Consider the following 57,671-nt stretch of genomic DNA (forward strand, 5'->3'; position numbering starts at 1 on the left):
CACACGCTGTTCTCGCTGGCCAGGATGTGGCGGGCGATGGGTGCGGGGAGGGGTCCGTAGCCGGAGAGTTCGCACCCGGTGTCGCTGATGCCCAGCGCGGTGTTGATGGGCATGTGCAGGAACACGGTCGCCGCCGCCTCCGGCACACTCACCCCGGGATCCTGCCCGAGGAGGAGGTTGGCGTGGATGTCGGCGCGCAGCTGGTCCAGGGTGCGCGCATCGCCCCGGTGACGTTGCTTGCGGGCCATCGCGTCGATCCGGGCGTAGGCGGAGGCGGCGACTTCGGCGGGTAGGTCGGCGGTCAGGGTGGATAACCCGTCTTCGCCGGGCAGCAGCTCCACCTTCCGTCCCGCCCGCGCCTGACGGGCGCGGGCGGCCTGTCCGTCGGGGTCGGCGTGTTCGACGAGCCTGCGGGCGGCGCGGGCCAGGTTGGCCGGGCTGGTGGGGCTGATGCGGCCGGATTCGAGCTTGCTGGCGAGCTGCTCGTCCACCTGGCGGGCCTGCTGATCGTCCACCGTGTCGGTCGCCTCGACCACCCGCCCCGCGGCAGCCGCCTCGATCTGCCCGGCTTCCATCGCCGCCAACACCCGCGGCATGCGCCGGGTGAGCTGGCGGGACCGGTGCAGCCGCAGCGCCGCCGTGTGCCGCGAGACCCGCAACTCCAGCGCGGCCTCGTCGGCCACATACCGGTCACCACCGCGCAACTCGTCGAGGCGGGCCAGGGCGTGGGCCTCGATCGCATCGGTGTGCGCCCGGATGCGGCGGGCCGCGGCCAGCGTCTCGATCACCTGCTCGGCACTCAACTCGCCGACCTGCTGCCCGGTGAACGTGCGGCACCGGATCTCGGCCTGCTCGGCGGGCGTGAACGCGACCGCAGGCGCCTGCCCGGCCGGGACGAACATCACCCCAGCCGGACCAACAACCTGCACGAACTCCGACACACCACCATGATATCGCACACACGTTCGACCACCCCGCAGCGACACGCCGACCACACACAGGCACCCGACCCCTCCACAACCCGAGTCGCGGCGGCGGCACCATCGTGCTGGCCATCCGAACCGAGGCCGGGCCCGGTCCGGGTGCCGCACCGCGTGTGTGATGATCTGGGTTCGTGCCAAGCGAAGCCGAACAGTGGTGGGAGCGAGTCTTCGGTACCGCCCCGGAGCCGCACATCGTCGTGCCACTGGTCACCGTCACCGTCGCGCTCATCCTGGTGCTCTCCGGAGGGCTGTGGCGGTTGTTCCGCCGGGTCGTCACGATGGTGCACGAGGCAGGGCACGCGCTGGTCGCGGTGCTGGCCGGGCGCCGCCTGCAAGGAATCCGCCTGCACTCGGACACCTCCGGGGTGACGGTCTCGCGTGGCAGGGCGACCGGTACCGGCATGGTGCTCACGACGCTCGCCGGTTACCCGGCCCCGGCACTTCTCGGGTTGCTCTTCGGTGCCCTGGTGATCACTGATCTCGTTGTGGTGGTGCTCGGCCTGTCGGCGCTGCTCACGCTCGGGGTGCTTGTGATGGTGCGCAACCTCTACGGGGTGTTCACCGTGCTTGCGGTCGCGGCCGTCCTCGGCGGTGTCGCGTTCTACGCGGGACCGGAGATCCAGGCGTCCTTCGTATACCTGATCACGTGGTTCCTGCTCCTCGGGTCGGTGCGTCCGATCCTGGAGATGCAAGCCAAGCGGCGCAGGGGAGCGGCGCGGGACTCCGACGCCGACCAGCTGGCGCGGTTGACCGGAGTGCCAGCGGCACTGTGGGTGGTCGTCCTGCTGGCTTTCGCGGCGGTGTGCGTGGCGATGGGTGGCTACCTGATGCTGGAGCCTGCCGTCAGCGCGATCGATGCCGGATCCTGACACCGCCCGCCTGAGACCGGGGCCGGAGGCGGGATACGGCACACTGGCATATGGGGGCGCACGAGAGAACGACTATCGGAGGACGGATCACGTGGTCGACGAAGTAGCCAAGGCCGTCGAGGAGTGCGGTGCGGCCGCCAAGCGAGCGGCCCCGTCGCTGGCTGCCGCGAGTGAGGAAGCGATCGATACGGCGCTGACGGTCATGGCCGACCGGCTGGGCACCGAGCGCGATACCGTGCTGGCAGCCAACGCCGACGACGTCGCCAAGGCGCGTGAGGACGGTATGAGCGCCGGGCTGCTCGACAGGCTCACGATCACCGAGGAGCGGCTGTCCGGGATGGCCGAGCAGCTGCGGCTGCTCGCGGGAACAGCTCACCCGCAGCGCACGGTCCCGATCTCCAGCCTGGACGGCGGGCTGCGGCTGGTCGAGCGGCGCAGGCCGGTCGGGGTGATCGGGGCGAACTACGAGGCACGGCCGAACGTCACCGTGGATATCGCCTCCCAGCTGATCAAGTCACGTAACGCGGGCGTGCTGCGCACCGGATCGGCCGCGCTCGGTTCGGCGCAGCGCCTGCTGGAGCGGGTGATCGCTCCGGCGCTCGCCGAGGTCGGCATCGACAGGGACGTGATTCAGCTGGTACCCCGCGCCGAGCGGGAGGCCGCAGGAGCGCTGGTCAGCCTGCCGAACCTGGTGCCGCTGGTGATCCTGCGGGGCAGCGGGGAGACGACCCGGTCGCTCGCACGGACAGCGGCAGCCAACGACGTGCGGACGCTGGCCCATGCGGACGGGGGCGGTGTGCTGTACGTGCACGCCGAGGCCGACCTGGAGAAGGTGCGGTCGTTGATGTTCACGAGCCTGGACCGGCTCGGCGTGTGCAACCGGCTGAACCTCCTGCTGATCGACACGGCTGTGTACGAGGAGGTGTGGCCGGTGGTCTCGGGCGCGCTCGACGAGATCGGCGTGCGCCCGTCGCTGCCACCGCACGAGCACCCCCTCGGGTACGAGTGGGCCCTGGACGACGAGCGGGAGGCGACGGTGACCGTGGCCGAGGTCTCCGGGGTGGCCGAGGCGGCGTCGGTCGCCAACGAGGAGACCTCGGGGCTGGCCGCGGGCATCGCCACCGAGGACGAGGCCGCTGCCGAGGCGTTCTTCGACGCCTACACGGGCACGGGCGTGTTCTGGAACGCACCCACCAGGCTGCTGGACGGCTTCAAGCTGCTCGGCGTGCCAGAGACCGGCATCAACCTGGACAGGGTTCCCGGACCCCGGGGGCCGGTCACCTACACCGACCTGTGCGTCCGCCAGTACGCGGTGCTGCCCGACGAGTCGTGAGCCGGCCGCGTTACGGCCCCGTGCCGGAGGCCCGTTCGAGCGTGATCAGTTTGAGCCTGCTGTACCCGCGCACCGAGATGGTGCGCCGGGTGCGCAGCTCGTAGGTGGTCTCCCCGGACAGCGCCTCGGCCAGCGTGCTGTCGACGAGTACGCTGCCGGGGCGCGCCACCGAGGTCAGCCGGGCTGCCAGGTTCACGACAGAGCCGTAGACGTCGCCGAACCGGTCCAGCACCCGACCGTAGGCGAGGCCGGTGCGCAGCTCGGGCAGCGCGGAGTCGTGCTCGCCGTACTCGTTGAGCCGGAGCGCGATCTCCGCGCCGTCGGTCGGCTCGTCGACCACGAACAGCACCTCGTCGCCGATCATCTTCACGATGCGGCCCTGCCGTTCCGCGATCACATCGCTCGCGAGTCCCTCGAACCGGTCCAGTACCTCGCTGAGCTCGCTGTCGTCGACACGCCTGGACAGCCGCGTGTAGCCGACCATGTCGACGAACCCCACCACCTCGCTGCCCGCCCACCGGCCCTCGTCGGGCGCCGCGAGGGCGCGACCCGCGTAGGCAGCCAGGTGACGCCGCCACACGTGGGTCTGCAACGTCTCCAGCACCGGCACGATCGCCTCGATGGTCTCGGCGATGGCGTTCTCGTCGGAGAACAGCTCGGGGCGCTCGTTGAACCAGCTCCAGAACAGCGACACCTGCCACTCGGCGAGCCGCGACAGGTGGTGGCCGAGGGCCCGGGCGACGGAGGACTGCGCCTCCCGGTTGATCACACCCAGCTCGGTGAGCCCTTCGCCGAGCCGGAGTGCCTCGACATCGCCGTCGGTGAACACGACGTCGTCGTCCGCTGTGGTGGCGAACCCCAGCGCGTTCCACAGCGTGCGGGACTGCTCCTGCGGCACGTCGGCGGCGGCTGCCACCTCGTGCCGGGTGTACCTGCGCTCCCCGCCGAGCAGCACACGTTCGACCCGGCGCCGCATTGCCGCCTGTTCGGAATCGGAATCCGGGTCGTCAGGCACGTCGGGTGGCACCTCGCGCACGCGGCCGTCCGCGCCGGTCAGGTGGTGTGCACGATGAGCACATCGACGCTCGACTTGCGCGCCACCTCGGCGGGCACCGACCCGAGAATGCGACCGGCGAGGGTGTTCAACCCCCGGTTCCCGACCACGAGCAGGTCGGCTGAATGCTGCTTGACAACGTCCAGCAGGGACTTGATCGGCTCACCACGGACCGGAACCATCTCGATATCGCCGGCCCCCTGCTGCACGGCGCGGTCACGAGCGGACTGGAGGGTGTCGTCCGCGGGCGCCGAGCCAACGACCTGGTAGGCCTCGTCTCCCAGCACGTCCTGCGCGCGCTCGACGTCTTCCTGGCTGGTGGGGTAGTACGCGCAGGCGATGACGAGCTTGGCGTCGGCTTCCTTGGCGACGGCTGCGGCACGATCAACGGCTCCGAAGGAGGTCTTCGAACCGTCGGTTCCGACCACGATGGTCTGGTAGGCGCCCATTGGCAACTCCTGCTAGATCGGTGTTCGTGTCCTCGAGTTGGCTTGACCGCGTACACGACACTAGCGGTCGGAACCCGGCTGTGCAGAGCAACGAGCGAACGCCGCGCCGGTTTCGTGTCCGTCGTTACGAAGAATCGCTTCCCTGGCCGTCAACGTTGTGCGCGTGTGTAGTAGACGACGCGTCGTCCGAGGCAGGTTCGTCCCCGTCCGGCGCGGGCTCGTCCCGGGGCCACAGCTCCTCGTGGTCGTGCCCCTCCGGCTCCGCGGACGCCTCGTGCCGGCCGTTCTGGTTGCCGATCAGGCCGGGCGCCTCGCCGAGCAGGGTGTCGGCCTCACTGATCGCCGAGCGGGCGGAACGTATCTGCTCGGCCAGGCGGGAGCGTAGCTCGCGCAGTGCCTCGACCCGTTCGGCCGCCCGGTTGATGCGCTGGTTGGCGAGGTCGGTGGCCTCCTGCAACCGCCGGTCCGCCTCGGCCGTCGCCTCGTTGAGTATCGCCTCGGCCTCGGTCTTGGCCTCCTGCTTGCGCCGGTTGGCCTCCTCGACCGACTGCTGGTGGCGACGCTGCGCCTCGGCCTTGCTTTCCTCCTGCTCGCGGGCGATCTGCTCGCGGGTCGCCTCGGCCTCGGCCTTGGCCTCGCGGATCCTGCGGTCGGCCTCCTCCTTGCTGGCCGCCTCCTGCTCGGCCAGCTCGTGCATCGCCTCGGCACGGCGGGTGGCCATCGCCACCTCGAAGTCCTCCTCGACCTTCGTCCGGCGTTCCTCCGCCTCGAGGTCGAGCTGGAGCCGCTCCTCCTTGGCCTGGTTGATGATGGAGTCGGCCTCCTCCCTTGCCCGTTCCATCACCTCCCTGTGCTCGGTCTCCAGTTCCTGCCTGCGCGCATCGAGCTCGGCGAGCAGCTCGTCGTACCGCGTGCGCATGGCACTCGCGTCCGCCTCGGCCTTGGCACGGATATGCCCGGCCTCGGCCTCGGCACGCGCCTTGGTCTCGGAGGCCTCGTCCTGGGCGAGCCGCAGCATCCGTTGCAGCCGCTCGGAGAGCCCCTCCATGGTCGTCGGCGGCACGGACAGCCGCTCCACCTGGCCGCGCAGGTCCTCGATCTCGTTGCGGCTGTCCTCGAGCTGCTGCGCGAGATCGCTCGCCTGCGCGATCGCGGCGTCCCGATCGGAGGTCAGCATCTTCAGGTCGGCGTCGAGGCGCTCGAGGTGTTCGTCCACCTGTCCGCGGTCGTAGCCGCGCTTCGCGACGTCGAAGCCGGCTCCCAGCGGGACTAGCTCCCGTTCCTCGCCAAGACTCATGGGGACACGTTACCTCGCCGTCCCCGATCGTGGTGCGTTCGGTGTGCGATCCGTGGCAGCCCGTAGGTGCTCGCTCCGGCGGCTACTGACCGCGGAACCGGTTGATCCCCTCGGCGTACCTGTCACGCTTGTCGGTATCGCGAACCCCGAGGCCTTCGTCCTCGGCGAGGCACAGCACGCCGACCTTGCCCTGGTGGGCGTTGCGGTGCACATCCAGGGCGGCCTGCCCGGTCTCGTCCAGCGGGTAGGTCTTGGACAGCGTGGGGTGGATGAGTCCTTTGTCGATCAGCCGGTTGGCCTCCCAGGACTCGCGGTAGTTCGCGAAGTGCGACCCGATGATGCGCTTGAGGTTCATCCAGAGGTAGCGGTTGTCGTACTGGTGGGTGTAGCCCGAGGTCGAGGCGCAGGTGACGATGGTGCCGCCCTTGCGCGCCGCGTAGACGCTGGCGCCGAACGTCTCCCTCCCGGGATGCTCGAACACGATGTCGGGGTCCTCCCCGCCGGTCAGCTCCCGGATCTTCGCGCCGAACCGCTGCCACTCCTTCGGGTCCTGGTTGTGCTCGTCGGACCAGAACCGGTAGCCCTCCGCGTTGCGGTCGATGATCAGCTCGGCGCCCATGGAGCGGCAGATGCCGGCCTTGGCCTCGTTGGAGACGACACACACCGGGATGGCGCCACCGTTGATGGCGTACTGGGTGGCATAGGAGCCCAGCCCGCCGGAGGCGCCCCAGATCAGCACCACGTCGCCCTGCTTCATGTCGGCGCCGTTGCGGGAGACCAGCTGCCGGTAGGCCGTGGAGTTGACCAGCCCGGGCGAGGCCGCTTCCTCCCAGGTCAGATGCGCCGGCTTGGGCATCAGCTGGTTCGACTTGACCAGCGAGACCTCGGCGAGCCCGCCGAAGTTCGTCTCGAAGCCCCAGATGCGCTGCTCGGAGTCCAGCATCGTGTCGTTGTGCCCCTCGGGGCCTTCGAGCTCCACGTTCAAGCAGTGCGCGACGACCTCGTCACCGGGTTTCCAGTTGTGCACCCCGGGCCCGGTCCGCAGCACGACACCGGACAGATCGGAGCCGACAACGTGATACGGCAGGTCGTGCCGCGCGGCCAGCGGGGAGAGCTTGCCGTACTTGCGCAGGAACTTGAAGGTGGGGATCGGCTCGAAGATCGAGGTCCACACGGTGTTGTAGTTGATGGCACTGGCCATCACGGCGATCAGCGCCTCACCGGGACCGAGCTCCGGGGTGGGCACCTCGTCGACGTGCAGCGACTTGCGGGGGTCCTTCTCCTGGCTCGGTATGCCGTCGAACAGGTCCACGTCGTCGGCATGCACCGTGACACCACGAAAGGTCTGTGGCACGGGGAGCGAGGCGATCGCGTCCAGGTTGTCCGTGCTGATGGCCTGCGTGATCTCGTTCAGCGCGTGCTCTGCCATGGTGCCTCCGTGCTCGTGCCGTGTCGGGCTGGTCCGGCGATTCAACCACAGCGCGGGGAGCGTAAGCTACTGGTGAGTAGTTTCGATCGAGTGGCGTGTGGCGGCGAATCGACGCGCGTGATCGCCGGGAAAGCAGTGTGTCCGATTCGTGATCCTCGCATTGTTCCGCCGGTGAGAGAATTATCCAAGACACTGCCATCCTGGTGGGTCCCTCGGAGGTGAGTGACATGGCTGGGAACTCGGTGAGGGCATGGACGCGCCCCCACGATTGGGCCGAGGTCGTACTCGGTGCGGCCATGATGCTTTCGCCGCTGGTATTCGAGACGAGTACCGCAGCATTGTGGACGACGATTGTGCTGGGCGCGCTCATAGCCGTTGACGGGCTCGTGTCGCTGTCCAGGCCCGGCCTGGTGTACGGCGAGTGGGTCCAAATAGGCTTCGGGGTGCTTCTGTTCATCTCGCCGTGGGTGATGGGCTATACCGAGATGACGGCAGCGGCGTGGATGTCGTGGCTGGTCGGCGTGCTCACGGTGATCGTCGGGATGGTGGCATTGCCGGTCGCGATTGCGGCGCACAACCGTACGGCCGGTCAACACTAGACCCGTCGGGGGTTCACGGGCCGACTGGTCACGCCGGCCCGTGTCCTCGAACGGGCTCGCTTACTGTGCGGGCTCGACCAGCTCGACGAGCACGCCGCCCGCGTCCTTGGGGTGTACGAAGTTGACCCGGCTTCCGGCCGTGCCCCGCTTCGCCTCTGGGTAGAGCAGGCGCAGGCCGTTGGCGCGGAGCGCGGCCGAGGTCTCCTCGACGTCGGTGACCCGGTAGGCGAGCTGTTGCAGGCCCGGCCCCTTGGTGTCGAGGAACTTGCCGATGGTCGAGTCCGGTGTCAGGGGAGCCAGCAGCTGCACGGCCGTACCGGTCTCGTCGCCACGAGGGTGCAGCATGGCCTCACGGACCCCCTGCTCCTCGTTGACCTCGATATGCGTTGCCTCGAGGCCGAAGTTGTCCCGGTAGGAAGCGATGGCGGCGTCGAGGTCGGCGACGGCGACGCCGACATGGTCGATCGCCGTGACGTAGGGCTGGAGCGCATCGTTCATGCGCGTCAGGGTACGGGCGCGCGGGTGCCGTGGCGCGTACGAGGTCGGCTTCGTCACACCTGTGAATCCCGGGCACACGCTATGGGCCGTCCCCCGTACCCGCTGTATGGTCGGTGAGAGGCCAGACATTGCTTGTGATTTGGAGGCGCACTGTGTCCCGTTCCGTCATCGTCGCCGGTGCCCGCACACCGATCGGCCGGTTGTTGGGTTCGTTGAAGGACTTCTCCGGGGCACAGCTCGGAGGTGTCGCCATCAAGGCGGCGCTGGAACGCGCGGGTGTCGCTCCCGAATCGGTGCAGTACACGATTATGGGGCAGGTCCTCACCGCAGGGGCGGGCCAGATACCCGCGCGCCAGGCGGCCGTCGATGCGGGTATCCCGATGGACGTACCGGCGCTGACGGTGAACAAGGTCTGCCTGTCGGGGCTGGACTCCATCGCGCTGGCCGACCAGCTCATCCGGGCGGGCGAGTTCGAGGTGATCGTCGCGGGCGGTCAGGAGTCGATGACGCAGGCACCGCACCTGCTACCGAAGTCACGCTCCGGGTTCAAGTACGGCGACACGGCACTCGTGGACCACATGGCCCACGACGGCCTGCACTGCGCTTTCGACCAGGTCGCTATGGGTGCCTCCACCGAGAAGTACAACGGCCGGTACGGGCTCGGCAGGCAGGAGCAGGACGAGTTCGCGGCCGCATCGCACCAGAAGGCCGCCAAGGCCGCTGCGGACGGCACGTTCGCAGCGGAGATGGCTCCGGTGACGATCCCGCAGCGTAAGGGCGAGCCCACCGTCTTCGACACCGACGAGGGGGTCCGGGCCGACACCACCGCGGAGGGACTCGGCTCGCTGCGGCCCGCATTCGCCAGCGACGGCACGATCACCGCGGGCACCGCCTCCCAGATCTCCGACGGGGCTGCGGCGGTCGTGGTGATGAGCAAGGACAAGGCCACCGAGCTCGGGCTGCCGTGGCTCGCCGAGATCGGCGCGCACGGCGTCGTCGCCGGTCCCGACGCGAGCCTGCACGAGCAGCCGTCTAACGCCGTCAAGGCCGCACTGGCGAAGGAGGACGCCGCGACCTCCCAGCTGGACCTCGTCGAGATCAACGAGGCGTTCGCCGCCGTCGGCCTGGTCTCCACCCGGCAGCTGGGCATCAGCCCGGACATCGTCAACGTCAACGGTGGCGCGATCGCGCTGGGACACCCGATCGGCGCCTCGGGTGCGCGGCTGGTGGTGCACCTCGCCCACGAGCTGAACCGGCGTGGCGGCGGTCTCGGCGCCGCGGCGCTGTGCGGCGGCGGCGGGCAGGGCGACGCGCTCGTGCTCAGGGTCGACCGGAGCTGATCCCGCGCCGTGCCGATGCCGGTTGATGTCGACGATCTGATCGGTCGCGCGCGGGAGGGGCAACCACGTGCTGTGGCCCGGCTGCTGTCGCTCGTCGAGGACGCCAGCCCGCACCTGCGCGAGATCGCGCGCGCGTTGACTCCCTACACCGGAGGTGCCCGGATCATCGGGTTGACCGGCCCACCGGGGGCGGGCAAGTCGACGTCCACGGCGATGCTGCTGTCCGCGCTGCGCGCGCAGGGCAAGCGCGTCGCCGTACTGGCGATCGACCCGTCCTCGCCGTTCTCCGGGGGTGCGCTGCTCGGTGACCGGATCCGGATGGGCGAGCACGCGACCGACCCCGGCGTGTTCATCCGCTCGATGGCCACGCGCGGCCACCTCGGCGGGCTCGCCTGGGCCACCCCGCAGTCCGCCCGCGTGCTGGACGCGGTCGGCTTCGATGTGGTGCTGATCGAGACCGTCGGCGTCGGCCAGTCCGAGGTCGATGTGGTGCAGTTGGCGGACAGCACGGTCGTGCTGCTGGCCCCCGGTATGGGCGATGGTGTGCAGGCGGCCAAGGCCGGGGTGCTCGAGATCGCGGACATCTTCGTCGTCAACAAGGCCGACAGGGACGGTGCGGACGCCACGGTTCGCGAGCTCACGGACATGCTCTCGGCGAGCAGGCGCGAGATCACGGGACCGTCGTGGCGGCAACCGGTCGTACGCACCGTCGCCTCCCGGGGTGAGGGTGGCGACGACGTTCTCGACGCGCTCGCGCGGCACCACAGCTGGCTGCTCGACACCGGCGAGCTGGCAGGACGCAGGAACGAGCGTGCCCGCGCGGAGGTGGAGGCGATCGCGCTACGCCAGGTGCAGGCCGAGTTCGCGGGCCTGCACGGCGGCGAGGCCGTGCGGCTGCTCGGCAAGCGGGTGGCCGACGGTGAGCTCGACCCGTACGCGGCTGCCGATGAGCTCGTCGCAGGCCTGCGACACTGAACAGTGCGCCGCGGAACGATGGTGAGCGGCCCATCGCGCGCACGGGCGGCCGCCACCGGTTCCGTACAGCTGACCTTCGTGCCCCTCGAACTGCGGCCGGACCGGGTCAGCGCTCGCCGGTCGGGGTGAGCTCGGCCATCTCGGACCAGCCGTTGCCGGAGGTCTCCACGTTGATGATCTCCGGCGTCTTCGCGATGACGTCGGGCATCCACGTCATGGCCGCCGCGAAGTGTGCCGAGTTGACGTGCTCCTCGCCGGCCTGTGCGGACTCGAAGCCCTCGAGCAGGACGAACTGGTTGGGGTCGTCCACGCTGCGGGACCACTCGAAGAACAGGTTGCCGGGCTCGGCGCGGGTGGCCCGGGTGAAGTCGTCGACGAGCGTGAGCCATTCCTCGGCACGCTCGGCGCGGACGGTGAACTTGACGGCGATGAAGATCACGAGTCGCCTCCCTGTATACGAGTCCTGTAACGCCGACGCACACTACCGTCCCGAGTGTGGTGGTGTCCGGAGCGACCGCTCGGTGACGCCGGCGCCGACGTGTGGGGGATCACCGGGGTACGGCAGGAGCCGCACGAGGGCCCGCGGACGTCCGGCTGAGTGCGTGTGCGCGGTGGATCGCCTCGTCCAGCAGCCCGATCGTGCCGGTGTGCCGGTCGACGAGCCCGACCTGTTCGGCCTCGTCCGCCCCGAAGGACTGGCCGGTCCGCAGGATGGTCTCTGCCATCCCGCCACCGATGCGCCCCACGAGACGCAGGACATCGTCATGAGTTGCCGTGTTGGTGGCGGTACCGCGCAGACGCCCGACGGTTCCGCTGCTCATCAGTCGGGCGTCAGCCACGGCCGCCAGCGCGAACCCGGTACCTGTCGCGTCACCGTTGATGGCCGCGACCACCGGTCGCGGGTGCTGGGCAACCGTGAGCATCGTCTCGAGCAGCGCAGCACGCAGAGCTCGAAGGGACCCGGGCTCGGTCTGTTCCGGCGCGTCCACGGCGAACGTCGCGCGGTAGCCGGTGAGCACGACGGGATGCGCCCGGTCGAGGAACCCGAACGCGGCGCACAGCCGCCGCAACATCGGCTCGTCGAGCGTGTTGTCACCGGGACGTCGCATATGGACTATCGCGAGCCCTTCTCGTTGTTCGAGGTCGAGCATGACGTCTCATACCTCCTTCCGTTGTCGCTGGTTGCCTTGCACGCCGGACAGCGCGGCGAGACCCCTGTACGTCAGCACGGCCGCATGTCCCCCGCCCGCGAAGGTCGTGGATGCGCGGCGCACGAGCCCGGTACGGACGAGGTCGTGTGCAAGGGACTGGTCACAACAGGCGAGGCCGTCGACGAACATGTCGGGCTCGCTGTTGCCGGAGAGCTCGACGCGCCCGGCCACGACAGCCTCGAGTATCGCCCGCGCGCGTGCGGACAGTGTGCTGGTCGATGCCGCGTTGGTCATGTCGGACACCTCGTCGAAGGAAGGCCGCTACGCCGGTGTGTGGCTGGGAAGTCGATGCGGCACATGCCAGCAAACCGTCCGGGTGGCAGCGCGTGGGTCGCAGATTGAGACAGCGCGGTGATGCTAGGAACGAGCCTCGATACCGTAGTCGCGGATCTTGCGGTAGATCGTCGCCCGGGACACGCCGAGATCGTGCGCGGCGCGCGTCTTGTTGCCGTCCGCCTCGTGCAGGCAGCGGACGATCGCGTCGCGCTCCATCGACTCCAGCGGGCTCAGGACACGGCGCGTGACCGAGTGGCACTCCGGCGGCAGATCGTCCGGTTCGACCGTTCCGGAGCGCCTGTTGGTCACCACCTTGCACAACACCCGCCGCAGTTGCGCGACATTGCCGGGCCACTTACTACGCAGCAGCAGGCGCATGGCCCCGGACGAGCAGGTCAGGGAAGCACCGTGACTCAGCTGGGACAGCAGCAGCGGTACCAGCTCGCGGACGTCGTCGATATGGTGACGAAGTGGGGGTACGTCCACAGAGCAGGGGAAGTAGCGCAGGATGTCCTCGGTGAGCTCGTCACCGTCCCGTTCGTTCAGTGTCGCGGCGACCCATGGTCCACCCGAGCCCTCCGTGCCGGCGGTGGCAGTCGACAGCGCGCTCGCCAACCTCGGTATCTGGTCGGACGGCCACCGGTCGAGATGGCGTACGACGACGGTTCCCGACGGCCGTGCCAAGCCTTCCTGCAGCCGTGACATCCAGCTGTCCGGGCCGTCGGATTCGGCCGCGTCGACGACCGTCAGCGGATCTGCCGGAGCGTCGCGTGCGTGGGCGCCCTTGATGATCGCCAACTTACCGGTACCGGGCTCGCCCTCCACCGTGATCCATTCCCGGTGTTGCCGGTGCTGGACGGCCTGCTGGCAGGCGCGTGTCCACAGCGCGCTGGACCCGACGATCCCGGGCAGGCTCGGTTCCGGATGGGGATGGGCGACCGCGGATACCTCCGGTTCCCGGAGGACATGTGCGCGTACGATACCGCCTGCGGGTCCCGCGTCGCTTGTCACCGGCGAGCAGGACATCCGTGCCTGTGCCCCGCTCGGCAGATCCACTGTGAGGGTGATGTTCCTGCGGTAGGTCAGCACCTCGGCGGCCTGCGTGAGCATGGCCGCCTGGTCCTGTGGTTCGAGAGACTGGCGCGCGTACTCGTTGGTCATCACGAGGTCGTTGTTGACCGCGAACACGATCCCGCTGCCACGCCGGCACGCGCGCAGGTACTCGGTGAACAGGCTGAGCTCCCGCAGGCCGACCCTGGTGCTCAGCTCGGCCTGGATGTCCTGCGCCGTGGTCTTGGCCAGGGTCATCAGCAGCGGGGAGGCATCCTTGCGCCAGCAGGTGAGGTCGAAGAGCCCGAGGAGCTGACCGGACACGGGGTGCCTGATCGGGACACCCGCGCAGGCGAGGGTGTCGAGGTCCTCGGCGTAATGCTCGTGGCCGAAGACCGACGTGGGTTGCAGGCCTTCCAGGGACGTGCCGATCCCGTTGGTCCCGACGTACTGCTCGGCGTAGGTGAAGCCAGGGGCCAGGTGCACGCGGTCCAGGTACCGTTCCAGCCCGGTGCTCTCCGTGCGGCGATCGAGTACGACTCCTTGGTCATCGGTCAGGATGGCGCTGATATTCGAATCGCCCAGCTGGTCCTGTAATCGCTGCAGGATCGGCGCGGCGCACTGGCTGAGCGGCGTGTCGAGGTTCGGATCCTTGACGTAGGGCAGTTCGATGTGGTCGGCGGCGACGTTCCAGGTCCGCGATCGCCACCACGAAGCGAGGATCGTGTCCCGCACCGCGTCTTCCTCGAAGCTCTCCGCGCGCAGGAACTGCTCGCGTGCCTGCGCGAGCGTGGTCGATTCGCTGCTGTGGCGTTCGACTTCGACCAACCTTGCACCTCCGGGCTCACTACACCAGCGAGTCCGTCGCGGATCTCGGCTACGGAAGACACGGTAGTGGCGGAATGATACGTCGAGCGTCTCACGTTGAGACGCAGTTCACACTCCTCTGTTGGTTTGATTGTCGCGGATCGGGAGCCCGCATCGAAAACGGGCGCCGGACGAAACGTGATGGGTGGTCTCGACGGACGGGTTGCCGCCGGGCGAGACCAGCCGACGGAGGTGTGACATGCCCGTACGCGATCCCGGCGGCGCCGTCGTTGCACCTCGGTGCAGAATCTGCCGATTCTCGCCGATTGTTGACCCCCTGAACACTCGGGGTAACGCTGGTCAGATGCATCGACGTGCATGGATACGTCGGTGTGTACGCGTCCCGGACGACCGGCACGAAGGAGGTCAGGGCATGGGTGGGACACCCCAGGAGCGGCCTGGCCGTCGGTTGAAAACGGCGAGCGAAGCGCTACACGCCCTACGGATGCTCGGCGCGACCCCGGAGGGCGTGAGCGCGGAGCAGTTGGCGATCGAACTGGGAAAGAGTGCGTCGACGGCACGCTATCTCCTCAACACGCTCTGCCACGAAGGGTTTGCCAACAAGGATGATCTGTCCGGTCGCTATCGCTTGCGTGATGTCCCGCCATGGGGACAGTCCTGGGGTCAGCCGGGAAGTCACGGATGCGTCACTGTGCCGGACGAACTGGCTGATGCGGTGACGCGGTTGTACTCCCGTACCAGGAAGCGCAGCTACCTGGCCCACCTCGAAGGGGAGAAGACCGTCGTACTCGATGCCCGCGGTCATCAAGGACTGGCGCGGATACCTGGTCTCCAGGAACGTATCTCGCCGAGCGAGGCACACGCGCTCGCGGTGACCAAGATGCTGGTTTCGGCGAATCCCGAGTTGGCCGAGGTGATTCGCACGGAGAGCACGCTGGCGTCCTTCACCGGCATGACGATTACCGACCCGAAGAAGTTCGCGTCGGAGATCGATCGCATTCGCACGAGAGGGTATGCGATCGATCGCGAGGAGTTCGCCGAGGATTTCTGCTGTATCGCTGCTCCGGTATTCGATCCGGCGGGGGAGGTCGCGGCGAGTCTCGCGATCTCTGTCGGCACCCGCCAGTTCACCGATGCCGGTGCGGTACTCGTGAACGAGGTGATCGAGGTGGCGGCGGAGGCGACTCAGCAGTGGCGCGAACGACAGGACAGCCGCGACGAGGAATTGTTGTTGAGCTAGCGGGAGGTGTCACCAACACAGACGTGCTCCGTTGTTCGACGCAATAACGTGCGAGACGAGAAGTGGAGTTGACTATGAGTCGGCAGAGCTTGCGAGAAGCTCACCAGAAGATCCAAGAACTTTCATGGGAACCGACCTTCGCCACACCGGCGAAGAAGTACGGGACCGATTACAAGTTCAGCAAGGCAGGAAAGAAGGACCCGCTGAAGCAGATGTTGCGGTCCTACTTCCCGATGGAGGAGGAGAAGGACAACCGGGTCTACGGCGCGCAGGACGGCGCCATCCGGGGCAATATGTTCCGGCAGGTACAGGAACGCTGGATGGAATGGCAGAAGCTGTTCCTGTCCATCATCCCGTTCCCGGAGATCTCGGCCGCGCGGGCGATGCCGCTGTTGTTCAGCACGGTACCCAACCAGGAGCTGCACAACGGCCAGGCGATCCAGATGATCGACGAGGTTCGGCACTCCACCATCCAGCAGAACCTCAAGCGCCTGTACATGAACAACTACATCGACCCGGCAGGCTTCAACTCCAGCCTGCGCAACTTCCACAACGACTACTGCGGCACGATCGGCAGGCAGTTCGGTGAAGGCTTCATCACCGGGGACGCGCTGACCGCGGCGAGTATCTACCTCACCATCGTGGCGGAGACGGCGTTCACCAACACGCTGTTCGTCGCGATGCCCGCGGAGGCCGCCGCGAACGGCGACGTGCTGCTGCCGACCGTGTTCCACTCGGTGCAGTCCGACGAGTCGCGGCACATCAGCAACGGCTACGCCACGCTGCTGATGGCGTTGCAGGACGAGGACAACCGGGAGCTGCTTGAGCGGGACCTGCGGTACGCGTTCTGGAACAACCACGCCGTGGTGGACGCCGCCATCGGGACGTTCATCGAGTACGGCACCAAGGACCGCCGCAAGGACAGGGAGAGCTACGCCGAGATGTGGCGGCGGTGGATCTATGACGACTACTACCGCAGCTACCTCATGCCGCTCGAGAAGTACGGCCTGACGGTGCCGCACGAAGAGGTGGAAGAGGCCTGGAACCGTATCTGGAACAAGGGCTACGTCCACGAGGTCGCCCAGTTCTTCGCGACCGGCTGGCTGGTGAACTACTGGCGCATCGACCCGATGACCGACGAGGACTTCGAGTGGTTCGAGTACAAGTACCCCGGCTGGTACGCCAAGTACGGCGAGTGGTGGGAGAACTACAACCGCCTTGCCACGCCGAACGGTCATCACCCCATCGCCGTGGAGGCGGCGCTGGGCAACATCGACTACCAATACCCGCACCGTTGCTGGACATGCATGGTGCCGTGCCTCATTCGGCAGGACACCGTGCACGACAAGGTGGACGGGCAGTGGCGCACGTACTGCTCGGAGACCTGCCACTGGACCGACAAGTACGCCTTCCGGCCGAACTACAACGGCAGGGAGACCCCCAACATGGGTCAGCTCAGCGGCCACCGCGAGTGGGAGACGCTGTACCACAACTGGGAGCTGTCGGACATCGTCGTGGACATGGGCATCGTTCGCGATGACGGGAAGACGTTGACTCCGCAGCCGCACCTCGACCTGGACGCGGACAAGATGTGGACCGTCGACCATCTGCGCGGGCTGCCGTTCCCGAGCCCGAACGTCTCGCTCAACGAGATGTCGGACGAGGAGCGCGAGGAACACATGGCGCTGTACAAGCAGGGCGGGCCGGGAGGCAGGCACGCGGCCGCTGCGGCCGGCTGACCTGCGCGGTACCTCCGAGAACCGGCGGGAGGGCCCGGTGTGGCTCCGGGCCCTCCCGCACTCCACCGGCCGGAACCCGTTGCGGTTCGCGTTCCGGGTTCTGACGCAACTGGTTTGCACGGATGACTCCCGACGAACAAAGAAAGCTGATCCATGGGTGAAAAGCACCGCGTGCGGTTCGAGCCGGTAGGCATCGACATCGACGCCGACGAGGACGAGACGGTCCTCGACGCAGCGTTCCGGCACGGCGTGATGCTGATGCACGGCTGCAAGGAAGGCCAGTGTGGTTCCTGCAAGTCCTTCATGCTCTCCGGTGACGAGGGCATCGAGTACGAGCTCGACCGGTACTCGACGTTCGCGTTGCCCGACTACGAGAAAGAGCAAGGGATGTCGCTGCTGTGCCGGGCGCACGCCTATGACGACCTTGAGGTCGAGCTGCTCAACTACGACGAGGACATGCTCCGCTCGGGCATTCCCATCCAGGAGTTCTCCACCGAGGTCGTCGCCAACGAGCCGGTGACCCACGACATGCGCCGGCTGGTGCTGCGGCTGGTCGATCCACCGGAGATCGCCTTCCTGGCCGGGCAGTACGTGGACATCTTCGTGCCGGGCACGGGTGGCCATCGAGCGTTCTCGATGGCGAACTCTCCCAACGACGAGGACAAGCACCTCGAGTTCGTGATCAAGATCTATCCGGACGGGTTCTTCTCCCGCTTCCTTGATCGGCAGGTGTCGGCGGGTGACCGGCTGACCATCAAGGGCCCGTACGGCATGTGCACCATGCGGGACAACCCGGACAAGGACGTGATCTTCGTCGGGGGAGGGGCCGGTATGGCACCACTCCTGTCGTTGATCCGATCCATGGCTGCCCGCGGGGTCGAGCGGCCGGCGACCTTCTACTACGGAGCTCGTACCGCGGACGACCTCTGCTACCGGGACGAGATGCACACGATGTCGGAGCGGATACCCGGCTTCCGCTTCGTCGAGGCACTGTCCGAACCCGCCGACGGCGGCTCCTGGGACGGGCCCGTGGGCCTGATTTCCGATGTGGTCGATGTGAACGAGGACGACCTGAGCGGAACCGACGCCTACATATGCGGGCCGCCGCCCATGGTCGAGGCCACTGTTCCCGTCCTGGTTCGGCACGGTGTCCCCGAGGAGAGGATTTTCTACGACAAGTTCACATTGACGGGAAGCGGTGACGAGGAAGGAGGGTCGGACGCCGCGTGAGAAGAAGACTCGCTGTAGCCGTTCGGATTATTCCGAGTCGCGGACGCGGTACGCCCGGTCCGAACAGAAGGAGACATCAATGACGACTCTCGAACCTACGCCAGCGCCTCAGCAGCGTAGCGTGCCGAAACTTTCTTTCACAGACGCGGAGGCGGGCGCCAAGACATTCCCCGGGTCCGAAAGCCGCTTTTTCGAGTACTACAAGCCCAAGGGTCGGAAACGTACGCACTACGAGGACGTCACCATCGACGTGCAGCCGGATCCGAGACACTATCTCAGCCAGGGGTGGTTGTACTCCTTCGCCGACGGCCAGGCGGGCTACCCGCTGGAGTGGACGGTGCTGAAGGCCTGGGGAGAGGATACGAACACGCCACCGAAGCGCTACGCTGCCTCCGGGGGGCAGGCTACCGCCGACAAGGTGGGCTGGCCCGCAACCGGTTGGCACGAGTTCCGCGACCCGAACGAGGAGTGGGAACAGACGATCTACCGCTACAACGCGAACGTTGTGCGGCAGATGACCCAGAACATCGACAACGCACGGGAGACCAAGGCGTTCGCCCAGTGGAACCCGAGCTGGGTCAGGTTCGTGGAACGCCATGCCAGCGCCTGGATGCATCCGGAGCACGGCCTCGGCTTGTACGTCTTCGTCGACGCCAACCGCGCTGCGCCCACGAACATGCACAACAACGCGATCTCGGTCAACGGGATGCACCGGATCCGGTTCGCACAGGACATCGCCATGTACAACATGACGCTGGCGAACGAGATCGAGGGCTTCGACGGCACGGCCCACCGCGAAGCCTGGTACCAGGACCCGGTATGGCAGGGCGTTCGCGAGGTGGCGGAGCACCTGACCGCGATCTCGGACTGGGCCGAGGAAGTGTTCTGCACGAACATCGTCTTCGAGCCACTGGTTGGCGAGTTGTTCCGCACCCAGCTCGTGATGCACTCCGCACCCGGAAACGGCGACTACGTCACACCGACAGTGTTCTCCGCGGGCGAGTACGACTACGCCCAGCGGGACCTGCGGTACACCCGTGCCATGTTCAGCCTGCTGACCGAGGACAAGGAGTTTGCCGAGCACAACAAGTCGATCATGCAGGGCTGGTTGTCGACCTGGGTTCCGCGCTGCCTCGATGCCGCGCGCCAGCTTCAGCCGCTCTGGTCCCAGCCGGAGGCCAAGCCGCCCCGGTTCGAGGACAGCCTCGACGCAGTGAAGGAGCGCTTCGCCGGGATCTGCCGTGACCTGAACCTGCAACCATCGAAGGAGCTAGGACAGTGACCACAGGAACACAGGAACGGTTCAAGTTCGAACGTGCCGACTCGGACATGTGCGGTGTCACGCTGCAGAACAGCCAGACCGGTTCGGTGATCGCGCAGGTCATGGACGCCAAGCCGAATGTGCAGGCAGAGTATCTGCCCTCCATGATCCGGATCGACGGTCGTAAGCGCTTTGAGTTCAACTACGACGAGATCGCCGAGGCACTCGGCGAGGATGAGTTCGACGCGTCCGATCTCGAGGAGGTCATCTCCACCCACTACGGACGCATGGTGCGCACCGACGACAGCACGATCATGGTCGCACATCCCGAGGATGCCGCCGAGGAGCTGGGTTTCGACCTGAAGCCGGTGAAGTAGCCGCGGGTAAGCAGGAGGACCGCCGCTCGCCGGGGAGTGGTGGACGGTGGTCCTCCTCAGAAGTTCTGCACAGTCCTGAGGCAGATCCGAAGGATCTGAGAGAGGCGAGACGTCCGATGTACGAGAAAGACGGCGAGCGGTACTTCATCGTGGACGGGCATGTCCATTTCTGGGACGCCCGAGCGGAAAACCGGAACTACTACGGCAAGGGCTTCATCGACTGCTTTTACGGCTACCACTCCAACCTCAGCCCGCCGGAGTGGGTGTGGCCTAAGGAGAAGTTCGACAAGTATACCGAGCAGGATCTGCTGCACGACCTGTTCGAGATCGGCTATGTCGACAAGGCGATCTTCCTGCCGACATACCTGACGGACTTTTTCCCCGGCGGCTTCAACACCACCGAACAGGATGCCGAGATCGCGCGCAGGCACCCGGACAAGTTCATCCTCAACGGGGCGTTCGACCCCCGGGACGGCGAGCGTGGCCTCGAGGAGTTCGAGAGTCTCGTGAAGCGGCACAAGCTCAAGGGAATCAAGCTCTACACCGCGGAGTGGAAGGGCGACTCGAAGGGCTGGAAGCTGTCGGACCCCATGGCGCACCGGTACCTGGAGAAGTGCCGCGAGTTGGGCGTGACGAACATCCACGTGCACAAGGGGCCGACCATCTGGCCGCTCAACCGGGACGCGTTCGACGTGGCCGACATCGACGACGCGGCAACCGCGTTCCCGGACCTCAACTTCATCGTGGAGCATTGCGGGCTGCCCCGGCTGGAGGACTTCTGCTGGATCGCCGTTCAGGAACCCAACGTCTATGCGGGTCTGGCTGTGGCGATCCCGTTCATCTACAGCAGGCCGCGCTATTTCGCCCAGATCATCGGCGAGCTGCTGTACTGGCTCGACGAAACCCGGATCCTGTTCGCCAGCGACTACGCGATCTGGCATCCGAAGTGGATCGTCGAGCAGTTCGTCGACTTCCAGATCCCGGAGGACATGCAGGGCGAGTACGGCACGCTCACGCCGGACATCAAGCGCAAGATCCTCGGCCTGAACGCGGCGAGCCTGTACGACATCGAGGTTCCCGCCGAGGTCCCGCAGCCCGCGGTCGCGGCAGCACTCTGATGGGAGGTTGACAGTGCCTACCAGCACGGAGAGCGACCTGCGTGCGGATGCGTGGCGGGCGCTGTCGACGGTGTCCGACCCGGAGCTCGACGAGCCGGTCACCGAGCTCGGCTTCGTCGCCGAGCTCTCCGTCGACAGCGCCGGTGCGGTGCGCGTGCGGCTGCGCCTGCCGACGTACTTCTGCGCGCCGAACTTCGCCTACCTCATGGTCACCGACGCCTACGACGCGGTGGCCGCTGTCGACGGGGTGGAGTCGGTCGAGGTCCGGCTCGACGACCACTTCGCCTCCGAGGAGATCAACGCGGGCATCGCCGCCAAGCGCGGGTTCGCCGACACGTTCTCCGGACTCGCCGACGATGAGCTCCACCAGTTGCGGCACGAGTTCTGGCGCAAGGCACACCTGGCCGCGCAGGATCGCGTGTGCCGAACGCTGGCAAGCACGGGCTACGCCGCGGAAGATCTCGCGGGCTTGCGCCTGTGCGATGTCGAGCCGGGCGAGGAGCTCGACCGGCTGCTGCGACGCCGCAGTGACCTGGGGCTGCCCACCGCACCGGACCAACCGCTGTTGGTCGCGGAGGACGGCAGGCCACTCGGTGCGGAGGAACTGCCGGCGCACCTGCGGTTCGCCCAGGCGGTGCGGGTGAGCATCGACAGCAATGCCAGCTTCTGCCGCGGACTGCTCCGGACGAGGTACGGCGACGACGATACCGCTACGTGACGTGAAAGGTGTAGGAGAACGATGAAGGCTGTTCGAGTGCACAAGTACGACAGCGCGCCCACAGTGGACGATGTTCCGGAACCCACTGTGTCAGGCGCGTTCGACGTGCTCGTCGAGATCGGTGCAGCGGGGTTGTGCCGAACGGACCTGCACGTCGTGGAAGGGCAGTGGGCCGAGAAGACGGGGGTCACGCTGCCCTACATCATCGGTCACGAGAACGCGGGATGGGTGCGCCAGGTGGGCTCGGCTGTCACGAACGTCGCGCCGGGGGACACGGTGATCCTGCATCCGCTCGTCACCTGCGGGCTGTGCCGCGCCTGCCGGTCCGGCGACGACGTGCATTGCGAGAACTCCGAGTTCCCCGGCATGACCCGCGACGGCGGCATGGCAGAGTACCTGCTGACCAACGCGCGCGCCGTGGTGAAGCTGGACCCCAGCCTGCAACCCGCCGAGGTCGCCGCGCTGGCGGATGCGGGGTTGACCGCCTACCACGCGGTCCGCAAGGCGATCCCGTTGCTCTACCCCGGATCGCACGTCGTAGCCATCGGAGCGGGCGGTCTCGGGCACATCGGGGTGCAGTGCCTCAAGGCCCTGACCCCTGCCGAGATCACCGTCGTGGACCGGCTGGAGTCCGCGCTGTCGCTGGCAAAGGATCTGGGTGCGCACCACACCGTGCAGGCCAACGGCGACCCGGTCTCGACTGTCCAGGAGATCACCGACGGTAAGGGGGCCCACGTTGTGATCGACTTCGTCGGCGAGAAGGGGGCGCAGCAGCAGGGCGTGGCGATGCTACGCCGCGCGGGCTCGTACTTCAGCGTCGGTTACGGCGACGAGATCACGATCCCGACGATCGACATCATCTCGCAGGAGATCAATGTGATCGGCAACCTGGTCGGCAGCTACAACGATCTCGAGGAGCTCATGACGCTGACCGCGCAGGGCAAGGTCAGCCTGCATACGACGACCTATCCACTGGACGCGGTCAACGACGCCATCCACGACCTCGAAGCCGGCCGCCTTCAGGGCCGCGGGATTCTCGTTCCCGGCAAGAGCTGAGCTGTCGCGACCCGAACCACCATTCTCTACGGCACCGGAAGGAGCCACGGAAGCCATGGCCAAGGAGATCCTGCTCGATGAGAACGCGCGTAACCGCCTCAAGTCCGGGGTCGACCAGCTCGCCAACGCGGTCAAATCGACCCTCGGCCCCAAGGGCCGGAACGTAGTGCTGGAGAAGGTAACCGGTACGCCGACCGTGACCAATGACGGCGTGGCGATCGCCCGGGAGATCTATCTCAAGGACCAGTTCGCCGATATGGGCGCCCAGTTGCTCAAAGAGGTCGCGATCAAGACCAACGGCGTCGTCGGGGACGGCACGACCACGGCGACGGTGCTGGCGCAGGCCATGGTCCGGGACGGCCTGGAGGCGATCGCGCAAGGCTCGAACCCGGTGCTGCTCAAGCGCGGCATCGACGTCGCCGTGAACCATCTCGTCGCGCACCTCAAGAAGATGGCCCACCCGGTGACGACCAAGGACGACTACGCGCACGTGGCATCCATCTCGGCCAACGACGACGAGTACGTCGGCGGCGCCATCGCCGAGGCCCTGTACTCGGTCGGCGAGGAAGGGATGGTCACCGTCGAGGAATCCCCGGAGTTCGGAATCAACGTCGACTTCGTCGAGGGATACGAGTTCGAGAACGGCTACGTGTCCCCGTATCTCGTCACGGATCCCTCGCGGCTGCTCACCGTGTTCGAGGATCCCTACATACTCCTGTACGACCGGAAGATATCGAAGGTCCAGGAGATCATGCCCGTCCTGGACAGCATCATGCGCTCGGGTAGCGCCCGCCCCCTGGTCGTGATCTCCGAGACGGTGGAGGGCGGGGCGTTGAGCCTGCTGGTCAACAACCACGTGAACGGCAGGTTCCAGGCCGTGGCCGTGCAAGCCCCGGGATTCGGCAACCGTCGTGTGCACAACCTCGAGGACATCGCCGTGCTCACCGGCGGCACAGCGGTGACCAAGCACTCGGGCCTGTCCCTGGAGAACGTGACGGTCGAGCACCTCGGCCGCGCGCGCAAGATCGAGGTCAGTGAGAACCACACGAGCATCATCGAGGGCGCGGGCTCCCAGGAGGCCGTCGACTTCCGGCTCAACCAGCTTCGTGCCGAGCTGGAGCGTGCGACGATCGGTCACGACGAGGACGTACTCGGCGAGCGTATCGGCCAGCTCACCGGGAAGGTCGCCGTCATCCGGGTCGGCGCGGCCACACCCGCGGAGCTGCGCGAGACCCAGCACCGCGTCGAGGATGCCGTTTCGGCGACGCGAGCCGCTGTCGCCGAGGGGATCGTAGCGGGCGGAGGTGTCAGTTTCCTGCACGCCGAGCCGGTGCTCGACGACGTCGGCTTGCACGGGGACTACGCCGTCGGCGCGGACATCGTCCGGCGCTGCTTGCCCGAACCCGTCTTCTGGATCGCCAACAACGCGGGCCACGCCGGTGAGCAGACCGTGTCCAGGGTCAGGCAGATGGGCCAGGACGAGGGGTTCGATGCGCTCGAGGAGCGGTACGGGAACCTGATCGAGTTCGGGATCATCGACCCGCTCCGGGTAGCGCGAGCGGCACTGCAGAATGCCGCGTCCATCGCCGGTCTCGTGCTGACGACCAACACGCTGATCGCCGAGGAGAAGCAGGCCGTACGGGGGGCCGTGATGACTCCGGAGGGTGAGGATCTCGCGGAGGGGCTGCCGCAACCGTCGCCCGACCCGAGCACACCGCAGTCACTCGGGCTCGGCCCCTCGGTGGGGTGACCTGTTCCGAGCACTGACCGGGCGAGTCACCGCAGGGGTGGCCGCGTGACAGGAATGAGGCCTGACTGATGGCGACGGAGAACCCCTGGCCGGATATCGAGGCCGCGCTGGAAGCGGCGCGAGAGCGGGACGACCGAGCGGGCTTCTTGCGGATCCTGGCCGTCGGCAAGGTGGTCCTGCCACAACTGCAGTCCGTCGAGCAGGCGAAGGGCTGGCGGCTGCCGATCTACGAGACAGATGACCGGCGCTGCGTCATGGCGTTCAGTTCGCAGGAGCGGTTGGCCGACTCCGGCGTGGACGCTGTGGAGACGATCACGACGACGGGCACGGAGCTGAGCCAGGCATGGCCGCAGGACGAGGAGCTGTGGCTGGCGATCAACCTCGGTAGCGAGTCGGCGGCTCTCGTGCCACCGGACGTGATGCGGGCGATGGCATCGGGCACGACTCCGCAGGGCTGAATTCCGGCCGGGAACGAGGTGGACATGTCCGACGATACACCAGCTACCGGACTCGAGGCCGCGCTCGCGGCCACGGCCGGGCAGGACATCGACGATGCGCTGCTGTTGACGTTGGCCGTGGGTGAGTTCGCTGTACCGAACATGAGTGCGGACCCGGAACGTGACGAGTTGACGTTGCCGTTCATCGAACGGCTGGGCATCAGGTACGCGTTGGTGTTCACCTCGCGGCAACGCGTCGAGGAGTTCGGCCTCGAGTCGTACGAGGTCGTGACCATGACGGGTGAGCTCCTCGGCGCTGCCTGGCCGCTGGATGAGGACGTGTGGCTGGCCATCGACGCCGCCAGCGACCACGGTGCGATGCTCTCACCGGAGAAGGTACGCAGTCTGCGTTCGATGGCCGGGACGGGGTAGCCGGTGGTGTCCGAGGATCTCGCCCGGCGGCACGGGTCGCAGGACATCGCGCGGTACCGCATGTTCATCGGGGGCCGGTGGGTGGAGTCGTGCTCGGGGGAGAGATTCGGGAGCGTGAACCCGTACACGGGCCGTACCTGGGCCTCTGCCCCTGTTGCCGATGAAGCCGACATCCATCTGGCCGTCACGAGCGCGCGGGAGGCACTCGAGCACGGCCCGTGGGGCAGAACGACCGCGACGGACCGGGCTCGTGCGATGCGTCGCCTGGCCGAGCTCATCGGTGAGCACGCCGAGCGACTCGCCGTTGCCGAGAGCACCGACAACGGCAAACTGTTGCGGGAGATGAGCGGGCAGCTGGCGGCGCTTCCCGACTGGTACCACTACTTCGCGGGGGCTGCGGACAAGCTCCATGGCCACACCATCCCGTGCGACAACCCGAACTTCTTCGTGTACACGCGCCGGGAACCCATCGGCGTCGTCGGCGCCATCGTGCCCTGGAACTCTCCACTGCTGTTACTCGCATGGAAACTCGCGCCGGCTCTCGCCGCAGGCTGCACGGTCGTCGCCAAACCGGCCGAACAGGCTCCGGTATCCACCCTCGCGTTCGCCGAGGTCATCGAGCAGGCCGGTATTCCTCCCGGAGTGTTCAACGTGGTGACCGGCTACGGGAGACCGGCGGGTGCGGAGCTGGCGCGGCATCCCGGCGTCGACAAGATCGCCTTTACCGGGTCGACGGAGACCGGGCGATCGGTGATGACCGGTGCCGCCGAACACGTCGCGCCGGTCTCGCTGGAGCTGGGCGGCAAGTCCCCGAACCTGGTGTTCGACGACGCCGAGCTCGACGCGGCGACCAACGGTGTGGTGGCAGGCATTTTCGCGGCAGGCGGCCAGACGTGCATGGCGGGCTCACGCCTCCTCGTGCAGGAGTCGGTGTACGACGAGCTGGTCGACAGGCTGGTTGCCCGGGCAGGGTCGATCACGCTGGGCGACCCGCTCGACCCGGGTACCGAGATGGGGCCGCTCGCCTTCCAGGAGCAGCGGGACAAGGTCGAGCGGTACATAGCCGAAGGCAGGCGGCAGGGTGCCCGGCTGGTCTGTGGTGGGGACGCACCCGACGACCCCGGCCTGCGGGACGGGCTGTTCGTGCGGCCGACCATATTCACCGAGGTGAGCCCGTCGATGACGATCGCGCGCGACGAGATCTTCGGCCCGGTGCTGAGCGTGATCCGAGCCGGTACCGAGGAGGAGATGGTCCGGGTGGCCAACGACACGGACTACGGCCTTGCGGCCGCGGTGTGGACACAGGACGTCCGGCGGGCCCACCGGGTGGCTGACGCCCTGCACGCGGGGACCGTCTGGATCAACGCGTACCGGTCGGTCTCGGTCACCACGCCGTTCGGAGGGTACAAACTCAGCGGGATCGGGAGTGAGAACGGCCAGGATGCGCTGCACGACTACACGCGGACGAAAGCGGTGTGGATCGAGATGTCCGGGCGGACTCGTGACCCGTTCACGTTGGGGTGACGGCACGTTCTCGGCCCCGGATCCACGGATGCCACGCGAAGGTGAGGTGTGAACGGCAAGGATGGAACAGATGAGCACGCTCGACATCGATGACGCCGTGCGACGCTTTCGGGACAGGAATGCCGAAGGCGAGCCGGAGAACGACATCCCTGCCGGTGTGGCAGGGATGCTTCCCGGAAAGCCCGCCAACGGCTCTGCGCTGATCACGGACGACTACGGGCGGATCCTGTTCATCACGCCGGCGTCGCGCTCGTGGTGGCGGCTTCCCGGGGGCGTGGTCGGCGCGGACGAGCCGCCACGTGGCGCTTGCCGGCGGGAGGTCGAGGCCGAGATCGGGCTGGACGTCGCACTGGGTTGCCTACTGGTGGTGGACTGGATGCCCGAGCAGGGGGCGTGGGCCGACAGTCTGCAGTTCGTCTTCGACGGCGGAATGTTCGGTCATGACGAGATCAGCCGGATCGAGCCCGGTTGTGGCGAGGTGCTGAGCTTCCAGTTCGTGTACCTGGATGAGGCCGTCCGGCGGATCAAGCCGTCCCTGTACCGGCGGCTGCGGGAGGCTATGGCCGCACGGGACAAGGGGATGCCCCGTTACACGGAGTTCGGACGGTCCTGAGCCTCGCCCTGTGCGGGCGGAGGCGACGGCGGGGCCGGTCGGGTGGGGGTTGACGGGTTCACCGTGTCGGTCGCAGCACTCGATGCGCCGGTGCGATGGAAGGACGTGTCGTACCGCTCTGAACCACCGCTGAGGCGGTCGGCTGGTCGGGGGCCGGGTGAGTCGCGGCGCCCGGTTCCCCGGCCGGAATCGAGCGTAGGCGGCTCGCGTGGTTCGTGGTGACGGCGAACGGGTCGCCCGCCGGACCACGGCGGGCGACCCGTTCCTGACCGGTCAGATACCACTGCTGCTACGCGAGCAGGGTCGTGCTTCCGGGACGTGGTGGCTGAGGAACGTCGCACCGCGCCAGTAGGACGTTCGACCACGTACCCGGGGGAGCGGACAGCCGGTCCGGCCGTCCTGATGCGAAATGCCGGTCAGGCTCGTACCCGCGCCAACGTGTGAGCCTGCCCAGCGGGATGGCGCGAGACCTCAGACAAGCCAGCCGAGGACGTTGGCCATGCCGGCGAGAATGCCGGAGATGATGTCGCCGTCGGTGCAATACTCGGTGCACATGGCGAACGTTTCGATCATTGAGGGGCTCCTTAATGGATTGACTTGTTCATCCTTCTGACGTGCTTTCGAAAGCGGTGAGAAGGTTTTCAGGCCGGACGCGCGGTGTCAAAGCGGGAGCCGGAGCCGGACCGGGCTCACTGCCGGAGGGTGCGAAATGGACCGAGTCTAAACGTGTAGTTCTTTCGTGTTTTCACCGGGTTGGTCGGACATTCCTCACGCGGCAGGGTCGTGATCGACAGTGCATGGTTACCGCGTGTGGTTGCTCTTTGGGGAGGACAACCCGATTCCGTGTCGCTCGATCGAGCGTCAGCGCCGATACGCCGAGTAATTCACCAAATGTGACCCGATGGAGTGACAACCCGGAGGTCTGGGTGTCGTGGGTGGCCCGCTCGGTGAACGAGGAACGAGGGCGCTCAGCGTCGCTTGCGCGCGCCGGGATGGGGGAGCACGAGCGGGGTGTGCGTCAGCGGGTCGTCCATCACCTCGCACTGCAGCCCGAAGACCTCGCGCACCAGGTCGGCCGTGACGATCTCGGCGGGCCTGCCCGCGGCCGCGACGGCGCCGTCCCGCATGGCGATGAGATGATCCGCGTAACGGCATGCCAGGTTCAGGTCGTGCAGGACAAGCACCACCGTGCGCCCGTGCTCGCTGTTGAGCTCCGCGAGCAGGTCCAGCACCTCGATCTGGTGCGCGAGGTCGAGGAACGTCGTGGGCTCGTCGAGCAGCATGGTGCCGGTCTCCTGAGCCAGCGCGAGCGCGATCCAGGCGCGCTGCCGCTGGCCGCCGGACAGCTCGTCCACGGCAGCCTCCGACAGCCCGGTCAGCCCCGTCGCGTCCAGGGCGGAGCGCACCGCGGCCTCGTCCGCCCGCGACCACTGCCGGAACCACCGCTGGTGCGGGTGCCTCCCGCGACCGACCAGATCGGACACCGTGATGCCGTCCGGCGCGAGGGGCTGCTGCGGTAGCAGGCCGAGCCGGGTGGCGAGCTTGCCGGTCGGCATCCTGGCGATCTCCTCGCCGTCCAGCGTGACCGAACCGTCGCGAGGGCGCAGCAGGCGGCCGAGCCCGCGCAGCAGGGTTGACTTGCCGCACCCGTTCGCCCCGACGATGCACGTGATCCGGGCAGGCGGGAGCGCGAGCGACAGCTCGGAGATGACGGGGTTACCGCCGTAGCCCAGCGTCAGATCGCCGGCGACGATCCGTCCGCCCGTCGTGTGTGGCCGAGTGCTCATGCCTGTCCGATCCTGTTCATCCTGGTGAGCAAGTACAGCAGGTACGGCGCGCCGAGAACGCCCGTCAGCACGCCGACCGGCAGCTCGGTGCCGCCGAATGCGGTGCGCGCGAGCAGGTCGGCGCCGAGTACCAGGAGCGCACCGCAGGCCGCGGCCGGTAGCAACGCCACGACCCGCTCGCGCAGCAACCTCCGCACGATCTGCGGGGCCACCAGCGCCACGAACGCCACAGGGCCCGCGACCGCGGTCGCGCTCGCCGCGGTAGCCGCGGCGGTGAACAGCAACGCGGCACGCGCGAGCTGTACCCGGCCGCCGAGCGCGGCAGCGGTGTCGTCACCGAGCTGCAGCAGGCGCAGCTGCCTGGTCAGTGCGAGCGCGAGTGGTGCGAGTACCGCCAGGCCGAACCAGATGGTCCCGACGTGTTCCCAGGACCGGTTCGCCAGGCTGCCGGTCAGCCAGATCATGGCGCGCGCGGCCGTGTTCAGGTCCGTGCGCGTGATCAGGTACGAGGTGACCGAGGTCAGCATCGCGGTCAGCCCGATACCGATCAGCACCAGCCGGTAGCCTGCGACGCCGCGCCGGTAGGCGAGCAGGTAGAGCAGCAGTGCCGTACCGACGGCTCCCGCGAGGGCGGCACCTGCCACCTGCAGCGTGCTGCCGGTCAACGCCACGATCGCGCAGACCGCGGCTGCGGTCGCACCCGCGTTGATCCCGATGACGTCCGGGCTCACCAGCGGGTTGTGTGCCAGGCGTTGCAGGATCATGCCCGAGATCGCCAGGGCGGCGCCGACCCCGGCCGCCGTGAGTGCGCGTGGCAACCGCATGTCCACGACGACGTGCGCCTGCATCGGGCTGGACCGGCCGGTGAACACCGACAGGACGTCGGTGACTGGCATGGTGAAGTCGCCGAGGGCCAGCGACGCGACGGCCGCCGCGAACACCAGCCCGCACAACGCGCAGCCGAGCACGAGCGCGGGCCGGTAGACCCGCACGGCCACGCCCAGCCGGTGTGACCCGAGCACGCGCGTGCCGCGCGGCAACGGAGTTCCGGCCGGTGTGGACGGACTCGTGTGCGGGTCGCTCGGTGGCGTGCTCATAACCCGGCCAATCGCTTGCGGCGGATGAGGTAGATGAACACAGGTGCCCCTACGAGGGCCGTCACGATGCCGACCTGCAGCTCCTCGGGCCGTGCCACGACCCGGCCGAGGACGTCGGCCACGAGTAGCAGGGCAGGCGCGAGCACGGCGCTCCACGGCAGGATCCAGCGGTAGTCCGGGCCGGCTATGGCGCGGGCGACGTGCGGCACGGCCAGCCCGACGAAGCCGATCGGCCCGGCTGCGGCGGTCGCGGTTCCGGCGAGCAGTACCACGGCCACCCCGCCGAGCGCGCGCACGCGGCCGAGCCGGACGCCGAGCGAGCGAGCCAGGTCGTCCCCCGTCGCGAGCGCGTTGAGCGAGCGCGTCAGGGCGAACGCCAGGACGAGGCCGACGGCGATGAACGGCGACGCCTCCGCCAGCATCGCGCCGTCCGCCCCGCCGAGCGAGCCGACCACCCAGAACCGGTACTCGTCCAGCGAGGCGCGGTCCCGCAGGATGATCGCGGAGGTGACCGAGCCGAGCAGGGCGGTCACCGCGGCTCCTGCGAGGGCGAGCTTCACCGGTGTCGCGCCGCCACCGCCGGTCGAGCCGACCGCGTACACCGCGACCGCCGCCAGCGCGGCACCCGCGAAGGCGAACCACACGTACCCGAGTACCGCGGTGACGCCGAGCACGCTGATCGCCAGCACGGTGGCCAGCGAGGCGCCCGCGTTGATGCCGAGTATGCCGGGACCTCCGAGCGGGTTGCGCGTCACGCCCTGCACCAGCACGCCCGCCGCCCCGAGCGAGACTCCGACCGCCAGGGCGACGAGCGTGCGGGGCACCCGCAGGTGCAGCACGACGAGGTCGGTGTCGGACCCGGTGTAGGCGAAGTAGGCCGCATGTACCTCGTCGACGGTCAGCCGCTCGTGACCGATCAGCAGGGACATCAGCATGGTCGCCGCCAACACGAGCACCGTCCCGAGCAGGCCCGCGCTGCGTGACCGGGTCCCGGACAGCAGCCCCTGGCCCTGTACGGCTGCGGTGAACCAGCTACGGAAGCGCGACCACACGGGCGGTGCGGCCGCGACGACCGGGGAGGGAGACTGCGTGGTCATCACGGACCTACCCGGTGCCGTTGCGCCGTGCCGGAGGTGTCCCGACCCGGCCGGTACGCAGGTGCGGGTGCGACGCAATGGTGGTCATCGCGGCACCCCCTCTACTCGAACAACTCGGGGTGGATCGTCTCGGCGATCCCTGCGACGACGGTGGCGCTGCGCACCCCCGCTGACCGGTTCGCGAACGTGAACTCGTGCACGTTGCCCTCGGCGACGGCGGTGACGTTGGCCAGCGCGGGATTCGACAGCACGGCCTCGACGTCGTCCGCGGCGTCCGCGGGGGTCATCCCCGCGTCACAGCAGACGTCCACGAAGATGTGCTCGGGGTCACGCTCGATCAGCTCCTCGGTGCTGATGTTCACGTTCCGCTTGCTGTCCAGGTGGGCGAACGCGTTCCTGCCACCGGCGAGGGAGAGGATCTCGGAGGAGAAGTCCGGGCCCGCCGCGACGCGGAAGCCGCCGGAGTCCGGGCGGCCGATCATCACCGACGGGTGCCGGACATCGTCACCCCCCGCTTCGAGCGCCTCGGTGACCTCGCCGATCGTCCGCCGCATGTCCGCGACGACGTCCTCTGCGGCGTCCTCGGTACCGAACACCGCCCCGAGATCGCGCAGATCCTCGTAGACAGCCTCGATGGTCACCGTGGACGGATCGATCGTCTCGTCGCCCGCGCCGTCCTCGCTCGGGCACAGCGGGCTGAAGATCCAGCTGTGGATTCCGATCTCGCGGAGGCTGGTGCGGGTGCCGAAGTTCTCGTCGGTGAACGCGCCGTTGAAACCGGAGAGCACGAAGTCCGGTTCGACCGAGAGCAGCTCCTCGCGGCTGGGCAGCGTCTCGTAGTACCGCCGGCCCTGCTGCGCCTCGGTGAACTCGTCGAGTACCTCGGCATCGAGGTAGGCCGTCCCGACGAGCCGGTCGCCGACTCCCAGCGCGTGCGCCATCTCGATGGCCGGTTGGTACGCGGCGAAGATCCGCTCGGGCGGGTCCGAGACCGGAACCTCGATGTCGCAGTTGAGGATGTGATCGGTGCCCGTCGCTTCCCTGTCCCCGGACGGGTCCGGCACGCCGCAGGCGGACGCGGTGAGCGCGAGCGTGATGAGTACGGACAACGTGACGTGGGACGCACCGAAGCGGGTGGTGCGTCGCGTGTTTCGAGATGTCAAGCAAACCATCCTTCGTGGCTTGAGCCATGTACGACCGCCGTAGCCGGTCTCCTGGCTCCCGGAGGTGGACGGTGTCCTGCCCGTCCCGCCTTCCCGGGCCTGATGGCCCAGTGGCGTTCGTGGGACGGGCACTCCGGTCACAGTGGCGAGGACCGCGCCGGACTCGAACCGGCTTCCCGTGCACTACGGCAGTACGCGTTGTCTACGTGATGTCGGTGTGTCGTTGTCGGGTTCGCCGCGCGCCGTTCGCGCGCCGAAAGCGTCAACCTCTCACCGGTACGTGCTCCCGGGCAAGCGTCCCGGTCCGCTGGTGAGCGCCGTCACGCTTCACACTGGGGGATGAACCGATGCGTCGACGAGCACGCGACAGGCATGAGGAGGGCACGATGTTCGGCAAGGCAGCGGCCGTGTTTCGGCTGGTGGCGGTCGCGGAGGCGCTGTCCTGGGTCGGCCTGCTCGTGGCCATGTTTGTCAAGTACGTCGTCGGGCTGGGCGAGGGCGGCGTACCGGTCGCGGGCATGGTGCACGGGATCCTGTTCATCACGTACATCCTGGTCACCCTGGCCGTCTTCCGTGCTCTCGATTGGAACGTGCGGACGTTGCTTCTGGCGGTGGCCGCCGGTGTCCCCCCATTGTTCACCTGGTGGTTCGAGGTCTGGGCACTGCGCTCGGGCCGGCTGGACAGCCCCGGCTGCGTCGACAGCGGCGGAGTGGCGCTGTTCACGATGCGCGGTCCCGCCACGGTGTGACGCGTGTAGCAACCCTTCCTTGGTGGAGGTATCCCGCCCGCACGAGCCTCGGGCGGGAGGGCACTCGATTGGTGGATTACTGCTGCGCAGCGTAGACAGATACGCTGGACGCACAGCGTGGAACAACGGTGGGCCTGAACCGGGCATGGCGCGGGGACCGGACCGCTCCGGCGGCCGGTGCGGGCTCGGGTCCACTTCCCGTACCAGTGCTCGCTGCTGACAACGGCATCGACACTCGACTTCACGCGCGGCGTAGCGCGGTCCGGCAGGTCTGTGAGGGTCCGGAGTGGCCCGACCACTCGCGCGGCTCGCGGGCGGTCGGCCTCGCGGGCTCGTGCGTGCCCGCCGGCCGTCCCTACCGCCGCCTGGTGTGTGGCGTGTGGACAGTGCTGTGCCGGTCGGAGCCGGTCGGAGCCGGTCGGAGCCGGTCTGTGCCGGTCTTGTGCAAGTCGGGAGCGGGGACGCGGTTCGGGTGCGTTCGCGCGTCAGGAGAACGACACGTCCCCGGTAGTGCCGAGGGCCGTGCAGCGCGACGTGTAAGGAGACGGCAGTGGTCGATCGACTCAGCGGCCTGGACATGTCGTTCCTGTGCCTCGATGGTGCCGAGCGACCGATGCACATGGGCGCCGTACTGGTCTTCGAGCCGGACGAGCCCGCGAGTGCGGCGCGCGTCGCGCGAACACTCGCGCACCGTGCCGCACGCGTTCCGCAGCTCGCGCGGACGGCACGCGACACGTGGTTGCCGTTCGCGGGGAAGGTCTGGGCGGCCCAGCCGAACCGGAACGTGGCGGGGCATGTCCACACGCACACGCTGTCCGAGCCGGGCGCGCCCGAGCAGCTCGAACGCACGGTCTCGGCGTTGATGGCACAGCCGCTGGAGCAGGGGCGCCCCCCGTGGGAGTTGCACGTGCTCGACGGGCTCTCCGGAGGACGGTTCGCCGTGGTGATCAAGATGCACCACGCCCTCGCGGACGCCGCCGGTGCGATCTCCGTGGTCGGGTCCCTGCTCGACGGCGCCGACCCGTGCGAGACGACAACGGATGCGCGACAGCGGACCCTGATCGACGAGTTGCTGAGCTGGCCGGCCGGCGCACGCCGGGCAGGCGGGCAGCTGGCAGCCGAGCTCGCAGGGGGTGCGCCGCGCGTCCGCGAGCGGGCGCAGCGGCTCGCAGGCGTGGCGGCCGCGACCGCCACGGCCGTGCGGCCGCGGTCACTCGCGTCACCGGTGACCACGCTGTTCGGCGAGTCGCCGAGGCGCGAGTGGACCTACGTACGGCTGGACGGCGCGGAGCTGACCCGTGTCCGCAAGCACACCGGAGGCACGCTCCACGACGTGGTGCTGTCGGTCATCGCGGGCGGGGTCGGACGCTGGGTGCGTGAGCACGAGGCAGCCGGCGCGTTCTACGCGGAGGCGAACCCCCGCGCCTTCATCCCGGTCAGCATGCGGCGCAGGAGGAGCGCCGATGGCCGGGCCGGTAACCAGCTGTCCGGGTACCTGTGCGAGTTACCGGCCGACGCGACCGACCCCGTCGCGCGGGTCCACCGCGTGCGGGCGGCCATGCAGCGCAACAAGGAGCGCGGGCCCGGAAGCGGCGCCGGGGCGTTCCCGCTGCTCGCCGACGCGGTGCCCGCGGGCGCTCACCGGCTGGCCACGCGGGTGCTGGGGCGAGCGTCCCCGCTGCTGTTCGACACGATGGTGAGCACCGTTCCGCTGCCGAACACCACGATGCGGCTGGACGGTGCCGAGCTCGGCACCGTCTACCCCGTGGCCCCGCTGGCGCTCGGCCAGGCGCTGTCGGTCGCTGTTGCCGTGCACCGTGGCGATGTGCAGATCGGGCTGCTTGCCGACCCGCGCGTGCTGCCGGGTGTGGACGGGCTCAGGGACGAGGTGGCCAAGGCCGGAGCCGAGCTGCGCAACGCCGTTTCCGCCGCCGAGGGCTGACACCCGGCGTGCGCCGGCGGGCCGAAGGACTCCCCGGGTACCACATATGTACCGACAGAGCCCCGCGGCTCGCCCCGCGCCGCCCGGTCGCTAGGGTTCGGTGAAGTCGCCCTCGGCCTTGCGTACCCGGGTCAGCAGATCGATGAGCTGTTCGGTCTGGCGGTGCGTGAGGCCGTGTATCCCGAAGTCGATCTCGTTGACCGCGGTGGTCGCCTGCTTGCGGCGCAGCCTGCCGTCCTCGGTGATCTCGACGAGCGTGGTGCGGCGGTCGGTGGGGTGTGCGCGGCGCACGACGAGGCCGTCCCGCTCGAGCCGGTCCACGATGTTGGTGACGCTGGTGGGGTGCAGCTGCAGGCGTTCGCCCATCACGCGCATGGGCAGGCTGGACCGCCTGGCGAAGGTCAGCAGCACCAGTGCCTCGTAGCGCGCGAACGTCAGACCGTGCGGCTTCAACGCCGTGTCGACCGCGGACTGGATGATCTGCTGGACACGCATGATGCCGGTGACGGCGGCCATCGTCGTCGATGGGCCGATGTGTTCCTCCCACAGCTCGGCTGCCCTGGCGATGGGATCGAACGGCAACGGGCGGTCCATGCCAGGGAAGTTACCAGCGTGTACCAGCTGTGCCGGATACAGGTGCAGCGGCGGCCGGTCCGCGGCGCGACGGTCGCGCGGCGGTACGTGCGGCAGTACCAGCGGCGGGGCCCGGCCGCTGGTGCCGCACGTGTATCACGGGAGGTGTGCGCGGTATGCGGGTGGCGGTGCGCAAGACCTACCGGGACGGACAGCGGGCACGCGTTCGTGTCAGGATGGGGACCGTGACACAGCCACGTGGAGCATCCAGGCAAGGTAACCAGCAAGCGGTATCGGCCGCGCTCTCCGGAGCCGTAGACCTGTCCGGGCTCAAGGAGCGTGCGGACGCGGCACGCCAGCAGACCTCCGGCGGAGGCGGCTCGGCGCCGGGCGGGGGTGTGGTCGTCGACGTCACCGAGTCGAACTTCCAGTCCGAGGTGGTCGACAGATCGAGGAACACGCTGGTCGTGGTCGACCTGTGGGCCGACTGGTGCCAGCCGTGCAAGCAGCTGAGCCCCGTCCTCGAGAAGCTGGCAGGCGAGTTCAACGGCGCATGGGTTCTCGCGAAGATCGACGTCGACGCCAACCAGCGGATCGCCCAGCTGTTCGGGGCCCAGTCGTTGCCGACCGTGATCGCGGTCGCGGGCGGCCAGCCCGTGGACGCCTTCTCGGGGGCACTGCCCGAGCAGGAGATCCGTACGTGGCTGAACTCGTTGCTGGATGCACTGCGGGACAAGCTTCCCGGCATCGCCGCTGCCGAGCAGGGCGCAGGCCAGGGCGAGGGTGAGGCGGAAGAGGAGGACCCACGCTTCACCGAGGCCGAGGACGCGCTGGCGCGGGGCGACTACGCCGCGGCCGAGGCGGCGTACCAGAAGATCATCGATGCCGAACCGGGCAACGAGCAGGCGAATGCCGCGCTGAACCAGGTTCGGTTCATCGCACACGCGAGCGAGATCGACCCCCAGGTGGTCACCAGGGCGGACCAGGACCCGAACGACATCGACGCGCAGCTGTCCGCCGCGGACTACCAGGTGCTCCAGCAGCAGATCGAGCAGGCGTTCGCCCGGTTGATCGACACCATCCGGCGCACGAGCGGGGACGACCGTGATCGGGTGCGCACGCACCTCGTCGAGCTGTTCGAACTGTTCGACGCCAACGACGATCGCGTACTCAAGGCGCGCAGGGACCTGGCGAGCGCACTGTTCTGAGCCAAGCGGCCTGCCTGCCGGACGGCGTGCGCTCATCCGGCCGGCAGGCCGCTAGGACTGCGCGCTCGCCTCTTCGACCCCGCCGGCCCGCCACTCGTAGGTGAACCCGGCCGAGGCTTGCGCCGCGGCTTCCCGGACGAGCGGTGCCAGCTCGGTCAGCCGCTCCTCGTCGAGGCGGTAGGTCGGTCCCGAGATACTGATCGCGGCCACCACGGCGTTGTCGAAGGAGAGGATGGGCGCGGCGATCGAGCTCAGCCCTTCCTCGAACTCCTCAGAGGTGGTGGCGTAGCCGTTCGCCTTGCACTGGTCGATCTCCTGCCGAAGCTCCCCGACGCCGGTGATCGTGCCAGGGGTGAACCGCTCGTGCGGCCCGGCGATGATCTTCTCGAAGTCCTCGTCCGGCAGGGATGCCAGGAAGATCTTCCCGGAGGCCGCCGCGTGCAACGGGATGCGCCGCCCGAGCCAGCTGCGGCTCGCCACCGTCGAGGTCGACACGATCTGGTCAATGGTGACCGACTCGAAGTCCTCGCAGACCGACAGCGTGATGGTCTCGTCGGTGTGCTGCGCCAACCACTCGCAGCCCGGCTGCGACTGCCGCCGGATATCCGGCCCCACGGTCACCGCGTGGGCGAGCTGGAGCAGGCCGAAACCGAGCCGGTACTTGCCGCTGTCCACGTGTTGCTCGACCAGGCCGCGCCCTTCCAGGGTGTTCAACAGGCGAAACGCTGTCGACTTGTGGACACCCAGCGCGTTGCCGACGTCGGTGACACCGGACCAGCCGTTGGCCGCGAGGAACTCCAGGATGGTCACGGCCCGTTCGACGGACTGGACGCGGCCTGGTGCACGGTCGTCGTTGCTGGTATCCACGGATTGCCAGTCTACATCTTGCCCTGCCCCCGCCGGACGTTCCGCGTGTTCAGGCCGCTGCCCTGCGAGCACGGAGCCGTTCGAGTACCGCACCGAGCACCTCCTGCACGTCCCCGATCACCGCGTAGTCGGCGCGGGCGACCAGGGGCGCCTCCGGATCGGTGTTGATGGCGAGGATGGTCTTCGCGCCCATGCACCCGACCCAGTGCTGGGTCGCCCCGCTGATGCCGCACGCGATGTAGAGCTCGGCACCGATCTTGGTACCGGTCAGGCCCACCTGGTCGCTGTGCGAGCGCCACCCGTTGTTCGTGGCTACCCGCGAGCACCCGACCGCACCGCCGAGCAGCTCGGCGAGCTCCTCGAGCGGGGCGAATCCCTCGGCGCTGCCGACCCCGCGGCCACCGGAGACCACGACACGGGCGGACGCGAGGCTGACGCCGGAGCCACGGCTGGTGCGGTCGACGATCGCACTGTGCGGCATCGTGGCCTGCGGCGTCGGAGCGAACTCCAGCACGTCGACCTCGTGGGTGGCTGTGGCCTCCGAGATCTCGACGGATCCGGCTACCAGGCTGGCCAGTTTGACCCGGCCGGACAGCTCGGCGTCCTCGAGCAGGATCCCGCCCCCGCGCTGCCGGGTGAGGGTCCACGGGTCACCCGGCTCGATGGCGACACAGTTGCTGGCGAACGGCTGCTCGGTGGACGCGGCGGCGTTGGCGAGGATCTCGGTGCCGCGGTCGGTGCTCGCGGCAAGCACCCCGGTCGCGCCGGTGTGCTCGACCAGCTCGGCCAGCGCCGTTCCCCACAGCTCAGGGGAGTACTCCCGAGTCGATTCGGAGGTCACCAGGTGCAGCGTCGAGACGCCGTACTTGGACAGCCCCGCCGCGAGGTCGCCGTGCGCACCGAAAGCCGCGGCGTGCAGGTCGAGCCCTGCGCCCTCGGCGAGATGCCTTGCGCAGGTCACGGCTTCGAGTGACGCGGCGGAGACCCCTCCGGCGTCCTCTTCGACGATGACGAGCAACATGATCTACACCAATCCCTTCTCGGCCAGCACGTCGACGACCGCGCCTGCTGCCTCCGCGCCGTAACCGAGTACGACGGTCTCGTGCTCCTTCTCCGGTGGCCGGCGAAGCCGGACGGTGCGCAGGCCCCCTGGCGACGGCTCGGGACGGATGGTGCGTACCGGCGACTTCTTCGCCCGGAGACGGCCCTTGATACTGGGGTAGCGGGGAAGGTTGAGGCCTTCCTTGACCGCTGCCGCCGCGGGGAGTGGCGCGTCGTAGACCTCAACCCCGTCAGCGACGTCGCGCTGCAGCGAGACCCGGCCGGTACCGATCTCGATCCCTTTGATGCCGCCGACGATGGGCAGCCCCAGCGCTCGGGACACCCGGACACCCACCTGGTAGTGCCCGGCATCCGCCGTCTCGTTGCCGAACAGCACCAGGTCGAACGGCTTGCTCTCGGACTCGAGCAGGCGGATCGCCTCGGTGAGGGCCGTGGCAGTGGCCTGCGGGTCGAGCTCGCGGGTCCCGGTCTCGACGAGCACGCCGTGATCGGCACCCATGGACAGCGCGTAGCGCAGCTGCTCGTCCGCCTCGGGTGGTCCCGCGGTGAGCACGGTGGTCGAGCCACCGTGCTCGGCGACGATGCGGACGGCCTCCTCCACCGCGCACTCCTCGTGCGGACCGATCGTGAAGCCGAGGTGACGGGTGTCGATGCTTGTGCCGTCGGCACTCAGCAGCACCTTGCCTCCCGGCGCCGGTACGCGCTTGATACATACCAGTACATCCATGACGTCCCCTCTCACGCCTTCATGCGCCGGTCGTCGGGGTCGAACAGCGGAGTCCGCCCGACACGGGCGACGGTGACCGGGTAGCGCTCACCCATGTACTCCACGAGCAGCGAGCCGCCCTCCACGGCGTGCTCCGGCGGCAGGTAGCTCATCAGCAGGTACGCCCCGAGGGAGGGGGCGGACCCCGCGCTGGTGACGAAGGAGCCGCGGCCCGCGTTGTCCACGATCCGGTCGCCGGAGGTGGTCAGCACCGGGGAGTGCGGCTGCGGGTACCTGCGCGTCCCACCGGAGTCGGTGTGGGAGTCGACGGTGAGGGTGCACAGCCGCGCGGCAGCGTCCTGCTCGCGGGCCTTCAGGTAGGCCTCCTTGCCGATGAAGTCGGCCGACTTCACCTTCGGAAGCGCGAGGTCGGCCTCCACCGGGTTGTACTCGCTCTGCAACTCGGCGCCCATCAACCGGTAGCCCTTCTCGAGGCGTCCGGTCGTGCCGTAGACCCCGATGCCCGCGGGGACGATGCCGTGCTCGGCGCCCGCGTCGAACAGCGCGTCCCACAGGTGCAGGCCCTGCTCGAACGGCGCGTGCAGTTCCCAGCCGAGATCGCCGACATAGGAGATCTTCAGCGCAAGCACCGGCACACCGTCCACGGTGAGCTCGCGCGCCGAGCCGAACGGGAACGCCGCTGCGGATACGTCCTGCTCGGTCAGCGCGGACAGCACGTCCCTGGCACGCGGTCCCCACAGGCCGAGGGTGGCTACGGCGGACGTGACGTCGGTGAGGACCACGGACCCGTCGTCCGGCACGTGATCGCCGAACCACTTGCGGTCCCGCGCCCCGTCGGCGCCACCGGTGATCACGCGGAACTCCTGCTCGCCCCGGCGGACGATCGTCAGGTCACTGCGGAAACCGCCGCGGTAGTCGAGTACCGGCGTGTAAATCACCTTGCCGACCGGTTTGTCCACCTGCGCCATCGCCATGCGTTGCACGTAGTCCAGTGCCCCCGGCCCGCGGACGTCGAAGTGCGCGAAGGCGGACAGGTCGATCGCGGCGACGCGGTTCCGCATGGCGAGGTGCTCGGCGTCGATGATCGGCGACCACCACCGCGCGTCCCACTCGTGCGGACGGTCGTCGATGTGCTCGGCGAACTCCTCGAGCAGGTGCCGGTTGGACTCGTACCAGTGCGGCCGTTCCCAGCCACCGACCTCGAAGAAGCGTGCCCCGAGAGCCTCCTCGCGGGGGTGGAAGGGCGACAGTCGCTGGTTGCGGTTGGACTCCCACTGCTCGCTCGGGTGCACGATCCCGTAGATCTTGTTGTACCCCTCCATGGCGCGGGCCCTGACGTGCTTTGCGGTGCGTTGATGGGGGTAGAAGCGCGAGATGTCGGCACCGTGCACGTCGATCTCGGTTGTGCCGTGGGTCATCCACTCCGCCAGGACGCGGCCCACCCCGGGCCCTTCCTTGATCCACACCGCCGCCGCCGACCAGAGGCCCGCGACCTCGGGGGTCTCGCCGAGTACCGGGCTGCCGTCCGGGGTGACGGACAGCAGGCCGTTGATCGCGTGGCGCACCCCGGCCCCCGGCGCGTTGAGGATGCCGGGGAAGAGCTCGAGAGCGTCCTCCATCTGCGGGTCGAAGTCGTCGTCGGTGAACGGCAGCTGGGTCGGCGACAGCTGCGCGGCCTCGATCGACGGGATGTCCTCGGTGTCGTGCAGGATCGGCCGGTGCGCGTAGGAGCCGATCTCGAGGTCCGCCCCGCTCTGCCGCTCGTACATCAGCGCGTCCATGTCGCGCACCAGCGGGAAGGAGACCTCGGTGTGGGTCTCGGCCAGCTCCGGGATGGGGCCGACGTCGATCATCTGGTGCACGGCCGGGGTCAGCGGGATCCGCGCGCCGGCCATCGCCGCGATCCGCGGGCTCCACACGCCGCTGGCCACCACCACGGTCGGGGTCTCGATGTCGCCACGGTCGGTACGTACCTTCGTGACCCTGCCGCGCTCGGTGTCGATGCCGAGCACCGCGGTGTTGGCCGAGACGGTCAGGGCTCCGAGCGCGATCGCCTGCTCGCGCATGAGCACGCCGCTCTGCAGCGGGTCGACCACGGCAGCCGACGGTGTCCAGAAGCCGAGACGGATCACGCTCGGGTCGATGTAGGGCACGAGCTCGGCCACGGCCGACGGGCTGAGCAGCTCGGCGTGGATGCCCCACGCCTTCGCCGAGGCCATCCGCCGTTTGAGCTCCTCAACCCGGCTCTCGTTGCGTGCCAGCTCGAGACCGCCCGGCGCGGTGAGCGTGCCCAGCTTCTCGTACTGCTGCATCGAGTCCACCGTCAACGCGGTGATCTCCTTGGAGTGGTCGACGGGGAAGACGAAGTTCGAGGCGTGTCCCGTGGACCCGCCCGGGTCCGGCAGCGGCCCCTTGTCGAGGAGCACGATGTCGCGCCAGCCGAACTGGGCGAGGTGGTGTGCCAGCGAGTTCCCCACGATCCCTGCGCCGATGACGACGACATCGGCGCGGTCAGGCAGTGTGTTCATGGCAACTCCAATCGGTGGTCATGTGGACGGTGGAGGCGACACGGCGTCAAAGCACTGCCCGTATCTCGCCTTCGAACGCGGCGACGTGTTTTCGCAGGATCTGCTCGGCGGCGTGTGCGTTGCCGTCGAGTACCGCGGCCAGTAACTCGCGGTGCTCCTCGACGGCCCGGTCGAGTCGTTGGACCCGCCCCAGGACGAGGAACCACATCCGCAAGCTGTGCACGTAGTACTCCTCGAGAGTGGCGGCCAGGTAGGCGTTGTGGGTCGCCCGGTGCACGATGCGGTGGGTACGCAGGTCCAGCCGGATGAGCTCGCGGTGGTCCGTTGCCTCCCGTGCCGCGTCGAGCTCGCCGAGCATGTCGACGATGGCGTTCCGGTCGGCAGCGGTCGCCCGGTTGGCCGCCAGGTATGCGGCGTAGGACTCGAACTCGATGCGCACCTCGCTGATGGCACTGAGGTCACCGAGATCGGCATGGCGGGCGAACATCCCCCGTCGCGGGACCACGTGGACGAGCCGGTCGTCGGCGAGCCTGCGCAGGGCCTCCCGCACCGGCGTCCGCCCGAGGCCGAGGTCGGCCTGCAGCGCACGCTCGTCGATGGTCGCCCCTGGAGGGATCTCCAGGGTGATCAATCGGTCCCTGAGCAGGTAGTAGGCCATCTCGCTGAGACTGCTGGCGTTACGCCTGCCCGGCTCGAGCGTGATCAGGTCAGGCAGCTCGTAGCTGCCTGACGACCGGTGCCGAAGTGTGATGTCCATCACTGATACATGGTAGATATATCTTGCGTAATACGCAACGGTTGCATAATACGAAACACCCACGCCTTTCAGGACAGGCCGACGATCTGGCCCGCCGAGTCGATGTCGATCTGTTCGGCAGCGGGGGAGGAGGACAAGCCGGGCATGGTCCGCATCTCCCCGCAGATCGCGTAGATGAACCCCGCTCCCGCCGATGCCCGTACCTCCCGGACGGGAAGCCGCCACCCTGTCGGCGCGCCCTTGCGTGCCGGGTCGGCCGACAGCGACAGGTGGGTCTTGGCGATACACACCGGCAGCGTGCCGAAGCCGCAGCTCACGTAGGTGCTCAGCTGCCGGGCCGCCGTCGGCGAGATGTCCACGCCGTCGGCGCCGTATACCTGGCGGGCGATACGTTCGATCTTGTCGGCGAGGGGGAGGTTGTCGCCGTAGAGGAAGCGGAAGTCCGAGCTGGTCGCGCAGGCCTCCTCGACGGCTTCGGCGAGCTCGACCGAACCCTTGCCTCCTTCGGTGAAGTGCGTGCTCGTGGCGACAGGCACGCCCTCGTCGGCGGCGACGTCCACGATCGCCTGCCGCTCGCTGGCGTGGTCGCCGGGGAACGCGTTGATCGCCACCACAGGGGTCACGCCGTGCATGCGGATGTTCTCGATCTGCTTGCGCAGGTTCGCTGCACCTGCGAGCACGTCATCGGGGTTCTCGGCGAGGAGTTCCTCCGGCAGCGGCCTGCCTGCCGCGACGTGATGCCTTCCGGAGTGGGCTTTCAGCGCCCGCACCGTCACGACGATCACCGCGGCGTCCGGGACCATTCCCGAGGTGCGGCACTTGATGTTGAAGAAGCGCTCCGCACCCATGTCCGCGCCGAAGCCTGCTTCGGTGATCAGGTAGTCCGAGCCCCGGATGCCGATTCGGTCGGCGACGATCGAGGAGTTGCCGTGCGCGATGTTGCCGAACGGTCCGCAGTGGACGAGCACGGGCGACTGCTCGAGCGTCTGCATCAGGTTGGGCTTGAGCGCCTCGCGCAGCAGCACGCACATCGCCCCGGCAGCCTTGAGCTGTTCGGCTGTGACGGGTCGGCCGTCGTAGTCGTAGCCGACCACGATGCGGCCCAGCCGTTCGCGCAGGTCCTGCAGCGAGGTGGCCAGCGCGAGTATCGCCATCACCTCGCTTGCCGCGGTGATGTCGAAACCCGACTGGCGGGGGATACCGTCGGCCCGACCGCCGAGCCCGGTCACGATCTGGCGCAGGTCCCTGTCGTTGGAGTCCAGCACCCGGCGCCATGTGATCGACTGCGGGTCGATACCCAGCGCGTTGCCCTTGTGCAGGTGGTTGTCCAGCATCGCGGCCAGCAGGTTGTGTGCCGAGGTGACCGCGTGGATGTCTCCGGTCAGGTGGAGGTTGAGAGACTCCATCGGTGCGACCTGGGCGTACCCGCCGCCCGCTGCTCCGCCCTTGATGCCGAACGTCGGCCCGAGGGACGGCTGCCGGATGGCGATCACCGCACGCTTGTCCAGGTAGTGGAACGCCTGGCCGAGACCGACCGTCGTGGTGGTCTTGCCCTCGCCGAGCGGGGTCGGGGTGATGGAGGTGACCACGACGTACTTGGCGCGCGTGGCGTGGTCGCGCTCGGGAATGGCGTCCAGGGAGATCTTCGCGACGTTGCGGCCGTACGGCTCGACGAGGTGATCGCCGATACCGAGGTCGGTGGCGACCCGATCCAGTGACCTGAGCACGGTGTGCCGCGAGATCTCGAGGTCGGAGGGCATGGCCAATTGGGGTTCCTCCTCGGAATCAGGAAGCGACCTTGCGCCGCGCGGTCTGCATCCAGCGCACGGTCGCGTCGATGTGGTTGAACGTGTAGATGTGCAGCCCGGCCAGCTCCGCCTTGCCGTCGTGTACGTGCGCACCGAGCTTGCGGACAAGCGCGTCCGGCCGGTACCCGCGTGGGGTCAGCAGCCGCCTGGATGCCGCCTTGTTCCCGCGGGCGAAACGCAGCGAGTCACCGACTCCGATACGCAGGCTGACGCGGAGCAGCTTGGCCATGTCCACGACGCCGGGGATCCCCGCGTAGATGGGCAGCGTGATGCCGTGTCGCCGCAGGGCAAGGGTGAACCGGCTGATCGCCGCGGCGTCGAAACACATCTGGGTGACCGTGTACGTCGCGTACCGTTGCTTCGCCTGGAGTGCCGCCCAGAGCCGGCCGTCGTCGATCGCATGGTGTCCGTCCGGGTAGGACGGTATACCGATGTGGTCGAACCGGTGGCCGATCGAGTCCATCGCCTCGAGCAGCGCCAGGCCGTCGCCGAACTCGCCTGCGGGTTCCCGCGCGTCGCCGCCGACAACGAACACGTCGTCGATGCCTGCTGCCTCCAGCCGGTGCAGGAAGCCTGCGAGCTCGACCCTGTCGCGCACCTGCCTGGCCGCGAGGTGCGGTACCGGCCGCACCCCGTGCCCGGCCAACCGCACGGCCAGGTCGATCGTGGCGTCGGCACCCTTGTGCGGCGACGAGGTCACGGTGACCACGGCGCCGCGCGGCAGGCACCCGACCTCGTCGAACACGTTCGACAGCGGCATGACCTCGTAGCGGGGCTGGTCGAGCAGCCCCGCTACGGCCCTGCGCCTGCGGGGGCGGGAGTCGGTCCGTGCCATGCTCGGCTCCTCGGTCGGTGGATGGTCGTGGCCGGTCGAGTGGGATCGGCCTGCGGGATACGGGTGCCCGCGCTCAGCCTTTCGGGGTCTGCTTGCGGGGGTCGACGAAGGGCTTCTCCACCACCTCGCCGTTGCGCAACCCGCTCGGCGTCTCGACGCCGACCTTCGTGCCGAGCGCGCTGAACTCGACGGGCACCATGGCCAGGCCGATGTTGCGTTCCAGCCGGGGCGAGTGGCACGCGCTGGTCACGTTGCCGACAGCGGTGCCGTCCTCGGAAAGCACGGGGAAGCGTTCGATCATCGACCCGTCGTTGTACGTGCCGAGCGGGTCACCGTCGATCTCGACCCCGACCATGATCCGGGAGACGCCTTCCGCGCGGATGCGGGTCAGCGCGTCCTTGCCGATGAAGTCGGCCTCCTGGTCGAGGTCGACCATCCACTTGTAGTCGTACCCGACCTCCATGGGGTTGGTGTCCAGGGTGATGTCGGACCCGTAGGAGAGCATGCCCGCTTCGATCCGGCGAATGTGGCAGGGACCGATCGGGTGCATCCCGTGCGGCTCGCCCGCCTGCCAGACGGCGTCCCACAGCCTGCCCGCGTCCCTGCTCGCGTTGTAGAGGTAGATCTCGTAGCCGAGCTCGGCGGTGTAGCCGGTGCGGCTGACGACCACGTCCATGCCGTGCAGCGTGTAGTTGCGCAGGTAGTAGTACGGCACGTCCAGGATCGACTCGCCGAACAGGTCGACCATGACCTCACGTGATCTCGGGCCCTGCACCTGGATGGGAGCGACGTCCACCTCCTTGATCTGCACGTCCCAGCCCCCCGCGTGCGCGAGCCCCATGGCCCACAGCCCGACGTCGCTGTCGGCGAGCGAGAGCCAGAACCTGTTCTCCTCGAGGCGCAGCAGGACGGGGTCGTTGACGATGCCGCCGTCCGGTGCGGTGATGAAGACGTACTTGCACTGGCCGACCGCACACTTGGACAGGTCGCGCGGGATGAGCATGTTGGTGAAGTCGAACGCGTCCGGCCCGGAGATCTCGACCTGCCGCTCGACCCCGACGTCCCAGATGGTCACGTCGTTGAGCAGGGCCCAGTACTCGCCGACGGGGTCTCCGTAGTGCCGCGGGTGGTACGTGTGGTTGTACACGCTGTACATCGCCACGCCGTGCGCACGCGACTTCCAGAAGTACGGGGACTTTCGCAGCCGCGTGTACAGCATGACCTGGGGATTCTCGACAACCTGCTTGGCCGGCTTGTCGACGGGTGCCGTGCTGATCCGCGGATCGAGTACCTCGGCCATGGCGCCTCCTCGCGCTCTCGTAACGGCTGCGACAGGGATCGCTAAATGTTGCGTAATCCCCAACTGTTGTGTACTACGCAACCAGTGTGCGGCATGCGAGGGCCACGCGTCAACGGGACGAAATCGCACAATCGACGGTGGGTGGCCGGCCTTTCCCAGGGTCCCGACCTGCGGATTCGTGTGACGGTCTCGGCGGCGTCCGGGGAGCTACCCGGCGGTGTCGCGGCAGCCCTGCCGTCCGTCCACGAATCCGGTGCGCAATGCCTCGACCCTGGCGAAGCCGCCCGGCACAGGGATGCCGTCGACGGTGGAGGCGATCAGGCTGTCCTGCCGGAGCATCTCCAGGATCGCCTCGTCGAGGTCGCCGGGGGACAGCCGCAGGATCCGGTCCCGCGCGCGTGGCTCATTGGCGAAGTTCGCCCACGCGCCCACGTAGCAGGCCGCACGCAGGCCGGCGCCGAGCTCGTCGAGCGGGACGTCCGCGGCCTGCTGGACGCCCATCGCATAACGCGAGGCCAGCGCGGCGAATACGGCGAAGTCGCCGTACCCTTCGACCTCCCTGCCTTCCCACTCGGCCCGCTGGTCGATCGGCTCGGCGAGCGTGGCCAGCTCGTCGATGTCGATGGCTATGGCGGCGTCGACAGTGCCGGAGGCGTCAGTGCCGTCACCGGGGCAGTAGGACATCGGCGGTGTGCCCGTGCCGTCCGGGCAGGTCCCGCCCGAGCCGGTGAGCACCTCGGGCCGCTCCGCGACGATGTCGCCGAAGGCCGCGTCCAGGCTGTCCAGTGCCAGCTCCACGGTGTCCTCGGTGAGCGGCAGGTCGCCCTCGCGGGTGTCCTGGTCGCTGAACGTGTACTGCGTCGTGCGCTCATCGACCGCCTGCTCGTCGATCTCGACACAAGCGCCGGGGTCCTGCTCGAAGCCCACTTGGAACGCGTAGGTGCGGTCGAAGGCCGTCCCGTGCGCGTCGATGTCGTGCCGCAGGTCGCCGGGGGCGTCCCGCACGAAGTGCAGCGCGCTCAACGCCTGGTTGATACCTTCCGAAGTGGATACCTCGAAGAACTCGCTGCCGCCCTCGGCCACCCGGCGGAAGTAGTTGCCGGTGAAGCAGTCGGCCTGCAGCTCCTTGACGATGGTGGGGGTTACCGCGGAGATCCCGGCGAGCTCGCCCAGCCTGTGCTGTACGACGTGGCCGTACTCGTGCGCGAGCACGGTGAGCACGCCGATCGGTCCGAACTGGTCATCCAGCAGCGGGAACAGGGCCCCTCGGTCCCACCCGACGGTGTCCTCCCCCGGGCAGTAGAACGCGTTGACCAGGCCCTGCACGCTCGCGCCGCAGATCCGGAAGTCGTCGGCGCCGGAGTCGTAGGAGACCAGCCGCTCGACCGGCTCGAACGTGGTGCCGAACTGGTCGGGCAGGCTCGCGTGCCAGTACCGCTCGACATCCTGGGCCGCTGAGGATGCCACCGTGTCGATCGGGCCGCCGGTCACGTTGTCGACCTCGATGGTCGGGTCGGGTGCGGTGTCGGCGAGCCCGCTGTCGAAGTGCGAGACCGGCAGGCCGCCGATGTCGCCCTCGGTGACGGCCCGGCCCGGGGTCGGGCCGTCACCGCACGCCGAGATGACCAGCGCGACCGTGCTCGCCATGGCGAGCAGCGCGGTGCGTCGCCGCACGGGACGATGCCGTGTCGTCATGCTCACTGGCAGCCCCCAGGGGATCGCCGTACGGTGCTCGCCTGCCGGCCGGGAACTCTACCGCGCCGGTACCGCCACGAAACCGATCACGTGCCACGGGGCGAGCCGTGCGGCCCGTGGCACCCGTCCCGACTACGCTGCATGGTTATGAAGGCTGTCCGACGGTTCACTGTGCGCGCCAGCGTTCCCGAGCCACTCGCGGGGCTGAGCAGGCTCGCGACGAACCTGCGATGGACCTGGCACCCGCAGACCCGGGACCTGTTCGCCTCGATGGACGGCGAGCTCGCCGAGCGCGTCGGCGGGGACCCGCTGCGTATCCTCACCGAGCTGTCCCCGGCGCGGCTGGAGGAGCTCGCCGCGGACCCGGACTTCCTCGGTCGCGCGCACGCCGCGGTCGACGACCTCGACAAGTACCTGCGCGAACCGCGCTGGTACCAGCGAAGGGCACAGGAGCTGGCCGCCGGCGGCGGCCCGGTTGCCGACTCCCGTGGCGGCCCGAGCTACCGCGCCCCGCAGTGCGTGGCGTACTTCTCCATGGAGTTCGGGGTCACCGAGGCGTTGCCGAACTACTCGGGAGGGCTCGGCGTGCTGGCTGCCGACCACCTCAAGGCGGCTTCCGACCTGGGAGTGCCGTTGATCGGGGTGGGGCTGTTCTACCGGTCCGGGTACTTCAGGCAAACGCTGTCCACCGACGGGTGGCAGATCGAGCACTACCCGGTGATCGACCCCAACGGGCTGCCACTGGAGCTGCTGACCGGCCCGGACGGCGAGGCCGTGCACGTCGGCGTCGCCATGCCCGGGGAGCGAGAGCTGCGCGCGCAGATCTGGGTCGCGCAGGTCGGCAGGGTTCCGTTGCTGCTGCTGGACTCCGATGTGGACAGCAATGACAGCGATCTGCGAGAGGTGACCGACCGGCTGTACGGAGGGGATTCCGAGCACCGCATCCGGCAGGAGATCCTCGCCGGTATCGGAGGCGTGCGCGCGGTGCGCCGGTACTGCGAGCTGGCAGGTCATCCCGACCCCGAGGTGTTCCACACCAACGAGGGCCACGCGGGGTTCCTCGGCCTCGAGCGCGCACACGAGCTGATCACCGGGTCCGGCCTGAGCTTCGACGAGGCGGTCCCCGCGGTCCGCGCGGGCACCGTGTTCACGACGCACACCCCGGTTCCGGCGGGGATCGACCGGTTCCCGCTCGAGCAGATCCAGCGCTACTTCGGGGACGGCAAGCTCGTCCCCGGTATCGATGTGGACCAGATCGCGGGGCTCGGGGAAGAGCGCAACCCCGGCATGTTCAATATGGCGCATATGGGGTTGCGGCTCGCGCAGCGCGCGAACGGGGTGTCGGCATTGCACGGGCGCGTGTCGCGCAGCATGTTCACCGGGTTGTGGCCGGGCTTTCCGGTCGAGGAGATCCCGATCTCCTCGGTGACCAACGGGGTGCACGGGCCGACCTGGCTGGCCAGGGAGATGAGCGCCCTGCTCGGCGATGACGAGGACGGTAGCCCGCGCAGCCTCGAGGAGGTCAGCGACCGGAACCTCTGGGACCTGCGCTGCCGCCTGCGCAGGCGGCTCATCGACGAGGTCAGGCGGCGGATCCGGGAATCGTGGCTGCAGCGCGGCGCCTCCGCCCTCGAGCTGGGCTGGACCGACCAGGTCTTCGATCCGGAGGTGCTCACCGTCGGCTTCGCGCGCAGGGTGCCGACGTACAAGCGCCTCACCCTGATGCTGCGCAACCCCGAGCGGCTCCGTGAACGCCTGCTCGACGACCGTCGCCCGATCCAAGTCGTCGTGGCAGGCAAGTCACATCCGGCTGACGAGGGCGGTAAGGCGCTGATCCAGCAGGTCGCCCGGTTCGCCGACGACCCGGCCGTGCGGCACCGGATCGTGTTCCTTCCCGACTACGACATGTCGCTGGCCAGGTACCTGTACTGGGGATGCGACCTGTGGCTGAACAACCCCACCCGGCCCCTCGAGGCCTGCGGCACCTCCGGCATGAAGTCCGCGCTCAACGGCGGTCTGAACCTCTCCATCAAGGACGGCTGGTGGGACGAGAGCTACGACGGCAGCAACGGCTGGGCGATCCCCACCGCAGACGGGATCTCCGATCCGCTGCGCAGGGATGATCTCGAGGCGGCTGCCCTCTACGATCTGCTCGGCCAACGCATCGCGCCGCTGTTCTACGAGCGCGACACCGAGGGCGTGCCGACCGGATGGATGTCGATGGTGCGGCACACGCTCGCCACGCTGGCCCCGCGCGTGCAGGCGTCCCGCATGGTCACCGAGTACGTCGAGCAGTACTACTTCCCCGCGGCCACGGCGGTGGCAGCCGCGACAGCCGACGGGTTCGCCGGCGCCCGCTCGCTCTCCGCGTACCGGAGCCGGATCCACACGGCGTGGGACCGGGTCCGCGTGCTGGAGACCGAGTTCGGCTCGGACCCGCCTGCCGAGCTCGTCGTGGGGGCGCCGGTGCACATCGCTGCACGTGTCGAGCTGGCCGGTCTCGCGCCGGACGAGGTCGACGTACAGGCCGTGCTCGGGACCGTGGACGACAACGACGACCTGCACGAGGTCGTGACGACCTCGATGAGCCACGCCGGGGACGGCAGGTTCACCGCGACGGTGCCGCTGCCGCATGCGGGCTCGCTTGGGTACGCCGTGCGCGTCTTGCCATACCATGAGCTGCTGGCGAGTCAGGCCGAGCTGGGCAGGGTGGTGGCGTCGTGACCGTGCCCGGCAGACGCGGTACGGGTGGGGCGGGCACGCCTACGGCAGCCCGACGCTGTGACGAGACGGAAGGCGGGACCGGTTGGTGGATCTCAACGACCTCGTGGTGCACATGGAAGGTGTCGGCGTGCGGCGCGGCGACAGCGACCTGCTCTCCGACCTCACCTGGTCGGTGGAGCTGGACGAGCGGTGGGTCGTACTCGGCTCGAACGGCGCCGGTAAGACCACGATGCTGCGCCTGGCCGCCGCGGAGCTGCATCCGACCACCGGCGAGGTCCACGTGCTCGGGGAGAAGCTGGGCAGGACCGACGTTTTCGAGTTGCGGCCCCGGATCGGCTTCACATCGACGGCGCTGAACGGGCGCGTCCCCGCTGACGAGACCGTGCGGGATGTGGTGATGAGTGCGGGTTACGCCGTGGTGGGGCGCTGGCGGGAGAGCTACGACCAGCTCGACGTGCGGCGAGCCGGGGAGATGCTCGACGCACTCGGAGTGGGTCATCTGGCGGGCAGGCAGTTCGGCACGCTGTCCGAGGGTGAGCGCAAGCGCACGCTGATCGCCCGGTCCCTGATGACCGACCCGGAGATGCTGCTGCTCGACGAGCCCGCCGCGGGTCTCGACCTGGGGGCGAGGGAGGACCTCGTCGAGCGGCTGTCCGTGCTTGCCGATGACCCCGACGCACCGGCCATGGTGTTGGTCACCCATCACGTCGAGGAGATCCCCCCGGAATTCACCCACGTGTTGCTGCTTCGGGAGGGCCGCATGGTCACCGCTGGGTTGATCGACGACACGCTGACCAGCGAGGCGCTGTCCGAGACGTTCGGGCAGAACCTGGTGCTCGAACGCTCGAAGGATCGGTTCTTCGCACGCCGCGAGTAGTCCGGGTGCTCGCCGCGCGGGGTCCTGCGGGCACACGGATGGCACGGGACGCGACCGGTGCATGTGACCGGCGCGTACGACCGGGGGTAACCTGCCGGATGCGAGAGGCGGGATCGCTGTCGCCAGGCCGAGTCGAGGAGGTTCACGTGGGAGAGTTCGTACGTCTGGAGGTCGAGGCAGGAGTCGGAACCATCCGCCTCGAGCGCCCCCCGGTCAACGCGCTGAACCAGCAGATCCAACAGGAGCTGGCGGCCGTGGCGCAGCAGGCAGGCGACCGCGAGGACGTCCGCGCGGTGGTCATCTACGGGGGTGAGAAGACGTTCGCGGGTGGCGCCGACATCAAGGAGATGGCCGCCAGGAGCTACGTCGAGATGACCTCGTTCGGGACGGCGCTGCAGGAGACGATGAGCCAGGTGGCGGCGATCCCGAAACCGACCGTGGCAGCGGTTACCGGCTACGCGCTCGGCGGCGGGCTGGAGCTGGCGCTGACCGCCGACCGCAGGATCGCAGGAGACAACGTCAAGGTCGGCCAGCCGGAGATCCAGCTGGGCATCATTCCCGGTGCGGGTGGGACCCAGCGCCTGACCAGGCTCATCGGTCCCAGTAAGGCGAAAGACCTGGTCTTCAGCGGCCGGTTCGTCGCGGCCGAGGAGGCACGCGACCTCGGCATCCTCGATGAGGTGGTGGCACCGGACGACGTGTACTCCGCGGCGCGCGCGTGGGCGGAGCAGTTCGTCGACGGGCCCGCGGCCGCGCTGCGGGCAGCGAAGACGGCCATCGACTCCGGCGCCGAGATCGACCTGGCCAGCGCGCTGCGGCTGGAGACGCAGCTGTTCACCGCGCTGTGGGCCACCGAGGACCAGACGATCGGGATGAACTCGTTCCTCGAGCACGGTCCGGGCAAGGCGACGTTCACCGGGGAGTGAGTCGGCCGTGGATCCGACGCCGACCGGGGTGCCGCCATCCGGGCGCCCGCACGCCAGCGCGGAGGAGGTCGAGGCGGCCTTCGACGACCCGAAGCTCGCCAACGTGCTGTACCACGACTGGGAGGCAGGGACGTACGACCACAAGTGGTCGATCTCCTACGACGAGCGCTGCATCTCCTATGCCGTGGACATCTTCCGGGCCGTGGCGGGGGAGGAAGCCGCCCCGTACCCCACGGCGATGGAGTTGGGCAGCGGAACGGGGTTCTTCCTGCTGAACCTCATGCAGGGCGGCGTGGTCAAGCGGGGGTCGGTCACCGACCTGTCGCCAGGCATGGTGGAGACCGCGCTGCGCAACGCGGAGCATCTGGGGCTGGACGTGGACGGCCGGGTGGCCGACGCGGAACGCATCCCGTACCCGGATGACAGTTTCGATCTGGTGATCGGGCATGCCGTGCTGCATCACATCCCGGACGTGCAGGAGGCGTTCCGGGAGGTGCTGCGGGTCCTCAAGCCGGGCGGGCGGTTCGTCTTCGCGGGCGAGCCGTCCAGGATCGGCGATCGCTACGCGCGCAGGCTCGGGCAGTTGACGTGGTGGTTGACCACCACGGTCACCCGTCTACCCGCGCTGCGTGACTGGCGAAAACCGCAGCGGGAGCTGGACGAGTCCTCCCGTGCCGCGGCACTCGAGGCGGTCGTGGACATCCACACCTTCGACCCGGGGGAGCTGGAGCGCACCGCGATGCGCGCAGGGGCAGCGGATGTGCACGCGGTCACCGAGGAGCTCTCCGCGGCGATCGTGGGCTGGCCGATCCGCACGATCGAGGCGGCCGTTCCGGAGTCCAGGCTCACACCACGCTGGCGGTGGTATGCCTACAAGACGTGGCTGACCCTGTCGTCTGTGGACAGGAACGTGCTCTCCCGGGTGCTGCCACGCCGGCTGTTCTACAACGTGATGATCACGGGAACGAAGCCGCGCGGGCCGGTTGCCCTGTCACCGGACAACGGCATGCGCGGGTGAGCGGGTGCCGCGCGGCGCGCATAGGATCGCCTGGTGGGTTACCGGTTCAGCCTCGACGACGTGACGTTCCTGCGCTCGGCAGCCGGGCGGGACGCACTGGCTCGGTGCGCCGAGCTGACACTGAGTGAGAGCAGCTGGCTCGCTGACGTGGCGCGGGCGCGCGCTCGTGTCGGGGTGGAGCACGCTGCGGCCGTACTGGAGACGGTGCTGCTGCGCAGGAAGGCTCGCGGCAAGCTGGCCGACCCCGGCCAGTGGCTGCTGACCGACGACGCGCTGCAGCAGGCGAGTGCCTACCCGGTGGCCAGGCACCGCGCGCGGCGGCTCGCCGGACGTGATGTGCACGACGTGACGTGCTCGGTCGGCGCGGACCTCGTGGCGCTCGCCGCGGTCGCCGACCGGTGCGTGGGCTCCGATGTGGATCCTGTCCGCCTTGCCATGGCAGAGCACAACTGTGCCCGGGCGGGTGCGCGCGCCTGGCTGCTGCGGGCCGACGCGCTGCGGCCGGTGAGCCGTTCCGCGGTCGTGGTCGCCGACCCGGGGCGCAGGGACAGCCGCGGGCACCGGACCTGGCGGCCCGCGGATTTCGTGCCCGCCCTTGATGCGCTCGCGGGGACATACGCGGGCCGGGACCTTGTGGTCAAGTGTGCCCCCGGTATCGAGAGGGATGCCGTGCCGTGGGCCGACGAGGTGGAGATCGTCTCGCTGGACGGGCAGGTCCGGGAGTCCTGCCTGTGGTCGGGAGAGCTGGCCACGACCGGTCGCAGGGCCTCCGTGCTGCGCGGCGACGGGAGCGTCACGACGGTGACCGACGCGGAGAGCTCCGAGGCACAGGTGCGCGAGCCGGGGGAGTGGATCGTCGACCCGGACGGGGCGATCGTGCGGGCGGGCCTTGTACGGCAGTACGCGGCGCGGCACGGGCTGGGCCAGCTCGATCACCGCATCGCCTACCTGACCGGGGACACGCCGCCGCCCGGCGTGCGGGCGTTCCGGGTGCTCGAACACGGCAAGTACAGCGAGAAGGCCCTGCGAGCCGCCCTGCGCAGGCGGCAGGTCGGGCGGGTGGAGATCCTGGTTCGCGGGCTCGATGTGGACCCGAGCAGGCTGCGCCCCCGGTTGCGCCTGAACGGGCCGCGCGAGGCGAGCGTGGTGCTCACACGTATCGGCTCCACCCCGACCGCCTTCGTGTGCCACGCCGAATGACTGCTGAATGACGCTTTCGGTCCACGAGACGGACTGAAAGCGTCATTCAGCCTTCCTAATGGTCGGTTTGCAGGTCGCGTTGGCGGAAGGCGGTGAGGCCCAGCAGGGCCAGGCCTGCCGCGATCGCGGTCAGCAGGAGCAGGGGCAGCACGGAGAGCTCCTCCGCCGGCAGGTCGGGTACGTGCCCGAACGGGGAGAGGTTGTTCATCCACTCCGGGAACTGCAGCAAGCCCCCCAGGTAACTGACCACGAAGCCGTACACGGGCACGACCCAGGTCAGGGTCGCCAGGCGCGGGGCGAGCCCGAACAGCGCTACGGCCAGACCCCCGGTCAGCCACAGCGCCGGAGCGTAAGCCAGAGCCGCCCCCATCGCGTCGGTGAGCACGGCGGAGTCGCGCAACGCCAGTGCCCCGGCGAGCCCGAGCCCGAGGCCGCCCGCGGCAAGGACCACCACGCCGCCGAGCATGCCGACCACGACGTGACCTGCCAACCACCTCGCCCGGGAGACGGCTGTGGCCAGGACGGGTTCGGCCCGGCCGTCGCTCTCCTCGGCACGCGGGCGCAGCGCGGCCAGCACGACGTAGACGGACGCGATGACGGCGAGCACCACCATGACCATGGAGACGAACGACTCGACGATGCTCGCGCCGCCCATCTCGGCAAGCGCCTCCTCGAGCATCTCGACGCCTGCGAGCATGTCCTCGACCTCGCTGAGGATGGATCCGTACATCGTCCCCAGCAGGGCCAGCGCCGCTGCGAACCCGATCAACAGGCCCCTGTGCAGCCGAACGGCGAGCCCGATGGGGTGCCCGAGCGCCACCGATGCGTACCCGCGGCCCTGGCGCGGCCTGCGCAGCCCCGCACCGACGTCGCGCCGGGTGCTGAGCAGCACCCCTGCCGTGACCAGCGCGGCGGCCGCCGCCGCGGCTACCAGCAGGGGCCACCACCGGTCGTCGACGTAGACCCGGGTGGCCTGTGCCCAGCCGATCGGGGAGAGCCAGGACAGCCCGCCCTCCCCGATGTCGCCCGCGGCGCGCAGCGCGTAGGCGACCGCGATGGCCGCCAGCCCCATGCCGGACGCGCCCCGCGAGTGTTCGGTGATCTGGACTGTCACGGCAGCGATGCCGGCGAAGACGATGCCGACGGCTGCGTGTGCCAGCCCGTACAGCAGCGATCCTGTCGCCGTGACACCGGTACCGCCGGTGCCGGCGAGCGCGCCTGCCAGCACCACGGCCAGCACGAGGTTGGTGACGATGACCACGCCCAGCGCTGCCGCCATGTGCGCGTGGCGACCCACGACGGTCGCGCGCACCAGCTCGGCACGCCCGCTCTCCTCCTCGGCCCTGGTGTGCCGAACCACCATCAGCACGCTCATCAGGGCGGCGAGCAGCGCGGTGAACCCGAGCAGCTGGTGCCCCATCATCGCGCCGGCCGTGTAGTCCCGGAGGTACTCGGCCGGGCCTGTCATGGCCAGGCCCGCGGGCGTGTTCATCGTCTCGGCGACGGCCTCGCGGTCGGCTTCGGTGGGGTAGAGGTCCTCGAAGCTGACCAGGTTGACGACGCTGCCGAGCGTGAGGCCCGCGATCCAGGCGGGGATGCGGATGCGGTCGCGGCGCAGTGCGAAGCGGGCGAGTGCGCCGACGCCTGCCAGTGGCCGCCGGTCACCGCCGCGCGCGGCGGCGGGTGCCGGCGCCGTGATCGTGGCCATCACGACCCCCCGTTCCCGGCCGCCGCGAGGTCCTCGCCGTAGTGCCGCATGAACAGCTGCTCGAGCGTGGGGGGCTGGCTGACGAGCGACCGGATGCCGAGCCCGTGCAGATGGCCGATCACCGTGTCCAGGTGCTCGCCGTCCACGTCGAACTGCACCTTGCCGTTCGTCACGACCAGGTCGTGCACCCCGGGCAGCGCGTCGACCCCGGATGCGGGCCGTGCGGTCTCGGCCGTGACGGTCGTCCGGGTCAGGTGCCGCAGCTCGTCCAGCGTGCCGGACTCGACGATGCGGCCCTGCCTGATGATCGAGATGCGGTCGCACAGCGCTTCGACCT

At 68.8% G+C, this 57,671-nt stretch carries 53 protein-coding genes and 1 riboswitch (1 of these 54 running past the window's edge); of the genes, 27 read left to right on the plus strand and 26 right to left on the minus strand.

The genetic code is table 11. From position 1 onward, the window contains the following. The coding region (locus tag CHB84_RS02785; protein WP_141134556.1) for a DUF222 domain-containing protein at window positions 1–941 on the minus strand (941 nt) is incomplete at its 3' end. Window positions 942–1,114: 173 nt separating this feature from the next. Here CHB84_RS02785 and CHB84_RS02790 point away from each other — a divergent pair. Both CHB84_RS02790 and CHB84_RS02795 read left to right on the plus strand, forming a co-directional pair. Then, the gene (locus tag CHB84_RS02790; RefSeq protein ID WP_089299891.1) at window positions 1,115–1,852 is read left to right on the plus strand and encodes a M50 family metallopeptidase; all 738 of its coding nucleotides are present in this window, start codon (window positions 1,115–1,117) and stop codon (window positions 1,850–1,852) included. A gap of 91 nt (window positions 1,853–1,943) precedes the next feature. Beyond that, window positions 1,944–3,185 (plus strand): aldehyde dehydrogenase family protein, encoded by a 1,242-nt coding sequence (locus CHB84_RS02795; RefSeq protein ID WP_245818517.1) that lies wholly within the window; start codon window positions 1,944–1,946, stop codon window positions 3,183–3,185. Between the two features lie 10 nt (window positions 3,186–3,195). On the opposite strand, the gene CHB84_RS02800 is transcribed toward CHB84_RS02795, so the two are convergent. The 4 genes from CHB84_RS02800 to ccrA all read right to left on the minus strand — a co-directional run bounded on the left by CHB84_RS02800 (window position 3,196) and on the right by ccrA (window position 7,414). Continuing rightward, complete coding sequence (locus CHB84_RS02800; protein WP_342743914.1) at window positions 3,196–4,200, minus strand: adenylate/guanylate cyclase domain-containing protein; 1,005 nt, start codon at window positions 4,198–4,200, stop codon at window positions 3,196–3,198. 38 nt (window positions 4,201–4,238) lie between these two features. Then, on the minus strand, window positions 4,239–4,688 hold the full coding sequence (locus tag CHB84_RS02805) for a universal stress protein (RefSeq protein ID WP_089299893.1): 450 nt from the start codon (window positions 4,686–4,688) through the stop codon (window positions 4,239–4,241). A gap of 124 nt (window positions 4,689–4,812) precedes the next feature. Beyond that, window positions 4,813–5,985 (minus strand): coiled-coil domain-containing protein, encoded by a 1,173-nt coding sequence (locus CHB84_RS02810; protein ID WP_089299894.1) that lies wholly within the window; start codon window positions 5,983–5,985, stop codon window positions 4,813–4,815. A gap of 82 nt (window positions 5,986–6,067) precedes the next feature. Continuing rightward, window positions 6,068–7,414, minus strand: a complete 1,347-nt coding sequence (gene ccrA, locus CHB84_RS02815) for a crotonyl-CoA carboxylase/reductase (protein ID WP_089299895.1) — start codon at window positions 7,412–7,414, stop codon at window positions 6,068–6,070. 227 nt (window positions 7,415–7,641) lie between these two features. Here ccrA and CHB84_RS02820 point away from each other — a divergent pair, with 227 nt between their 5' ends. Then, complete coding sequence (locus tag CHB84_RS02820; RefSeq protein ID WP_089299896.1) at window positions 7,642–8,013, plus strand: SPW repeat protein; 372 nt, start codon at window positions 7,642–7,644, stop codon at window positions 8,011–8,013. Window positions 8,014–8,073: 60 nt separating this feature from the next. Here the strand turns inward: CHB84_RS02820 and mce are convergent, their stop codons facing one another. Continuing rightward, complete coding sequence (gene mce / locus CHB84_RS02825; RefSeq protein WP_089300089.1) at window positions 8,074–8,511, minus strand: methylmalonyl-CoA epimerase; 438 nt, start codon at window positions 8,509–8,511, stop codon at window positions 8,074–8,076. Window positions 8,512–8,663: 152 nt separating this feature from the next. On the opposite strand from mce, the gene CHB84_RS02830 reads away from it, so the two are divergent. Beyond that, a complete protein-coding gene (locus CHB84_RS02830; protein ID WP_089299897.1) occupies window positions 8,664–9,851 on the plus strand; it encodes an acetyl-CoA C-acetyltransferase in 1,188 nt (395 codons plus the stop codon). Window positions 9,852–9,866: 15 nt separating this feature from the next. Beyond that, complete coding sequence (meaB, locus tag CHB84_RS02835; protein WP_425432270.1) at window positions 9,867–10,826, plus strand: methylmalonyl Co-A mutase-associated GTPase MeaB; 960 nt, start codon at window positions 9,867–9,869, stop codon at window positions 10,824–10,826. A gap of 106 nt (window positions 10,827–10,932) precedes the next feature. Here the strand turns inward: meaB and CHB84_RS02840 are convergent, their stop codons facing one another. The 4 genes from CHB84_RS02840 to CHB84_RS02855 all read right to left on the minus strand — a co-directional run bounded on the left by CHB84_RS02840 (window position 10,933) and on the right by CHB84_RS02855 (window position 14,191). Continuing rightward, window positions 10,933–11,265 (minus strand): putative quinol monooxygenase, encoded by a 333-nt coding sequence (locus tag CHB84_RS02840; RefSeq protein WP_089299899.1) that lies wholly within the window; start codon window positions 11,263–11,265, stop codon window positions 10,933–10,935. Window positions 11,266–11,374: 109 nt separating this feature from the next. Further along, on the minus strand, window positions 11,375–11,977 hold the full coding sequence (locus CHB84_RS02845) for an enoyl-CoA hydratase/isomerase family protein (RefSeq protein ID WP_089299900.1): 603 nt from the start codon (window positions 11,975–11,977) through the stop codon (window positions 11,375–11,377). A gap of 6 nt (window positions 11,978–11,983) precedes the next feature. Further along, on the minus strand, window positions 11,984–12,271 hold the full coding sequence (locus CHB84_RS02850; RefSeq protein ID WP_089299901.1) for a hypothetical protein: 288 nt from the start codon (window positions 12,269–12,271) through the stop codon (window positions 11,984–11,986). A 123-nt stretch (window positions 12,272–12,394) separates the two neighbouring features. Beyond that, a complete protein-coding gene (locus CHB84_RS02855; protein ID WP_089299902.1) occupies window positions 12,395–14,191 on the minus strand; it encodes a sigma-54-dependent Fis family transcriptional regulator in 1,797 nt (598 codons plus the stop codon). A gap of 412 nt (window positions 14,192–14,603) precedes the next feature. On the opposite strand from CHB84_RS02855, the gene CHB84_RS02860 reads away from it, so the two are divergent. The 14 genes from CHB84_RS02860 to CHB84_RS22705 all read left to right on the plus strand — a co-directional run bounded on the left by CHB84_RS02860 (window position 14,604) and on the right by CHB84_RS22705 (window position 28,038). Beyond that, on the plus strand, window positions 14,604–15,431 hold the full coding sequence (locus tag CHB84_RS02860) for an IclR family transcriptional regulator (protein WP_281251728.1): 828 nt from the start codon (window positions 14,604–14,606) through the stop codon (window positions 15,429–15,431). Window positions 15,432–15,505: 74 nt separating this feature from the next. Next, on the plus strand, window positions 15,506–17,170 hold the full coding sequence (locus CHB84_RS02865) for a ferritin family protein (RefSeq protein ID WP_089299904.1): 1,665 nt from the start codon (window positions 15,506–15,508) through the stop codon (window positions 17,168–17,170). A gap of 153 nt (window positions 17,171–17,323) precedes the next feature. Further along, window positions 17,324–18,400 carry an FAD-binding oxidoreductase gene (locus CHB84_RS02870; protein WP_089299905.1) on the plus strand — a complete coding sequence of 359 codons (1,077 nt, stop codon included), beginning with the start codon at window positions 17,324–17,326 and terminating at the stop codon, window positions 18,398–18,400. A gap of 79 nt (window positions 18,401–18,479) precedes the next feature. Beyond that, the gene (locus tag CHB84_RS02875) at window positions 18,480–19,682 is read left to right on the plus strand and encodes a ferritin family protein (protein WP_089299906.1); all 1,203 of its coding nucleotides are present in this window, start codon (window positions 18,480–18,482) and stop codon (window positions 19,680–19,682) included. Further along, on the plus strand, window positions 19,679–20,038 hold the full coding sequence (gene mimD, locus CHB84_RS02880) for a propane 2-monooxygenase effector subunit MimD (protein WP_425432267.1): 360 nt from the start codon (window positions 19,679–19,681) through the stop codon (window positions 20,036–20,038). The genes CHB84_RS02875 and mimD overlap by 4 nt, the downstream gene beginning before the upstream one ends. A 116-nt stretch (window positions 20,039–20,154) precedes the next feature. Beyond that, complete coding sequence (locus CHB84_RS02885; protein ID WP_089299907.1) at window positions 20,155–21,156, plus strand: amidohydrolase family protein; 1,002 nt, start codon at window positions 20,155–20,157, stop codon at window positions 21,154–21,156. A 13-nt stretch (window positions 21,157–21,169) separates the two neighbouring features. Continuing rightward, window positions 21,170–21,874, plus strand: coding sequence for a metal-sulfur cluster assembly factor (locus CHB84_RS02890; protein WP_245818518.1), 705 nt, complete (start codon window positions 21,170–21,172; stop codon window positions 21,872–21,874). A 21-nt stretch (window positions 21,875–21,895) separates the two neighbouring features. Further along, a complete protein-coding gene (locus tag CHB84_RS02895) occupies window positions 21,896–22,930 on the plus strand; it encodes an NAD(P)-dependent alcohol dehydrogenase (RefSeq protein ID WP_089299908.1) in 1,035 nt (344 codons plus the stop codon). Window positions 22,931–22,985: 55 nt separating this feature from the next. Next, entirely contained in the window at window positions 22,986–24,680 is a 1,695-nt protein-coding gene (gene groL, locus CHB84_RS02900) for a chaperonin GroEL (protein WP_089299909.1), read from the plus strand. Window positions 24,681–24,748: 68 nt separating this feature from the next. Beyond that, window positions 24,749–25,138, plus strand: coding sequence for an SseB family protein (locus CHB84_RS02905; RefSeq protein ID WP_089299910.1), 390 nt, complete (start codon window positions 24,749–24,751; stop codon window positions 25,136–25,138). A gap of 24 nt (window positions 25,139–25,162) precedes the next feature. Further along, window positions 25,163–25,549: an SseB family protein gene (locus tag CHB84_RS02910; RefSeq protein WP_089299911.1), complete on the plus strand. Its 387-nt coding sequence runs from the start codon at window positions 25,163–25,165 to the stop codon at window positions 25,547–25,549. Window positions 25,550–25,555: 6 nt separating this feature from the next. Then, complete coding sequence (locus CHB84_RS02915) at window positions 25,556–27,073, plus strand: aldehyde dehydrogenase (RefSeq protein WP_342743916.1); 1,518 nt, start codon at window positions 25,556–25,558, stop codon at window positions 27,071–27,073. Between the two features lie 70 nt (window positions 27,074–27,143). Beyond that, window positions 27,144–27,686, plus strand: a complete 543-nt coding sequence (locus CHB84_RS02920; protein WP_176439757.1) for an NUDIX domain-containing protein — start codon at window positions 27,144–27,146, stop codon at window positions 27,684–27,686. Window positions 27,687–27,894: 208 nt separating this feature from the next. Further along, window positions 27,895–28,038, plus strand: a complete 144-nt coding sequence (locus CHB84_RS22705; RefSeq protein ID WP_176439758.1) for a hypothetical protein — start codon at window positions 27,895–27,897, stop codon at window positions 28,036–28,038. Between the two features lie 616 nt (window positions 28,039–28,654). Here the strand turns inward: CHB84_RS22705 and CHB84_RS02925 are convergent. The 4 genes from CHB84_RS02925 to CHB84_RS02940 form a co-directional block, all read right to left on the minus strand. Beyond that, window positions 28,655–29,473 carry an ABC transporter ATP-binding protein gene (locus tag CHB84_RS02925; RefSeq protein ID WP_089299913.1) on the minus strand — a complete coding sequence of 273 codons (819 nt, stop codon included), beginning with the start codon at window positions 29,471–29,473 and terminating at the stop codon, window positions 28,655–28,657. Beyond that, on the minus strand, window positions 29,470–30,570 hold the full coding sequence (locus CHB84_RS02930) for a FecCD family ABC transporter permease (protein WP_089299914.1): 1,101 nt from the start codon (window positions 30,568–30,570) through the stop codon (window positions 29,470–29,472). The genes CHB84_RS02925 and CHB84_RS02930 overlap by 4 nt, the downstream gene beginning before the upstream one ends. After that, window positions 30,567–31,667 carry a FecCD family ABC transporter permease gene (locus CHB84_RS02935; RefSeq protein WP_089299915.1) on the minus strand — a complete coding sequence of 367 codons (1,101 nt, stop codon included), beginning with the start codon at window positions 31,665–31,667 and terminating at the stop codon, window positions 30,567–30,569. Before CHB84_RS02935 ends, CHB84_RS02930 begins: the two co-directional genes overlap by 4 nt. 101 nt (window positions 31,668–31,768) lie before the next feature. Then, window positions 31,769–32,830 (minus strand): ABC transporter substrate-binding protein, encoded by a 1,062-nt coding sequence (locus CHB84_RS02940; RefSeq protein ID WP_217898452.1) that lies wholly within the window; start codon window positions 32,828–32,830, stop codon window positions 31,769–31,771. Between the two features lie 24 nt (window positions 32,831–32,854). Further along, window positions 32,855–33,033, minus strand: a riboswitch (cobalamin riboswitch). 183 nt (window positions 33,034–33,216) lie between these two features. Between CHB84_RS02940 and CHB84_RS02945 the strand changes: the two genes are divergently transcribed. Next, a complete protein-coding gene (locus tag CHB84_RS02945) occupies window positions 33,217–33,579 on the plus strand; it encodes a DUF3817 domain-containing protein (RefSeq protein ID WP_089299917.1) in 363 nt (120 codons plus the stop codon). A 550-nt stretch (window positions 33,580–34,129) separates the two neighbouring features. After that, complete coding sequence (locus CHB84_RS02950) at window positions 34,130–35,521, plus strand: wax ester/triacylglycerol synthase family O-acyltransferase (protein WP_089299918.1); 1,392 nt, start codon at window positions 34,130–34,132, stop codon at window positions 35,519–35,521. A 90-nt stretch (window positions 35,522–35,611) separates the two neighbouring features. Here the strand turns inward: CHB84_RS02950 and CHB84_RS02955 are convergent, their stop codons facing one another. Continuing rightward, complete coding sequence (locus CHB84_RS02955) at window positions 35,612–36,115, minus strand: MarR family winged helix-turn-helix transcriptional regulator (RefSeq protein WP_089299919.1); 504 nt, start codon at window positions 36,113–36,115, stop codon at window positions 35,612–35,614. Between the two features lie 215 nt (window positions 36,116–36,330). Here CHB84_RS02955 and CHB84_RS02960 point away from each other — a divergent pair, with 215 nt between their 5' ends. Then, on the plus strand, window positions 36,331–37,302 hold the full coding sequence (locus tag CHB84_RS02960; RefSeq protein WP_089300093.1) for a tetratricopeptide repeat protein: 972 nt from the start codon (window positions 36,331–36,333) through the stop codon (window positions 37,300–37,302). Between the two features lie 51 nt (window positions 37,303–37,353). Here the strand turns inward: CHB84_RS02960 and CHB84_RS02965 are convergent, their stop codons facing one another. From CHB84_RS02965 to CHB84_RS03005, 9 genes are all read right to left on the minus strand, one after another. After that, window positions 37,354–38,169: an IclR family transcriptional regulator gene (locus tag CHB84_RS02965; protein WP_089300094.1), complete on the minus strand. Its 816-nt coding sequence runs from the start codon at window positions 38,167–38,169 to the stop codon at window positions 37,354–37,356. Window positions 38,170–38,218: 49 nt separating this feature from the next. After that, a complete protein-coding gene (locus CHB84_RS02970; RefSeq protein ID WP_089299920.1) occupies window positions 38,219–39,190 on the minus strand; it encodes an electron transfer flavoprotein subunit alpha/FixB family protein in 972 nt (323 codons plus the stop codon). Window positions 39,191–39,193: 3 nt separating this feature from the next. Beyond that, entirely contained in the window at window positions 39,194–39,958 is a 765-nt protein-coding gene (locus tag CHB84_RS02975) for an electron transfer flavoprotein subunit beta/FixA family protein (protein ID WP_089299921.1), read from the minus strand. Between the two features lie 11 nt (window positions 39,959–39,969). Continuing rightward, the gene (locus tag CHB84_RS02980) at window positions 39,970–42,486 is read right to left on the minus strand and encodes a GcvT family protein (protein WP_089299922.1); all 2,517 of its coding nucleotides are present in this window, start codon (window positions 42,484–42,486) and stop codon (window positions 39,970–39,972) included. A 46-nt stretch (window positions 42,487–42,532) separates the two neighbouring features. Next, window positions 42,533–43,243, minus strand: coding sequence for a GntR family transcriptional regulator (locus CHB84_RS02985; protein ID WP_089299923.1), 711 nt, complete (start codon window positions 43,241–43,243; stop codon window positions 42,533–42,535). Between the two features lie 68 nt (window positions 43,244–43,311). Continuing rightward, complete coding sequence (locus CHB84_RS02990) at window positions 43,312–45,009, minus strand: formate--tetrahydrofolate ligase (protein ID WP_176439759.1); 1,698 nt, start codon at window positions 45,007–45,009, stop codon at window positions 43,312–43,314. A 19-nt stretch (window positions 45,010–45,028) separates the two neighbouring features. Continuing rightward, a complete protein-coding gene (locus CHB84_RS02995; protein WP_089299925.1) occupies window positions 45,029–45,886 on the minus strand; it encodes a methylenetetrahydrofolate reductase in 858 nt (285 codons plus the stop codon). 73 nt (window positions 45,887–45,959) lie between these two features. Beyond that, complete coding sequence (locus tag CHB84_RS03000) at window positions 45,960–47,186, minus strand: glycine cleavage T C-terminal barrel domain-containing protein (RefSeq protein WP_089299926.1); 1,227 nt, start codon at window positions 47,184–47,186, stop codon at window positions 45,960–45,962. Between the two features lie 207 nt (window positions 47,187–47,393). After that, a complete protein-coding gene (locus CHB84_RS03005) occupies window positions 47,394–48,881 on the minus strand; it encodes a neutral zinc metallopeptidase (RefSeq protein WP_245818519.1) in 1,488 nt (495 codons plus the stop codon). Window positions 48,882–49,028: 147 nt separating this feature from the next. Here CHB84_RS03005 and glgP point away from each other — a divergent pair, with 147 nt between their 5' ends. The 5 genes from glgP (at window position 49,029) to CHB84_RS03030 (ending at window position 55,626) form a co-directional block, all read left to right on the plus strand. Next, on the plus strand, window positions 49,029–51,605 hold the full coding sequence (gene glgP, locus CHB84_RS03010; protein WP_089299927.1) for an alpha-glucan family phosphorylase: 2,577 nt from the start codon (window positions 49,029–49,031) through the stop codon (window positions 51,603–51,605). 112 nt (window positions 51,606–51,717) lie between these two features. After that, entirely contained in the window at window positions 51,718–52,482 is a 765-nt protein-coding gene (locus CHB84_RS03015; protein ID WP_089300096.1) for an ABC transporter ATP-binding protein, read from the plus strand. 146 nt (window positions 52,483–52,628) lie between these two features. Continuing rightward, window positions 52,629–53,408 carry an enoyl-CoA hydratase/isomerase family protein gene (locus CHB84_RS03020; protein WP_089299928.1) on the plus strand — a complete coding sequence of 260 codons (780 nt, stop codon included), beginning with the start codon at window positions 52,629–52,631 and terminating at the stop codon, window positions 53,406–53,408. Between the two features lie 7 nt (window positions 53,409–53,415). Further along, window positions 53,416–54,426: a class I SAM-dependent methyltransferase gene (locus CHB84_RS03025; RefSeq protein ID WP_245818520.1), complete on the plus strand. Its 1,011-nt coding sequence runs from the start codon at window positions 53,416–53,418 to the stop codon at window positions 54,424–54,426. A gap of 33 nt (window positions 54,427–54,459) precedes the next feature. Then, window positions 54,460–55,626: a THUMP-like domain-containing protein gene (locus CHB84_RS03030; RefSeq protein ID WP_089299929.1), complete on the plus strand. Its 1,167-nt coding sequence runs from the start codon at window positions 54,460–54,462 to the stop codon at window positions 55,624–55,626. Between the two features lie 55 nt (window positions 55,627–55,681). Here CHB84_RS03030 and CHB84_RS03035 read toward each other — a convergent pair whose 3' ends face one another. Both CHB84_RS03035 and CHB84_RS03040 read right to left on the minus strand, forming a co-directional pair. Continuing rightward, window positions 55,682–57,334: an ABC transporter permease gene (locus CHB84_RS03035; RefSeq protein WP_089299930.1), complete on the minus strand. Its 1,653-nt coding sequence runs from the start codon at window positions 57,332–57,334 to the stop codon at window positions 55,682–55,684. Next, on the minus strand, window positions 57,334–57,671 hold the 3' end of the coding sequence (locus tag CHB84_RS03040) for an ABC transporter ATP-binding protein (RefSeq protein ID WP_089299931.1). The gene runs 598 nt beyond the window's last position; the window shows 338 of its 936 coding nt (coding positions 599–936); its start codon lies off the right edge, out of view — the gene reads right to left on this strand; the stop codon is at window positions 57,334–57,336. The genes CHB84_RS03035 and CHB84_RS03040 overlap by 1 nt, the downstream gene beginning before the upstream one ends.

Origin of the sequence: Haloechinothrix alba, from assembly GCF_900188115.1 — a bacterium.
Lineage (GTDB): Bacteria > Actinomycetota > Actinomycetes > Mycobacteriales > Pseudonocardiaceae > Haloechinothrix > Haloechinothrix alba.

Coding starts and splice junctions, on each gene's coding strand:
- CHB84_RS02960 (WP_089300093.1), top strand. CDS start 36,331: ATGGGGACCGTGACACAGCCACGTGGAGCATCCAGGCAAGGTAACCAG.
- CHB84_RS02985 (WP_089299923.1), bottom strand. CDS start 43,243: ATGGACATCACACTTCGGCACCGGTCGTCAGGCAGCTACGAGCTGCCT.
- ccrA (WP_089299895.1), bottom strand. CDS start 7,414: ATGGCAGAGCACGCGCTGAACGAGATCACGCAGGCCATCAGCACGGAC.
- CHB84_RS02870 (WP_089299905.1), top strand. CDS start 17,324: ATGGGTGAAAAGCACCGCGTGCGGTTCGAGCCGGTAGGCATCGACATC.
- CHB84_RS02910 (WP_089299911.1), top strand. CDS start 25,163: ATGTCCGACGATACACCAGCTACCGGACTCGAGGCCGCGCTCGCGGCC.
- CHB84_RS02970 (WP_089299920.1), bottom strand. CDS start 39,190: ATGTTGCTCGTCATCGTCGAAGAGGACGCCGGAGGGGTCTCCGCCGCG.
- CHB84_RS03035 (WP_089299930.1), bottom strand. CDS start 57,334: ATGGCCACGATCACGGCGCCGGCACCCGCCGCCGCGCGCGGCGGTGAC.
- CHB84_RS02845 (WP_089299900.1), bottom strand. CDS start 11,977: ATGCTCGACCTCGAACAACGAGAAGGGCTCGCGATAGTCCATATGCGA.
- mce (WP_089300089.1), bottom strand. CDS start 8,511: ATGAACGATGCGCTCCAGCCCTACGTCACGGCGATCGACCATGTCGGC.
- CHB84_RS02810 (WP_089299894.1), bottom strand. CDS start 5,985: ATGAGTCTTGGCGAGGAACGGGAGCTAGTCCCGCTGGGAGCCGGCTTC.
- groL (WP_089299909.1), top strand. CDS start 22,986: ATGGCCAAGGAGATCCTGCTCGATGAGAACGCGCGTAACCGCCTCAAG.
- CHB84_RS03005 (WP_245818519.1), bottom strand. CDS start 48,881: ATGACGACACGGCATCGTCCCGTGCGGCGACGCACCGCGCTGCTCGCC.
- CHB84_RS02930 (WP_089299914.1), bottom strand. CDS start 30,570: ATGAGCACGCCACCGAGCGACCCGCACACGAGTCCGTCCACACCGGCC.
- CHB84_RS02925 (WP_089299913.1), bottom strand. CDS start 29,473: ATGAGCACTCGGCCACACACGACGGGCGGACGGATCGTCGCCGGCGAT.
- CHB84_RS02975 (WP_089299921.1), bottom strand. CDS start 39,958: ATGGATGTACTGGTATGTATCAAGCGCGTACCGGCGCCGGGAGGCAAG.
- CHB84_RS02850 (WP_089299901.1), bottom strand. CDS start 12,271: ATGACCAACGCGGCATCGACCAGCACACTGTCCGCACGCGCGCGGGCG.
- CHB84_RS02860 (WP_281251728.1), top strand. CDS start 14,604: ATGGGTGGGACACCCCAGGAGCGGCCTGGCCGTCGGTTGAAAACGGCG.
- CHB84_RS02885 (WP_089299907.1), top strand. CDS start 20,155: ATGTACGAGAAAGACGGCGAGCGGTACTTCATCGTGGACGGGCATGTC.
- CHB84_RS02995 (WP_089299925.1), bottom strand. CDS start 45,886: ATGGCACGGACCGACTCCCGCCCCCGCAGGCGCAGGGCCGTAGCGGGG.
- CHB84_RS03015 (WP_089300096.1), top strand. CDS start 51,718: ATGGAAGGTGTCGGCGTGCGGCGCGGCGACAGCGACCTGCTCTCCGAC.
- glgP (WP_089299927.1), top strand. CDS start 49,029: ATGAAGGCTGTCCGACGGTTCACTGTGCGCGCCAGCGTTCCCGAGCCA.
- meaB (WP_425432270.1), top strand. CDS start 9,867: ATGCCGGTTGATGTCGACGATCTGATCGGTCGCGCGCGGGAGGGGCAA.
- CHB84_RS02905 (WP_089299910.1), top strand. CDS start 24,749: ATGGCGACGGAGAACCCCTGGCCGGATATCGAGGCCGCGCTGGAAGCG.
- CHB84_RS02920 (WP_176439757.1), top strand. CDS start 27,144: ATGAGCACGCTCGACATCGATGACGCCGTGCGACGCTTTCGGGACAGG.
- CHB84_RS02865 (WP_089299904.1), top strand. CDS start 15,506: ATGAGTCGGCAGAGCTTGCGAGAAGCTCACCAGAAGATCCAAGAACTT.
- CHB84_RS02820 (WP_089299896.1), top strand. CDS start 7,642: ATGGCTGGGAACTCGGTGAGGGCATGGACGCGCCCCCACGATTGGGCC.
- CHB84_RS02955 (WP_089299919.1), bottom strand. CDS start 36,115: ATGGACCGCCCGTTGCCGTTCGATCCCATCGCCAGGGCAGCCGAGCTG.
- CHB84_RS02805 (WP_089299893.1), bottom strand. CDS start 4,688: ATGGGCGCCTACCAGACCATCGTGGTCGGAACCGACGGTTCGAAGACC.
- CHB84_RS02875 (WP_089299906.1), top strand. CDS start 18,480: ATGACGACTCTCGAACCTACGCCAGCGCCTCAGCAGCGTAGCGTGCCG.
- CHB84_RS02935 (WP_089299915.1), bottom strand. CDS start 31,667: ATGACCACGCAGTCTCCCTCCCCGGTCGTCGCGGCCGCACCGCCCGTG.
- CHB84_RS02895 (WP_089299908.1), top strand. CDS start 21,896: ATGAAGGCTGTTCGAGTGCACAAGTACGACAGCGCGCCCACAGTGGAC.
- CHB84_RS02980 (WP_089299922.1), bottom strand. CDS start 42,486: ATGAACACACTGCCTGACCGCGCCGATGTCGTCGTCATCGGCGCAGGG.
- CHB84_RS02945 (WP_089299917.1), top strand. CDS start 33,217: ATGTTCGGCAAGGCAGCGGCCGTGTTTCGGCTGGTGGCGGTCGCGGAG.
- CHB84_RS03000 (WP_089299926.1), bottom strand. CDS start 47,186: ATGGCCGAGGTACTCGATCCGCGGATCAGCACGGCACCCGTCGACAAG.